The sequence below is a fragment of the Amycolatopsis sp. NPDC005003 genome, assembly GCF_053600695.1.
The window spans coordinates 56,439-110,860 of sequence record NZ_JBSGAI010000037.1 but is presented as its reverse complement, the minus strand read 5'-3'; the positions used below and the strand labels follow the sequence as shown (position 1 = coordinate 110,860).

The 54,422-nt window shown below is 70.7% G+C and carries 55 protein-coding genes (1 of these 55 only partly in view); 29 read left to right on the top strand and 26 right to left on the bottom strand.

Going from position 1 to position 54,422, the window contains the following annotated elements:
- The first annotated feature begins 340 nt into the window (after nucleotides 1-340).
- Nucleotides 341-1,993, top strand: coding sequence for a fumarate hydratase (locus ACWED2_RS34750; RefSeq protein WP_449694746.1), 1,653 nt, complete (start codon nucleotides 341-343; stop codon nucleotides 1,991-1,993).
- Nucleotides 1,994-2,047: 54 nt separating this feature from the next.
- On the opposite strand, the gene ACWED2_RS34745 is transcribed toward ACWED2_RS34750, so the two are convergent.
- From ACWED2_RS34745 to ACWED2_RS34730, 4 genes are all read right to left on the bottom strand, one after another.
- The gene (locus tag ACWED2_RS34745) at nucleotides 2,048-2,719 is read right to left on the bottom strand and encodes a hypothetical protein (RefSeq protein WP_449694745.1); all 672 of its coding nucleotides are present in this window, start codon (nucleotides 2,717-2,719) and stop codon (nucleotides 2,048-2,050) included.
- Between the two features lie 202 nt (nucleotides 2,720-2,921).
- Nucleotides 2,922-3,437, bottom strand: a complete 516-nt coding sequence (locus ACWED2_RS34740) for a hypothetical protein (protein WP_449694744.1) — start codon at nucleotides 3,435-3,437, stop codon at nucleotides 2,922-2,924.
- Between the two features lie 112 nt (nucleotides 3,438-3,549).
- Nucleotides 3,550-4,068, bottom strand: a complete 519-nt coding sequence (locus ACWED2_RS34735) for a hypothetical protein (protein ID WP_449694743.1) — start codon at nucleotides 4,066-4,068, stop codon at nucleotides 3,550-3,552.
- A gap of 44 nt (nucleotides 4,069-4,112) precedes the next feature.
- On the bottom strand, nucleotides 4,113-4,877 hold the full coding sequence (locus ACWED2_RS34730) for a GntR family transcriptional regulator (protein ID WP_449694742.1): 765 nt from the start codon (nucleotides 4,875-4,877) through the stop codon (nucleotides 4,113-4,115).
- A gap of 80 nt (nucleotides 4,878-4,957) precedes the next feature.
- Here ACWED2_RS34730 and ACWED2_RS34725 point away from each other — a divergent pair, with 80 nt between their 5' ends.
- Both ACWED2_RS34725 and ACWED2_RS34720 read left to right on the top strand, forming a co-directional pair.
- A complete protein-coding gene (locus ACWED2_RS34725) occupies nucleotides 4,958-6,175 on the top strand; it encodes an APC family permease (RefSeq protein WP_449694741.1) in 1,218 nt (405 codons plus the stop codon).
- A 125-nt stretch (nucleotides 6,176-6,300) separates the two neighbouring features.
- Nucleotides 6,301-7,107, top strand: a complete 807-nt coding sequence (locus ACWED2_RS34720; protein WP_449694740.1) for a S1 family peptidase — start codon at nucleotides 6,301-6,303, stop codon at nucleotides 7,105-7,107.
- Nucleotides 7,108-7,160: 53 nt separating this feature from the next.
- Here ACWED2_RS34720 and ACWED2_RS34715 read toward each other — a convergent pair whose 3' ends face one another.
- Entirely contained in the window at nucleotides 7,161-8,261 is a 1,101-nt protein-coding gene (locus ACWED2_RS34715) for an NAD(P)H-dependent flavin oxidoreductase (protein ID WP_449694739.1), read from the bottom strand.
- A 13-nt stretch (nucleotides 8,262-8,274) separates the two neighbouring features.
- The gene (locus ACWED2_RS34710) at nucleotides 8,275-9,894 is read right to left on the bottom strand and encodes an acyl-CoA synthetase (RefSeq protein ID WP_449694738.1); all 1,620 of its coding nucleotides are present in this window, start codon (nucleotides 9,892-9,894) and stop codon (nucleotides 8,275-8,277) included.
- A 62-nt stretch (nucleotides 9,895-9,956) separates the two neighbouring features.
- Between ACWED2_RS34710 and ACWED2_RS34705 the strand changes: the two genes are divergently transcribed.
- From ACWED2_RS34705 to ACWED2_RS34690, 4 genes are all read left to right on the top strand, one after another.
- Nucleotides 9,957-10,745, top strand: a complete 789-nt coding sequence (locus ACWED2_RS34705; RefSeq protein WP_449694737.1) for a crotonase/enoyl-CoA hydratase family protein — start codon at nucleotides 9,957-9,959, stop codon at nucleotides 10,743-10,745.
- Nucleotides 10,746-10,826: 81 nt separating this feature from the next.
- Nucleotides 10,827-11,804, top strand: coding sequence for a Zn-ribbon domain-containing OB-fold protein (locus ACWED2_RS34700; RefSeq protein WP_449694736.1), 978 nt, complete (start codon nucleotides 10,827-10,829; stop codon nucleotides 11,802-11,804).
- Nucleotides 11,805-11,811: 7 nt separating this feature from the next.
- Nucleotides 11,812-12,825 (top strand): thiolase domain-containing protein, encoded by a 1,014-nt coding sequence (locus tag ACWED2_RS34695; RefSeq protein ID WP_449694735.1) that lies wholly within the window; start codon nucleotides 11,812-11,814, stop codon nucleotides 12,823-12,825.
- Nucleotides 12,822-13,988 (top strand): thiolase domain-containing protein, encoded by a 1,167-nt coding sequence (locus ACWED2_RS34690; RefSeq protein ID WP_449694734.1) that lies wholly within the window; start codon nucleotides 12,822-12,824, stop codon nucleotides 13,986-13,988. Before ACWED2_RS34695 ends, ACWED2_RS34690 begins: the two co-directional genes overlap by 4 nt.
- Before the next feature lie 25 nt (nucleotides 13,989-14,013).
- On the opposite strand, the gene ACWED2_RS34685 is transcribed toward ACWED2_RS34690, so the two are convergent.
- Together ACWED2_RS34685 and ACWED2_RS34680 are read right to left on the bottom strand one after the other, a co-directional pair.
- Nucleotides 14,014-15,045 (bottom strand): YhjD/YihY/BrkB family envelope integrity protein, encoded by a 1,032-nt coding sequence (locus tag ACWED2_RS34685; protein ID WP_449694749.1) that lies wholly within the window; start codon nucleotides 15,043-15,045, stop codon nucleotides 14,014-14,016.
- Between the two features lie 47 nt (nucleotides 15,046-15,092).
- A complete protein-coding gene (locus ACWED2_RS34680; RefSeq protein WP_449694733.1) occupies nucleotides 15,093-15,884 on the bottom strand; it encodes a transglutaminase-like domain-containing protein in 792 nt (263 codons plus the stop codon).
- Nucleotides 15,885-15,919: 35 nt separating this feature from the next.
- On the opposite strand from ACWED2_RS34680, the gene ACWED2_RS34675 reads away from it, so the two are divergent.
- On the top strand, nucleotides 15,920-16,501 hold the full coding sequence (locus ACWED2_RS34675) for a dienelactone hydrolase family protein (protein WP_449694732.1): 582 nt from the start codon (nucleotides 15,920-15,922) through the stop codon (nucleotides 16,499-16,501).
- On the opposite strand, the gene ACWED2_RS34670 is transcribed toward ACWED2_RS34675, so the two are convergent.
- A complete protein-coding gene (locus tag ACWED2_RS34670; RefSeq protein ID WP_449694731.1) occupies nucleotides 16,473-17,699 on the bottom strand; it encodes a cytochrome P450 in 1,227 nt (408 codons plus the stop codon). The two genes, ACWED2_RS34675 and ACWED2_RS34670, sit on opposite strands and share 29 nt — an antisense overlap.
- Before the next feature lie 231 nt (nucleotides 17,700-17,930).
- Here ACWED2_RS34670 and ACWED2_RS34665 point away from each other — a divergent pair, with 231 nt between their 5' ends.
- Both ACWED2_RS34665 and ACWED2_RS34660 read left to right on the top strand, forming a co-directional pair.
- Nucleotides 17,931-19,088 carry a steroid 3-ketoacyl-CoA thiolase gene (locus ACWED2_RS34665; RefSeq protein WP_449694730.1) on the top strand — a complete coding sequence of 386 codons (1,158 nt, stop codon included), beginning with the start codon at nucleotides 17,931-17,933 and terminating at the stop codon, nucleotides 19,086-19,088.
- Between the two features lie 58 nt (nucleotides 19,089-19,146).
- Nucleotides 19,147-19,944, top strand: a complete 798-nt coding sequence (locus ACWED2_RS34660) for an alpha/beta fold hydrolase (protein WP_449694729.1) — start codon at nucleotides 19,147-19,149, stop codon at nucleotides 19,942-19,944.
- A gap of 35 nt (nucleotides 19,945-19,979) precedes the next feature.
- On the opposite strand, the gene ACWED2_RS34655 is transcribed toward ACWED2_RS34660, so the two are convergent.
- The 6 genes from ACWED2_RS34655 to ACWED2_RS34630 all read right to left on the bottom strand — a co-directional run bounded on the left by ACWED2_RS34655 (nucleotide 19,980) and on the right by ACWED2_RS34630 (nucleotide 27,407).
- Nucleotides 19,980-21,182 carry an amidohydrolase family protein gene (locus tag ACWED2_RS34655; protein WP_449694728.1) on the bottom strand — a complete coding sequence of 401 codons (1,203 nt, stop codon included), beginning with the start codon at nucleotides 21,180-21,182 and terminating at the stop codon, nucleotides 19,980-19,982.
- A gap of 133 nt (nucleotides 21,183-21,315) precedes the next feature.
- Nucleotides 21,316-22,509: a M20 metallopeptidase family protein gene (locus ACWED2_RS34650; protein WP_449694727.1), complete on the bottom strand. Its 1,194-nt coding sequence runs from the start codon at nucleotides 22,507-22,509 to the stop codon at nucleotides 21,316-21,318.
- Between the two features lie 877 nt (nucleotides 22,510-23,386).
- A complete protein-coding gene (locus ACWED2_RS34645) occupies nucleotides 23,387-24,349 on the bottom strand; it encodes an SCO0930 family lipoprotein (RefSeq protein WP_449694726.1) in 963 nt (320 codons plus the stop codon).
- Nucleotides 24,350-24,380: 31 nt separating this feature from the next.
- Complete coding sequence (locus tag ACWED2_RS34640) at nucleotides 24,381-25,775, bottom strand: DUF1996 domain-containing protein (protein WP_449694725.1); 1,395 nt, start codon at nucleotides 25,773-25,775, stop codon at nucleotides 24,381-24,383.
- Between the two features lie 275 nt (nucleotides 25,776-26,050).
- Nucleotides 26,051-26,839, bottom strand: a complete 789-nt coding sequence (locus tag ACWED2_RS34635) for a zf-HC2 domain-containing protein (protein WP_449694724.1) — start codon at nucleotides 26,837-26,839, stop codon at nucleotides 26,051-26,053.
- Nucleotides 26,840-26,846: 7 nt separating this feature from the next.
- Nucleotides 26,847-27,407 (bottom strand): sigma-70 family RNA polymerase sigma factor, encoded by a 561-nt coding sequence (locus ACWED2_RS34630; RefSeq protein WP_449694723.1) that lies wholly within the window; start codon nucleotides 27,405-27,407, stop codon nucleotides 26,847-26,849.
- Between the two features lie 239 nt (nucleotides 27,408-27,646).
- Here ACWED2_RS34630 and ACWED2_RS34625 point away from each other — a divergent pair, with 239 nt between their 5' ends.
- The 10 genes from ACWED2_RS34625 (at nucleotide 27,647) to ACWED2_RS34580 (ending at nucleotide 36,592) form a co-directional block, all read left to right on the top strand.
- Complete coding sequence (locus ACWED2_RS34625) at nucleotides 27,647-28,237, top strand: hypothetical protein (RefSeq protein WP_449694722.1); 591 nt, start codon at nucleotides 27,647-27,649, stop codon at nucleotides 28,235-28,237.
- Nucleotides 28,221-29,012: a DUF4142 domain-containing protein gene (locus ACWED2_RS34620; RefSeq protein ID WP_449694721.1), complete on the top strand. Its 792-nt coding sequence runs from the start codon at nucleotides 28,221-28,223 to the stop codon at nucleotides 29,010-29,012. The genes ACWED2_RS34625 and ACWED2_RS34620 overlap by 17 nt, the downstream gene beginning before the upstream one ends.
- Nucleotides 29,005-29,622, top strand: coding sequence for a ferric reductase-like transmembrane domain-containing protein (locus ACWED2_RS34615; RefSeq protein WP_449694720.1), 618 nt, complete (start codon nucleotides 29,005-29,007; stop codon nucleotides 29,620-29,622). The genes ACWED2_RS34620 and ACWED2_RS34615 overlap by 8 nt, the downstream gene beginning before the upstream one ends.
- Nucleotides 29,622-29,852 carry a ferredoxin gene (locus tag ACWED2_RS34610; protein ID WP_449694719.1) on the top strand — a complete coding sequence of 77 codons (231 nt, stop codon included), beginning with the start codon at nucleotides 29,622-29,624 and terminating at the stop codon, nucleotides 29,850-29,852. The genes ACWED2_RS34615 and ACWED2_RS34610 overlap by 1 nt, the downstream gene beginning before the upstream one ends.
- Nucleotides 29,845-31,287 (top strand): NAD(P)/FAD-dependent oxidoreductase, encoded by a 1,443-nt coding sequence (locus tag ACWED2_RS34605; protein ID WP_449694718.1) that lies wholly within the window; start codon nucleotides 29,845-29,847, stop codon nucleotides 31,285-31,287. The genes ACWED2_RS34610 and ACWED2_RS34605 overlap by 8 nt, the downstream gene beginning before the upstream one ends.
- Nucleotides 31,288-31,911: 624 nt before the next feature.
- Nucleotides 31,912-32,355 (top strand): helix-turn-helix transcriptional regulator, encoded by a 444-nt coding sequence (locus tag ACWED2_RS34600; RefSeq protein ID WP_449694717.1) that lies wholly within the window; start codon nucleotides 31,912-31,914, stop codon nucleotides 32,353-32,355.
- A 10-nt stretch (nucleotides 32,356-32,365) separates the two neighbouring features.
- Entirely contained in the window at nucleotides 32,366-32,776 is a 411-nt protein-coding gene (locus tag ACWED2_RS34595) for a VOC family protein (RefSeq protein ID WP_176176034.1), read from the top strand.
- A gap of 32 nt (nucleotides 32,777-32,808) precedes the next feature.
- Nucleotides 32,809-34,014, top strand: coding sequence for an MFS transporter (locus ACWED2_RS34590; protein ID WP_449694716.1), 1,206 nt, complete (start codon nucleotides 32,809-32,811; stop codon nucleotides 34,012-34,014).
- The gene (locus tag ACWED2_RS34585) at nucleotides 33,999-34,238 is read left to right on the top strand and encodes an AraC family transcriptional regulator (protein ID WP_449694715.1); all 240 of its coding nucleotides are present in this window, start codon (nucleotides 33,999-34,001) and stop codon (nucleotides 34,236-34,238) included. Before ACWED2_RS34590 ends, ACWED2_RS34585 begins: the two co-directional genes overlap by 16 nt.
- Nucleotides 34,235-36,592, top strand: coding sequence for an ATP-binding cassette domain-containing protein (locus ACWED2_RS34580; RefSeq protein WP_449694714.1), 2,358 nt, complete (start codon nucleotides 34,235-34,237; stop codon nucleotides 36,590-36,592). Before ACWED2_RS34585 ends, ACWED2_RS34580 begins: the two co-directional genes overlap by 4 nt.
- A 201-nt stretch (nucleotides 36,593-36,793) precedes the next feature.
- Here the strand turns inward: ACWED2_RS34580 and ACWED2_RS34575 are convergent, their stop codons facing one another.
- The gene (locus tag ACWED2_RS34575) at nucleotides 36,794-37,900 is read right to left on the bottom strand and encodes a hypothetical protein (RefSeq protein WP_449694713.1); all 1,107 of its coding nucleotides are present in this window, start codon (nucleotides 37,898-37,900) and stop codon (nucleotides 36,794-36,796) included.
- 262 nt (nucleotides 37,901-38,162) lie between these two features.
- Between ACWED2_RS34575 and ACWED2_RS34570 the strand changes: the two genes are divergently transcribed.
- The 3 genes from ACWED2_RS34570 to ACWED2_RS34560 are packed head-to-tail and all read left to right on the top strand — an operon-like array spanning nucleotide 38,163 to nucleotide 40,501.
- A complete protein-coding gene (locus ACWED2_RS34570; protein WP_449694712.1) occupies nucleotides 38,163-39,179 on the top strand; it encodes a fatty acid desaturase family protein in 1,017 nt (338 codons plus the stop codon).
- Nucleotides 39,180-39,188: 9 nt separating this feature from the next.
- Nucleotides 39,189-40,250: an MBL fold metallo-hydrolase gene (locus ACWED2_RS34565; RefSeq protein WP_449694711.1), complete on the top strand. Its 1,062-nt coding sequence runs from the start codon at nucleotides 39,189-39,191 to the stop codon at nucleotides 40,248-40,250.
- Nucleotides 40,235-40,501, top strand: a complete 267-nt coding sequence (locus tag ACWED2_RS34560; protein WP_364446025.1) for a Smr/MutS family protein — start codon at nucleotides 40,235-40,237, stop codon at nucleotides 40,499-40,501. Before ACWED2_RS34565 ends, ACWED2_RS34560 begins: the two co-directional genes overlap by 16 nt.
- 1 nt (nucleotide 40,502) lies before the next feature.
- On the opposite strand, the gene ACWED2_RS34555 is transcribed toward ACWED2_RS34560, so the two are convergent.
- From ACWED2_RS34555 to ACWED2_RS34530, 6 genes are all read right to left on the bottom strand, one after another.
- A complete protein-coding gene (locus ACWED2_RS34555) occupies nucleotides 40,503-41,102 on the bottom strand; it encodes an Rv1733c family protein (RefSeq protein WP_449694710.1) in 600 nt (199 codons plus the stop codon).
- A 130-nt stretch (nucleotides 41,103-41,232) separates the two neighbouring features.
- Entirely contained in the window at nucleotides 41,233-41,772 is a 540-nt protein-coding gene (hsaB, locus tag ACWED2_RS34550; protein WP_449694709.1) for a 3-hydroxy-9,10-secoandrosta-1,3,5(10)-triene-9,17-dione monooxygenase reductase subunit, read from the bottom strand.
- On the bottom strand, nucleotides 41,769-42,680 hold the full coding sequence (gene hsaC, locus ACWED2_RS34545; RefSeq protein WP_449694708.1) for an iron-dependent extradiol dioxygenase HsaC: 912 nt from the start codon (nucleotides 42,678-42,680) through the stop codon (nucleotides 41,769-41,771). Before hsaC ends, hsaB begins: the two co-directional genes overlap by 4 nt.
- Nucleotides 42,680-43,525, bottom strand: coding sequence for a 4,5:9,10-diseco-3-hydroxy-5,9,17-trioxoandrosta-1(10),2-diene-4-oate hydrolase (hsaD, locus tag ACWED2_RS34540; protein ID WP_449694707.1), 846 nt, complete (start codon nucleotides 43,523-43,525; stop codon nucleotides 42,680-42,682). Before hsaD ends, hsaC begins: the two co-directional genes overlap by 1 nt.
- Entirely contained in the window at nucleotides 43,525-44,688 is a 1,164-nt protein-coding gene (gene hsaA, locus ACWED2_RS34535; protein ID WP_449694706.1) for a 3-hydroxy-9,10-secoandrosta-1,3,5(10)-triene-9,17-dione monooxygenase oxygenase subunit, read from the bottom strand. The genes hsaD and hsaA overlap by 1 nt, the downstream gene beginning before the upstream one ends.
- Before the next feature lie 35 nt (nucleotides 44,689-44,723).
- Nucleotides 44,724-46,325: an FAD-binding protein gene (locus ACWED2_RS34530; protein WP_449694705.1), complete on the bottom strand. Its 1,602-nt coding sequence runs from the start codon at nucleotides 46,323-46,325 to the stop codon at nucleotides 44,724-44,726.
- A gap of 100 nt (nucleotides 46,326-46,425) precedes the next feature.
- Between ACWED2_RS34530 and kstD the strand changes: the two genes are divergently transcribed.
- The 6 genes from kstD to ACWED2_RS34500 are packed head-to-tail and all read left to right on the top strand — an operon-like array spanning nucleotide 46,426 to nucleotide 51,853.
- The gene (gene kstD / locus ACWED2_RS34525) at nucleotides 46,426-48,090 is read left to right on the top strand and encodes a 3-oxosteroid 1-dehydrogenase (RefSeq protein ID WP_449694704.1); all 1,665 of its coding nucleotides are present in this window, start codon (nucleotides 46,426-46,428) and stop codon (nucleotides 48,088-48,090) included.
- A complete protein-coding gene (locus ACWED2_RS34520; protein ID WP_449694703.1) occupies nucleotides 48,087-49,223 on the top strand; it encodes a Rieske 2Fe-2S domain-containing protein in 1,137 nt (378 codons plus the stop codon). The genes kstD and ACWED2_RS34520 overlap by 4 nt, the downstream gene beginning before the upstream one ends.
- The gene (locus ACWED2_RS34515; RefSeq protein WP_449694702.1) at nucleotides 49,220-49,477 is read left to right on the top strand and encodes a hypothetical protein; all 258 of its coding nucleotides are present in this window, start codon (nucleotides 49,220-49,222) and stop codon (nucleotides 49,475-49,477) included. The genes ACWED2_RS34520 and ACWED2_RS34515 overlap by 4 nt, the downstream gene beginning before the upstream one ends.
- On the top strand, nucleotides 49,470-50,501 hold the full coding sequence (locus ACWED2_RS34510; protein WP_449694701.1) for a 2Fe-2S iron-sulfur cluster-binding protein: 1,032 nt from the start codon (nucleotides 49,470-49,472) through the stop codon (nucleotides 50,499-50,501). The genes ACWED2_RS34515 and ACWED2_RS34510 overlap by 8 nt, the downstream gene beginning before the upstream one ends.
- A gap of 10 nt (nucleotides 50,502-50,511) precedes the next feature.
- Nucleotides 50,512-51,360, top strand: coding sequence for a MaoC/PaaZ C-terminal domain-containing protein (locus tag ACWED2_RS34505; protein WP_449694700.1), 849 nt, complete (start codon nucleotides 50,512-50,514; stop codon nucleotides 51,358-51,360).
- Nucleotides 51,361-51,400: 40 nt separating this feature from the next.
- Complete coding sequence (locus tag ACWED2_RS34500; protein WP_449694748.1) at nucleotides 51,401-51,853, top strand: riboflavin kinase; 453 nt, start codon at nucleotides 51,401-51,403, stop codon at nucleotides 51,851-51,853.
- Nucleotides 51,854-52,065: 212 nt separating this feature from the next.
- On the opposite strand, the gene ACWED2_RS34495 is transcribed toward ACWED2_RS34500, so the two are convergent.
- The 4 genes from ACWED2_RS34495 to ACWED2_RS34480 all read right to left on the bottom strand — a co-directional run.
- On the bottom strand, nucleotides 52,066-52,689 hold the full coding sequence (locus tag ACWED2_RS34495) for a DUF5134 domain-containing protein (protein WP_449694699.1): 624 nt from the start codon (nucleotides 52,687-52,689) through the stop codon (nucleotides 52,066-52,068).
- Between the two features lie 81 nt (nucleotides 52,690-52,770).
- The gene (locus tag ACWED2_RS34490) at nucleotides 52,771-53,940 is read right to left on the bottom strand and encodes a lipid-transfer protein (protein WP_449694698.1); all 1,170 of its coding nucleotides are present in this window, start codon (nucleotides 53,938-53,940) and stop codon (nucleotides 52,771-52,773) included.
- Entirely contained in the window at nucleotides 53,937-54,323 is a 387-nt protein-coding gene (locus tag ACWED2_RS34485; RefSeq protein WP_449694697.1) for a MaoC family dehydratase, read from the bottom strand. The genes ACWED2_RS34490 and ACWED2_RS34485 overlap by 4 nt, the downstream gene beginning before the upstream one ends.
- Nucleotides 54,320-54,422, bottom strand: partial view of a bifunctional MaoC family dehydratase N-terminal/OB-fold nucleic acid binding domain-containing protein gene (locus tag ACWED2_RS34480; protein ID WP_449694696.1) — the 3' portion only. 806 nt of this gene lie beyond the right edge of the window; the window shows 103 of its 909 coding nt (coding positions 807-909); the start codon falls outside the window, past its right edge — the gene reads right to left on this strand; it ends in the stop codon at nucleotides 54,320-54,322. The genes ACWED2_RS34485 and ACWED2_RS34480 overlap by 4 nt, the downstream gene beginning before the upstream one ends.

The following is a 54,422-nucleotide window of genomic DNA, read 5'->3' as shown; positions in this document are numbered from 1 at the left end:
CCCCAACACGGCCGGCAGCGCCGGGTCAAGGCACGCTTTCCCGCCTTGACGCGGCGCTGCCGGCCGTAGTCACAATCGGGGCATCGGGGTGGTGGGTCCTCCCGAGCCTGGCTTCAAGGGGGTTGGGCCCACCCGAGCCTGGCTTCAAAGGGGCTGGCCCCACCCGAGCCCGGCTTCAAGAGGGCTGGACCCACCCGAGCCCGGCTTCCACGGTGGCCGAGTCCAAGCCCGCCCAGAAGAGAACACGTGGGGTGGCCCACAGTGACCGGGTGCTTCTACCGGGTACAACAACCCCCTGCGTAGGGTGGACCGATCCCGGAGCTGGCAAAGGAGCCTGGCAGTGCCGTCCACCACGTTTCAGCACACCGAAGTCCTCCCGCTGGGCAAGGACACCACCACCGAATACCGGTTGGTCACCGACGAAGGCGTCGAGACCGTCGAGGCCGCCGGGCGCACCTTCCTGAAGATCGCCCCGGAAGCGCTCACCACGCTGGCCCGCACCGCCATCACCGACATCCAGCACCTGTTGCGCACGTCACACCTGCAGCAGCTCAGAGCCATCGTCGACGACCCCGAAGCGAGCGGCAACGACCGGTTCGTCGCCATGGACCTGCTGCGCAACGCCGCCATCTCGGCCGGCGGTGTCCTCCCCATGTGCCAGGACACCGGGACCGCCATCGTCATCGGCAAGCGCGGCGAAGGCGTGCTCACCGGCGGTGACGACGAGCGTGCCCTTTCGCAGGGCATCTTCGACGCCTACCAGCAGCTGAACCTGCGTTACTCGCAGATGGCGCCGGTGAACTTCTGGGACGAGCGCAACACCGGCACCAACCTCCCGGCCCAGATCGAGCTCTACCACAAGGAAGGGGACCCGACGTACGAGTTCCTCTTCATGGCCAAGGGCGGCGGCAGCGCCAACAAGACGTTCCTCTACCAGGAGACCAAGGCCGTCCTGAACCCGAAGCGGCTCGCGCGCTTCCTCGACGAGAAGCTGCGCAGCCTCGGCACCGCCGCCTGCCCGCCCTACCACCTCGCCATCGTCGTCGGCGGGATGTCCGCGGAGTTCAACCTCAAGGTCGCGAAGCTCGCCTCCGCCCGGTACCTCGACAACCTGCCGCAGGAGGGCTCGGAGCTCGGGCACGCGTTCCGCGACACCGACCTCGAGCAGCAGGTGCTGGAGATGACCCGGCAGTTCGGCATCGGCGCGCAGTTCGGCGGGAAGTACTTCTGCCACGACGTGCGCGTCATCCGGCTGCCCCGCCACGGCGCGAGCTGCCCGGTCGGCATCGCCGTCTCCTGTTCCGCCGACCGGCAGGCCAAGGCCAAGATCACCGCCGACGGGGTGTTCATCGAGCAGCTCGAGCGCGACCCGGCCCGCTTCCTGCCCGACGTCACCGAGGAAGACCTCTCCGACGACGTCGTCGCCGTCGACCTCAACCGGCCGATGGCCGAGATCCGGGCCCAGCTCTCCCAGCTGCCGGTCAAGACGCGGCTTTCGCTCACCGGGCCGCTGGTCGTCGCCCGCGACATCGCGCACGCCAAGATCGCCGAGCGGCTCGATGCCGGCGAGGAGATGCCGGACTACCTGAAGAACCACCCGGTGTACTACGCGGGCCCGGCGAAGACGCCCGAGGGCTACGCGTCCGGTTCGTTCGGCCCGACCACGGCCGGGCGGATGGACTCCTACGTCGAGCAGTTCCAGGCCGCCGGCGGCTCGCTCGTCATGCTGGCCAAGGGGAACCGCTCGAAGCAGGTGACGAACGCCTGCCAGGCGCACGGCGGCTTCTACCTCGGCTCGATCGGCGGCCCTGCGGCGCGCCTGGCGCAGGACTGCATCAAGCAGGTCGACGTCCTCGAGTACGCCGAGCTCGGCATGGAAGCCGTCTGGAAGATCGAGGTCGAGGACTTCCCCGCCTTCATCGTCATCGACGACAAGGGCAACGACTTCTTCGCCAGCACCGGCGATCCGGTGCTGCAGATCAGCTTCCGCTAGCGCGCGGAAAAGGGGGACACCGGCCCGCCGCCGGTGTCCCCCTTTCTTCCTCGCTCAGCCGACGCGCTCGATCCGCGCGCGCCGGATGAGGAACTTGCCGGGCTCCCGGACCTGTTCGAAGGCCGCGTTGTTGAGCAGCGTGCAGCTGCCCGACACCGACGTCACCTCCACCGTCGTGGACTTCGAGTTGTCCAGGTTGGTCACCTTCAGCTTCGTCCCCGCCGGGAACTGGTTGCTGGACGCGGCCGGTGCGCCGCCCTCGCCCGAAAGCGTCACGGTCGAACCGGGGCAAACGACCTGGCCCACCGCGCCACCGGCGCCCGCGGCCGGTTGCTCCGTCTTCTTCTGCTGACCGGGCGCCTGCGCCTTTCCGGGCGCGTTGCCGGAATTCCCGGGCGCCGCCGCCGCTTGCCCGTTGTTCGCCGCCACGTTCGCCGTGCAGCCCGCAACTTGCCGCCGCTGCTGGATCAGGTCCACCACCGCCTGGCGGTTGGCGATCCGCGCGGCCGACTGCGCGTCCGGGTTCGCCTGCTGGCCCGCGATGAAGTTCAGGTTGTTCTGCAGGGCGGTGTCGAGCCCACCGCAGTTCTCCTTGGGCGCTTCGGCCGCGTTGCCCGCGGGACTGCTCAGCGCGATGGCGGTCGCGGTGATACCGGAAACACCCAGCAACGCGGCCAATCCGACGGTCGCCTTCTTGCGGTGCCGGCCACTGCTCAACCGGGGCATGGGCCCCTCCTCTCTGATCGCCACCTCACCGGGGACACGGGCCGGTCACGGCGGCGGTTCAGCGGAAGCCCTGACAATTTTCGACAACTTCGACGATGAGCGGACCACACGCAGGTCGTGGTCCGGACCACCGCGCCACGTTTGTCCACTGCGGACAGCAGGCGGCCCCCGGAGTGTTCTCCGGGGGCCGCGGCACGCTCCCTTATTTCGGCGGCGTGGTCTTCAGCACCACCGTGCGCTGGTCCAGCGGCGCGGCCAGGGTGACCGAGATGACCGGGTACCGGATGTCCATCGTGCACATCTGGTTGGTCTGGGCCTTGGTCTCGCTCAGGTTGACGACGACGTGGTCGCCCGCCTGCTCGGCCGCCTCGCCGAGGGCGTGGCCGCAGCCGCCTTCCTGGGCGCGGATGTTCAGCACCGTGCCACCGTTGGCCGTCCACACCTCCCGCGGGAACCCGGCGGGGAGCGCGGACGCGTCGATCTTGTCCGCCGGCACCTGGGTGCTGCCCTCGGGCACGGTCAGCCGGGGCTTGCCCGGCGGGTTGGGCTCGGGCGGCGCCGGCAGCACCGATCCGCTCGGCGACGGCGACGCCGGTGCGGGCACCGACACGCTGCCGGTCGATCCCGCGGGCCGGTCGGTGGGCATGTCCTGGCCGGCGCAGGCCGTCACCACCAGCAGGAGCGCGCCCGTCCCGACCACCTTCGCTGAGTACCTCATGCCCCGAAGACGGAACGGGGGCGGTGCGGGGTTGCACCGAGCGGACCCCGGACCTGGTCTGGGAGGGCCGCCCCGGGCATCCCGGGGCGGCCCTCCCAGCGTTCGTGCGTGGTCAGCCCTGGCGGAGGACGACCGTGCGCGTCCCGAGCGGCGCCTCGAGCGCCAGCGGGATCTTGATCTCCTTGATGTAGTCCGGGCACATCTGGCCCTTGGGCGCCGACAGCACGGTGACCAGCACGACGACCTGCTGCGCGGTCTGCTCGCCGACGCGGGCCGAGATGCGGCGGCAGCCGCCCTCCTCGGCCTGCAGGATCAGGGTCTTGCCGTCGAGGCTGCGGGTGAGGCTGCGCGGGTAGCCCTCGGGCAGCGTCCGCGCGTCGACCTGGGTCTCGGCGACGACGTCGTCACCGGGCGCGATGCCCTGCGTCGGGCGCCCGACCGTCTGGGACGGCGGCGGGGCCGGCGTGGGCGTTCCCGGCACCGCCGTCGCCGACGTCGACGCCGCCGACGTCATGGACGAAACGGACTCCTGACTGCTCCCCGCCGGGGCGCCGGCGCCGGAATTCGCCGCGCAGGCCGTCGCCGTGAGCAGCAGCAGGCCCGCGCCCAGCAGTTTCACCGTGGTACGCATACCTGCCAGACGGAGTGAACCGGCCCGGGGTTGCATCCGGCCGGTCAGTCCAGGCGGCCCAGCCGCGTCGTGAAGCTGAGCCGGTCGCCGCGGTAGAGCGACCGCACCCGCTCGAACGGCACGCCGTCCGGACCCCAGGAGACGCGGTGGGTCAGCAGCATCGGCAGCGCCGGGTTCGTCCCGATCAGCAACGCCTCGCGCGGGGTGGCCAGCACCGTCTCGACCCGCTCTTCCGCGCCGTCGAACACCGCCCCGAGGCGGCCGGTCAGGCACGCGTGCAGGGACTGCTCCGGGTCGAACACGTCGAGGAGGTCCGGGAACCGCGCGGCGAGGAGATATGTCGACTCGAGCCCGACGCGCTCCTCGTCGGCCAGCAGGACCCGCTCGAGGTGGAACACCTCGGCGTCCGACGTCACCTGCAGGTCGGCGGCCAGCGCGCGGCCGGCCGGGCGGCGCTCCAGGGTGATCACCGTGCGGCCCGGCCGGATGCCGGGACGCCGCGGAGCCACCAGGGCCAGCGGCTGGACGAGCTTCGGGCCGGCGATGTACGTGCCGCTCCCCTGGCGGCGGCTGAGCCTGCCCTCGAGCACCAGCTCCGCGACCGCTTGCCGTACGGTCGCCCTCGACACTTCGAACCGTTCGCACAATTCCCGCTCCGTGGGCAGTACCGCGCCTTCGCCGAGTTCCGCGATCACCGCCAGCAGTTCGACCTTGACCGCGTAGTAACGCGGGACGCGGCCGTGTTCGGGAATCCCGTCGAGGACGGGACCGTCGGCGGACAGGCGGGAATGGCGCGAAGGGGCGGGCACGGAATCGACCCTATTCGGTTTCCCGTGCGCCGTGGTTCGCTGTGGCACGCAACACGGCTCATACCTGGAGGATCACCCGGATGCCCCCGACCGCGCTCAACCGCAGGCTCGGCCTGGCCGACGCCGTTTTCCTCGGCCTCGGCTCGATGATCGGCGCCGGGGTGTTCGCCGCGTTCGCCCCCGCCGCGCGTGCCGCCGGGGCCGGATTGCTCATCGCATTGGTCCTCGCGGCCGTGGTCGCTTACTGCAATGCGACGTCTTCGGCGCGGCTCGCCGCGATTCACCCGGAATCCGGGGGCACCTACGTATACGGCCGGGAAAGGCTCGGTGAATTCTGGGGTTACCTCGCCGGCTGGGGATTCATCACCGGGAAGACGGCCAGCTGCGCCGCGATGACGCTGACCGTCGTCGCCTACGCCGCGCCCGGGCTCGGGCAGCCGTGGCGGAGCCTCCTCGCGGTCGCGGTGGTCGCCGCGCTCACCGCCGTCAACTACTTCGGCGTGCACCGGTCGGCTTTCGCCACCCGGGTGATCGTGTCGTGCACCCTGCTCGTGCTCACCGCGGCCGCGGTGGCGATGGCCGCCGGGCCCGCCAGCGGCGGCCCGCTCGTCGCCTGGCCGGGCGGCGGGGGCGTGCTCGAAGCGGCCGGACTGCTCTTCTTCGCCTTCGCCGGGTACGCGCGGCTCGCCACGCTCGGCGAGGAGGTCCGCGACCCGGCCCGCACCATCCCCCGGGCCATCCCGCTCGCGCTCGGCATCACCCTCGTGGTCTACGCCGCGCTCGCGGTGCTGCTGCTCGTCCGGCTCGGCCCGGCCGCGCTCGCCGCGAGCCCGGACCCGATCGCCGCGGCCGTCCCCGGGTGGCTCGCCCCGGTGGTCCGGGTGGGCGCGGCCGTCGCCGCCCTCGGCTCGCTGCTCGCGCTCATCCTCGGCGTCTCGCGCACGACGCTGGCGATGAGCCGCGACGGCCACCTCCCCCGGTTCCTGGCCGCCGTGCACCCGCGCTACCAGGTGCCGCACCGGGCCGAGCTCGCGGTCGGGCTCGTCGTCGCCGTGCTCGCCGCGTCGATCGACCTGCGCGCCGCGATCGGCTTCTCGTCCTTCGCCGTGCTGACGTACTACGCGATCGCCAACGCCGCGGCGTTCACGCTGCGCGGGACGGCCCGGCCGATCGCCGTCCTCGGCCTCGCCGGGTGCGTGGTGCTCGCCTTCAGCCTGCCGCTGCCGTCGGTGCTCGCCGGGGGCGGAGTGCTGTTGCTGGGCGCTTCGGCCTACGGCGTTCGTCGGATCCGCCGGTGAGAAAACAACCGACTGCCGGAAAGATCCGAAGAAAGTCGGTTGTCCCGGTCTGCGCGCACCTGGTGTAGTCGTGGGGCCACCGTCGGCACCGGCTTCCACTGTGGACATTGGAAGGACTGATCTCCTTGGCTCCCAAGCGCTGGTTCACCCTGCTCAGAAACGCCACCACCGCACTGGCCGCGGTCGCCGCAGCCGCGTCGTTCGCGACGCCCGCGGTCGCCACCGCCGCCCAGCCGCCGTCCACGAACGTCGTCGGCGGCACCCGGGCCGCCCAGGGCGAATTCCCGTTCATGGTCCGGCTTTCCATGGGCTGTGGCGGGGCGCTGTACACCAAGCAGATCGTCCTGACCGCGGCGCACTGCGTCAGCCGCACCGGGTCCAACACCTCGATCACGGCCACCGTCGGCGTGGTCGACCTGCAGAGCTCCAGCGCGCAGAAGATCAAGTCCACCTACGTCTACCGGTCTCCGACGTACGGCACCTCGACCGGCGGTGACTGGGCGCTGATCAAGCTGGCCAGCCCGGTGAGCGGGCTGTCGACCATGCCGATCGCGACGACCACCGCGTACAACAGCGGCACCTTCACCGTGGCCGGCTGGGGCGCGGCGACCGAAGGCGGCTCCCAGCAGCGTTACCTGCTCAAGGCGACGGTCCCGTTCGTCGACGACGCCACCTGCGCCGCGCAGGGCGGCAGCTACCCCGACCTCATCCCGAGCGCCGAGATCTGCGCGGGCAACCTCGCCTCCGGCGGCGTCGACACCTGCCAGGGCGACTCAGGCGGCCCGATGTTCCGCCGCGACAACAACAATGCCTGGATCCAGGTCGGCATCGTCAGCTGGGGTGACGGCTGCGCCCGGCCGCACGCCCCCGGCGTCTACACCGAGGTGAGCACGTTCGCGTCGAAGATCGCCGCGGCGGCCGCCACGCTGTAACCGCTTCCGCACGACGAAGGGGCCCCGCCGCGGCGGGGCCCCTTCTCCGTCGTTCAGCGCGTCTTGTCCAAGCGGGACAAGGCTTCTTCGTAGCCGGACACCAGTTCGGCGACGACATCGGCGACCGGGCGGACGCTGTTCATCCGGCCGACGATCTGCCCGACCGGCATCGACACCAGTTCCGGGTCGTTCGTCGCGTGGATCCGGTTGTGGGCCGGGGAAACCAGCAGGTTCTGCAGCGGCATCGGCAGCGGCTCGGGCGCGCCGGGCGCGGCCCACGCCTCGGTCCAGCGGGTCTTGAGCAGCCGGGCCGGCTTGCCGGTGTAGATCCGCGTCCGCACGGTGTCGGACGACGACGCCGCGACGAGCGCCTGCTGGATCGCCCCCGACGTCGCCATGGTCTGCAGGTACTCCTCGGTGGTGAGCCACGTCGAGCCCATCCAGACGCCGGACGCGCCGAGGGCGAGCGCCGCGGCCACCTGGCGCCCGGTCCCGATCCCGCCCGCGGCGAGCACCGGCACGTCGACCGCGTCGACGATCTCCGGCACCAGCACCATGGAGGCGATCTCGCCGGTGTGGCCGCCGGCTTCGTAGCCCTGCGCCACCACGAAGTCGACGCCGTTCTCGACGTGCCGCACCGCGTGCTCGGCCTTCCCGGCGAGCGCCGCGACCGGGACGCCCTTGTCGTGGCACTGGCCGATCACGTCGGCCGGCGGCGAGCCGAGCGCGTTGGCGATCAGCTTGATCGGGTGGTTCAGCGCGACCTCGACGTGCGACCGGGCGACCGAGTGCAGCCAGCCGAGCACGCCCGCGCGCTCGTCGGTGTCGTCCGGCAGGGGCGGTACCGAAAGCTCCTTGAGGACGCGGTCGACGAACGCGCGGTGCCCGTCCGGGATCATCTTCGCGAGGTCCACCTGGGTGCCCTCGGCGGGGATCTTCGCCGGCATGACGATGTCGACGCCGTACGGTTTCCCGCCGGTGTTCTCGTCCATCCAGGTGAGCACCCGGTCGAGCTTGGCGGCGTCGTTGAACCGCACGCAGCCGAGCACGCCGAGCCCGCCGGCGCGGCTGAGCGCCGCGGCGACGTGCTCCGACGGGGTGAACCCGACGATCGGCAGGTCGATGCCGAGCCGGTCGCACAGGGGTGTCCGCACTCTCTTGTCCTCCTCAGACGGGCTGGGCCGTGGCCGGTTCGTGCTCGGCGGCGTAGCGCTGGGCCCACGGGTAGTCCGCCTTGCCGCTGGGCGAGCGGCCGATCTTCTCGGCCAGCCAGACCGTGCGCGGCACCTTGTACCCGGCGATCTCGCCGCGGACGTGCTCTTCGAGCGCAGCCAGGTCCGCTTCGGCGCCCTCGCGGAGCTGGACGACGGCGGCGACGCGCTGGCCGAGCCGCTCGTCCGGGATCCCGATGACGAGCGCGTCGAAGACGTCGGGGTGCGACTTGAGCGCCCCTTCGACCTCCTCCGGGTAGACCTTCTCGCCGCCGGTGTTGACGCACTGCGAGCCGCGGCCGAGCAGGGTGACGGTGCCGTCCTCCTCGTAGCGGGCGTAGTCGCCCGGCACGACGTAGCGGACGCCGCCGACCTCGACGAAGATCTTCTTGCTCTTCTCGGGATCCTTGTAGTAGCCGAGCGGGACGTGCCCGCGGCGGCCGATCAGGCCGGTCGCTCCGGGCTTCTTCTCGACGATGTTGCCGTCTTCGTCGAGCAGGACGGCGTCCTGGCCGAAGTTGACCCGCGGGCCGGCGCTGTGGTCGGAGCCCTTGGCCACCGCGCCGATCCCGGTGAACCCGCTCTCCGACGCGCCGATCGCGTCGGTGACCAGCGCGTGGGGCGGCAGGAGTTCGACGAACTGCTGTTTCACCGACTGCGAGAACAGCGCGGCGTGGCTCGAGACCGCGACGATCGACGAAGCGTCGTAGCCGCCCTCGTGGTAGGCCTCGATGAGCGGCCGGGCCATCGCGTCGCCGACGATCGTGAGGACCTGGACCTTGTGCTTCTGCACGGTCTTCCAGATCTCGTGGGCGTCGAAGCGGGGCACGAAGATCACCGGGCTGCCGGTGAACAGCGCGCCGAACGCGGCCCACTGCGCGGCGCCGTGGATCAGGGGCGCGCAGGGCAGCCGGCTCAGGCTGCCCAGCTTGCCCTGCTCGGCGAGCGTCCATTCGTCCGGGACGTACTCGCCGGTGACGAAGTTGATCCCGCCGCCGAGCGCGCGCCAGACGTCCTCCTGCCGCCAGAGCACGCCCTTCGGGTAGCCCGTGGTGCCGCCGGTGTAGAGGATGTAGAGGTCGTCACCCGAGCGTTCGGCGAAATCGCGCTCGGGGGACTGCTCGGCGAGCGCCGTTTCGTAGTCGACGCCGCCGTAGCGCTCGTAGTCGCCGTCTTCGCCGTCGTCGATCACGACAACGTGTTTCAGTTTCGGCGCTTCCGGCAGCACCGCGGCGACCTTGTCCGCGTAGCTGCGCTGGTGGACCAGTGCGACGAGCTCGGCGTCGTTGAAGAGGTAGACGAGTTCGCCGTGCACGTAGCGGTAGTTGACGTTGACGGCGATCGCGCGCAGCTTGTACGCCGCGATCATCGCCTCCAAGGCCTCGATCGAGTTGCGGGAGTAGACCCCGATGTGGGATCCGCGTCCCACGCCGTGTGCGGCGAGGTGGTGGGCGAGCCGGTTGGCCCGCGCCTCCAGTTCGGCGAAGGTGACTTGCCGGTCGCCGCACACGACCGCGACGCGCTCCGGCACGGCGTCGACGGCGTGCTCCAGAAGATCCGCGATGTTGAGTGCCACGCCCTCAAAGTAGAACATGTTATCGTTCCGGGCAATGGCACTGCTCCTTCAGGAGGTCTTCCGTGGGTGAACCGCACGCGCTGGTGTCGCAGGAGGGGCAGACCCTCGTCGTCACGATGAACCGGCCCGAGGCGCGCAACGCGATCACCGGCGAGATGATGTCGATCATGGTCGACGCCTGGGACCGCGTCGATTCCGACGACTCGATCCGCAGCTGCATCCTCACGGGTGCGGGCGGCGCGTTCTGCGCGGGCGCGGACCTGAAGTCGATGTCGAAGAATTCGCCGTCGGAATCGTTCGCCTCGGGCAAGTTCGACCCGGCGCGCATCCCGGGCCTGCTGAAAGGCCGCCGCCTGACGAAACCGCTGATCGCGGCGGTCGAGGGCCCGGCGATCGCGGGCGGAACCGAGATCCTCCAGGGAACGGACATCCGGGTGGCGGGCGAGTCGGCCCGCTTCGGGGTGTCGGAGGCGCGGTGGGGACTGTTCCCGATGGGCGGCTCGGCGGTGCGGCTGCCGCGGCAGATCCCGTACACGGTGGCCGCGGACATCCTGCTGACCGGACGTCACCTGTCCGCTTCCGAGGCGCTGGCGATCGGCCTGATCGGGCACGTCGTGCCGGACGGGACCGCGCTCACGAAGGCGCTGGAGCTGGCCGCGCTGATCAACGCGAACGGGCCGCTGGCCGTGCGGGCCATCCTGCGGACGATCCGGGACACCGAGGGACTGCACGAGGAAGAAGCCTTCAAGCTGGACTCGCAGTACGGGATCGAGGTCTTCGCCTCGGAGGACGCCAAGGAAGGGCCACGGGCCTTCTCGGAGAAGCGGAAGCCCGACTTCAAGGGCCGCTGACCGAGAACACGTTCCTTTCTCACCAGAGCAGCCCGCGGAGGAATCTTGTCGGCAGAACGAGAACGTGTTTCACTCAAGGACGTGACCGAGACACCGCTTGCGGCACCGCTGAACGTCGGCTTCGACTACACCCGCTCGACCGGGCCCGTCCTCGGCCGGTTCGTCAACTCCTTACGTGACCACCGCATCGAAGGCATCCGGGGCAGCGACGGGCGCGTGCACGTCCCGCCGGTCGAGTACGACCCCGTCACCGCCGAACAGCTCGGCGAATTCGTCCCGGTCGCCACCGAAGGCACGGTCGTCTCGTGGTCGTGGTGTCCCGAACCCCTCGACGGGCAGCCGCTGAGCCGGCCGTTCGCGTGGGCGCTCGTGCAGCTCGACGGGGCCGACACCCCGATGCTGCACGCCGTGGACGCCGGGTCGCCCGACAAGATCCACAGTGGTCAGCGGGTGCGCGTGCGGTGGGCCGACGAGACCGTCGGGCACATCCGCGACATCGCCTACTTCCTCCCGGTGGACGCCGAGGACACCACGCCCACCGAGTCCGCTCCCCCGGTCGCCGACCGCGAGGAAGGCGCGCCGGTCAGCGTCGTCATCACGCCGGTGCACCTCAAGTACATGCACTCCGCCTCCCCCGAGGAAAGCACCTACCTGCGGGGGCTCGCCGAAGGGAAGATGATCGGCCAGCGGTGCCCCGCCTGCGGCAAGGTCTACATCCCGCCGCGCGGCGCCTGCCCGACCGACGGCGTGCCGACCACCGAAGAGGTCGAGCTCCCCGACACCGGAATCGTCACCACCTTCTGCATCGTCAACGTGCCGTTCCTCGGCCAGCGGCTCAAGCCGCCGTACGTCGCCGCGTACATCCTGCTCGACGGCGCCGACATCGCCTTCCTGCACCTCGTGCTCGGCTGCGCCGCCGAAGACGTCCGCATGGGCATGCGGGTGCGCGCCGCGTGGAAGCCGCGCGAGGAGTGGTGGACGTCGCTGGAGAACATCAGCCACTTCGAGCCGACCGGCGAGCCGGACGCGGCTTACGAAACCTTCGCCCACCACCTGTGAGGTCCTGATGCCAGACGTCGCGATCGCGGGCTTCGCGAAGGCCCCCAACGTCCGCGAAACGCCGGGTACCACCAACGGCGTGGAGATGCTCGTCCCGATCTTCGCCGAGGTCTTCGCGCAGACCGGGCTGTCCAAGCAGGACATCGGCTTCTGGTGCTCCGGCTCGTCGGACTACCTGGCCGGCCGCGCGTTCTCCTTCATCGCCGCCGTCGACGCGATCGGCGCGTTCCCGCCGATCCACGAGTCGCACGTCGAGATGGACGCCGCCTGGGCACTCTACGAAGCCTGGCTGAAGATCAAGATGGGCGAGGTCGAGACCGCGCTCGTCTACGGCTTCGGCAAGTCGAGCGCCGGGCAGCTGCGCCGGGTGCTCGCCCTGCAGCTCGACCCGTACGTCGTCACGCCGTTGTGGCCGGACTCGGTTTCGATCGCCGGGATCCAGGCACGGCTGGGCCTGGAGGCCGGGCTGTGGTCCGAAAAGGACTTGGCCGGAGTCGCCGCGCGCGGCACCGGCAAGGACGTCGCGGAACTGCTCGACAACCCGTACTACGCCGATCCGTTGCGCCGGCACGACATCGCCCCGATCACCGACGGTGCCGCCGTCATCGTGCTGTCCACCGTGGAACGCGCGCGGGCGATCGTCGACCGCCCGGCGGTGATCACCGGCATCGAGCACCGCGTCGACTCCCCCGTGCTCGGCGCCCGCGACCTGACGCGTTCGCCGTCCACCGAGGCGGCGGCCAGGGCGCTGGACCTCGACGGCGTCGACCTCGCCGAGCTGCACGCGCCCTTCACGCACCAGGAGCTCATCCTGCGCAGCGCGCTCGGGCTCGGCGACGGCGTGAAGATCAACCCGTCCGGTGGGGCGCTGGCCGCGAACCCGATGTTCTCCGCGGGGCTCGCCCGGATCGGCGAAGCGGCCGTCCGGATCCACCGTGGCGAGTCCCGCAAGGCCGTGGCGCACGCGACGAGCGGCCCGGCCCTGCAACAGAACCTGGTGACCGTGCTGGAGGCCCGATGACCAAGCAGCTCACCGCCGTGCTCGGCACCGGCCAGACGCACCACCGCGCCAAGCGGCAGGACGTCTCGATGCCCGGCCTGCTGCGCGAGGCGATCGACCGCGCGATGCTCGACGCCCAGGTGGAGTGGGCCGACATCGACGCCGTCGTGCTCGGCAAGGCGCCGGACCTGTTCGAGGGCGTCATGATGCCCGAGCTGTTCCTCGCCGACTCCCTCGGCGCGACCGGGAAACCGTTGCTGCGCGTGCACACCGCCGGTTCGGTGGGTGGTTCGACGGCGCTGGTGGCGGCGTCGCTCATCCAGGCGGGGGTGCACCGGCGGGTGCTCACGGTGGCCTACGAGAAGCAGTCGGAATCGAACGCGATGTGGGGGCTGTCGATCCTGCCGCCGTTCCAGATGCCGGTCGGTGCCGGTGCGGGCGGCTACTTCGCGCCGCACGTGCGGTCCTACATCCGCCGTTCGGGCGCACCCGAGCACGTCGGCGCGATCGTCGCGGCGAAGGACCGGCGCAACGGCGCCCTCAATGCGTACGCGCACCTGCAGCAGCCGGACATCACCGTCGAGTCGGTACGGGCGTCGCAGATGCTGTGGGACCCGATCCGCTACGACGAGACGTGCCCGTCGTCCGACGGCGCGTGCGCGATGGTGCTCGGCGACGAAGCCGCCGGGGACGCCGTCGAAGGCGGCGCGGCCTGGATCCACGCGACGGCGATGCGTACCGAGCCGACCACGTTCGCCGGCCGCGACCAGGTGAACCCCCGGGCCGGGCGCGAAGCCGCGGCCGCGTTGTGGGCCGAGGCCGGGATCACCGACCCGATGTCCGAAGTGGACGTCGCGGAGATCTACGTGCCGTTCTCGTGGTTCGAGCCGATGTGGCTGGAGAACCTGGGGTTCGCGCCCGAAGGCGAGGGCTGGAAGGTCACCGAGAAGGGCGAGACGGCGATCGGCGGCCGGCTGCCGTGCAACCCGTCGGGCGGGGTGCTGTCCTCCAACCCGATCGGTGCGTCCGGCATGCTCCGGTTCTCCGAAGCGGCGAAGCAGGTCATGGGCCGGGCCGGGGCCTACCAGGTGGACGGCGCGCGCCGAGCGCTCGGCCACGCCTACGGCGGCGGGTCCCAGTACTTCTCGATGTGGCTGGTCGGCTCGGAGAAGCCCGGCTCGTGAGTGGTAATTCGGGTTCTAACCCTAATTACCACTCACGACGGGAGCGGCGGCGGAGGCGGAGGGCTAGCAGGGTGCCGAGGACGCCGGTGACCACGCCGACCGTGGCGGGCACGGCCATCGGCGGGTCGACCACGACCACCGGCTTCAGCACCACCGGCGCCGGCGGCTGGACCGGCCTCGGCGGTGCGTCCGAGCCGGTCGCGGTCCACGCCGTGACGTAGACGAGCAGCCGGGCGACGAGCGAGATGAAGAAGATCAGGCCGATCACCGACCCGAACGCGATCCCGGTCGGCGAGTCGCCGATGAGCCGCAGGTAGAACCCGCCGGCCAGCTTCAGCGCCTCGAACCCGACGGCCATCGCGACCGCGCCGCGGACCGCGCTGCGCACGCCGACCTTCTGCCGCGGCAGCCGGGTGAGCACCCAGAGGAACACCAGCCAGTCGGCGGCCAGCGAGAGCGGCACCGAGGACGCCGACACGAGCTGGTGCCCCCAGCTCGTGTCGTCCAGGCCGGCGAGCCGGAGCAGCCAGCCGCCGAGCGCGGTGCCGGAGATGGTGAGGGTGAACGACACGATCAGCGCCGCGCTCAGGCCGAGCAGCGCGAGCAGGTCGACGAGGATCAGCCGCAGCAGCGACTGGTCCGACCGGTTCTGCCCCCACAGCGCGGTCAGCGAGTCCCGCACGGCGTTCATCCAGTTCCAGCCGGAGTACAGGCCGATGGCCAGGCCGAGCACCCCGACGCTGGTCCGCTGCTCGACGAAGCCGGTGAGCAGTTCGGTGGCCTTGTCACCGAGCGCGCCGGGCAGCGTGGACACGATCGCGTGCACCAGCGTGTCGAGCAGGTGCGGCTGGGTGGCCAGCACGAACCCGGCGACCGAAGAGGCGACCATCAGCAGCGGCACCAGCGACAGCAGGCTGAAGTAGGTGATCGAAGCGACGTAGTGGTAGCCGCCGGACTCGATGTAGCGGTTGGTCGCGCGGGCGATGTGGTCCAGCCACCGGTACCGGGCGCGTGCCCGGGCCCAGCGGCTCGGCGCCTTGGGGGAACTCTTCACCAGGACTGTCTACCCAGCCGGGGCCGTCTTTGCGCAGGCAACACGCGGGGTCAACCCAGAACGACCAGCCCGGACCCGTCGTCGGCGGGCAGCGCGGCGTCCGTCGTGGCGAAGACGGTGCTGCCGAGGAAGTCGAGTTCGCTGCCGAGGGTGGCGAGGAAGGCGGTGTCGGCGGCGTCGCGGCCGGTCGAGATCCGCAGCATGGTCTGGCGCGGCGCGAGCCGGGTGGCGTCGAAGACGTACCAGTGGCCCTCGACGGCGGCTTCGAAGACGGCGTGGAAGTCCATCGGCGCGAGCCCGGGCGCGTAGACGCCGGCGTACCGCGCGGGGATGTCGAGGAAGCGGCACAAGGTGATGCAGACGTGCGCGAAGTCCCGGCAGACCCCTTCGCCGGCCAGCAGGGTGTCGATCGCGTCGTCGGTGGGCCGGCCGGCGCCGACCACATAGGACAGTCGCTCGTGGACCTGCCGGACGATGGCCTCGACTTGCCTGCGCGGGTTCTTGAGCTTGACGATTTCCGGCGGCACGAGCCCGGCGACGCGGTCGGACGGGCAGTACCGGCTCGGCCGGGTGAACACGGCGACGTCGGCGAGCGTCACCGGCTCGGGCTCGGGCTCCCCCAGCGCGCGTTCGGCGTGGTAGGTGACGCGGTGTTCACCGCCGGGGAGGTCGAAGACCTCGGCCCGGGCGCCGTGCGCGAACTCGACGAGTTCGCTCGCGCCGTGCCAGGACACGGTGAGTTCCTCGGTGTCGGCGTGCGCCGCGGAGACCGAGATCGCCGCGGGGCCGGGCTTGGTGACGCGGATGGCGAACTCGACGTCCACGGTCGCTCGCACTGCCATCGGGCCATCATGTCATCCCCTGGCAGGATTGCCGGGTGACCGACATCGTGGTGTTCCACTCCGTGCTGGGACTGCGGCCCGTCGAACTCGGCTTCGCCGGCCGCCTGCGGGCGGCCGGGCACCGCGTCGCCACCCCGGACCTCTACGCCGGCCGGACGGCCTCGACCCTCGAAGAAGGCTTCGCGCTGAAGGACGCCGTCGGCTGGGAGACCATCACCGGGCGGGCCCTGGACGCCGTGCGCGACCTGCCCGCGGAGACCGTGCTCGTGGGCGTGTCGATGGGCGCCGGCGTCGTCCAGACCGTGCTGCCGCACCGGCCCGGCACCGCGGGCGTGCTGATGGTGCACGCCGTGGGGGCGTTGCCGGCCGAGGTCCGCGCGGGCCTGCCGGTGCAGGTCCACGTCGCCGACCCCGACCCGATCGCACCCCCGGCCCAGGTCGCGGCCTGGCGCGAAGCCGCGGCGCGGTCGGGCGCCGATGCCCGGGTGTACACCTACCCGGGCATCGGCCACTTCTACACCGACGAGCGCGGCCCGGAATACGACGCGGCCGCGGCCGCGCTCACCTGGGACCGCGTCGAGGAGTTCCTCAGCCGTAGTTCACCGGGTAGTGCTTGATGCCGTTCAGCCAGCTCGACCGCAGCCGCACCGGGGGTGCCGCTTCGGTGATGTTCGGCATCACGTCCGCGATCGCGTTGAAGATCAGGTCGATCTCCAGCCGGGCGAGGTTCGCGCCGATGCAGTAGTGCGAACCGGTTCCGCCGAAGCCGACGTGCGGGTTGTCCTCGCGGAGGACGTCGAACTTCTCCGGGTCCTCGAAGACTTCGTGGTCGAAGTTGGCCGAGCTGTAGAACATGCCGACGCGGTCGCCCTTGCGGATCTGCGCGCCGCCGAGTTCGGTGTCGCGGGTGGCCGTGCGCTGGAACGCGACGATCGGGCTGGCCCAGCGGACGATCTCGTCGGGCGCGGTCTTCGGGCGCTGCTCCTTGAACAGCGCCCACTGGTCCGGGTGGTCCAGGAACGCCTTCATGCCGTGGGTGATCGCGTTGCGCGTGGTCTCGTTGCCGGCCACCGCGAGCAGGATGACGAAGAACCCGAACTCGTCGGAGCCCAGCGATTCGCCGTCGACGTCGGCCTGGACGAGCTTGGTGGCGATGTCGTCCATCGGGCACTTGCGCCGGTCCTCGGCCATGTTCCAGGCGTACCCGACGAGCTGCGCGGACGCCTCCAGCGGCGCGACCTCGTACTCCGGGTCGTCGTAGGCGACCATCTGGTTGGACCAGTCGAAGATCTTGAGCCGGTCGTCCTGCGGGATGCCGATCAGCTCGGCGATCGCCTGCAGCGGCAGCTCGCAGGCGACGTCGGTGACGAAGTCGCCCGACCCCTTCTTGCGCGCCTCGTGGACGATCCGCTCGGCGCGGTCGCGCAGCGTGTCCTCGAGCTTCGAGATGGACCGCGGGGTGAAGCCCTTCGACACGATCCGCCGCAGCTTCGTGTGCTGCGGGGCGTCCATGTTGAGCAGCACCAAGCGGTTGGCCTCGAGGTTGTCCTCGGTCATGTTCTCGTCGAAGCGGATGATGGCGGTCTTCTCACGCGACGAGTACAGCGTGCTGTCGCGCGAGACCTCCTTGACGTCCGCGTGGCGCGAGACGACCCAATAGCCGTCGTCCCGGTAGCCGGCGGTGTTGTGCTTCTGGGGGTTCCACCACACCGGGGCGGTCCGCCGCAGTTCGGCGAACTCGGCGACGGGAAGTCGCTCTGCCAAGAGATCGGGATCGGTGAAGTCGAACCCGGCGGGGATGAGCGGAGCGGCCACGTTGCCTCCCACGGTTCGGCTTGGAACACGTTCTAGGTTGGATTGAAGCATACGGCGTTAACCAACGGAAGACCGTAAGTGAAACCCGTTTACTTAACCGATGATGCCAGGTGAGCATGCGCTCACCCCGGAGAGATCAACAAGGGTGCAACCCTGCGCAGACTTGCACAAAACGATAACTTGTTCTAGTTTCAGGGTCAGTGAACAGTGTTTCCCGACGAAAGGGACGACATGGGCGTGCCGGTCATCGTCGAAGCCGTGCGGACCCCGATCGGCAAGCGGAACGGGTTGCTGGCCGGCCTGCACGCGGCCGAGCTGCTGGGTGCCGCGCAGCTCGCCCTGCTGGACCGCGCCGGGATCGACCCGGCGCTGGTCGAGCAGCTCATCGGCGGCTGCGTCACGCAGGCCGGTGAGCAGTCGAACAACGTCACGCGCACCGCGTGGCTGCACGCGGGCCTCCCCGAGACGGCGGGCGCGACGACGATCGACGCCCAGTGCGGCTCGGCGCAGCAGGCCACCCACCTCATCGCCGGCCTGATCGCGACCGGCGCCATCGAGGCCGGCGTCGCGTGCGGGGTCGAAGCGATGAGCCGCGTCCCGCTCGGCACGAACCGGGCCGGCGCGTCCCCGCGGCCCTCGTCGTGGTCGATCGACCTGCCCAACCAGTACGGCGCGGCCGAGCGGATCGCGGTCCGCCGCGGGCTGACCCGCGAGGACGTCGACCGTTTTGGCGCCGCCTCCCAGCAGAAGGCGGCGGCCGCCTGGGCCGCCGGCCACTTCGACCGCGAAGTGGTGCCGGTGAAGGCGCCGGTCCTCTCCGCTTCCGGCGAACCGACCGGGGAAACCCACCTGGTCGCGCGGGACCAGGGCCTGCGCGAGACGACGGTCGAAGGCCTCGCCCGGCTGAAGCCGGTGGTCGAGGACGGCGTCCACACGGCGGGCACGTCTTCCCAGATCTCCGACGGCGCGGCGGCCCTGCTCCTGCTGGACGCCGACCGGGCGGCCGCGCTGGGTCTGCGTCCGCGGGCCCGGATCGTCGCGCAGGCGCTGGTCGGCGCCGAGCCGTACTACCACCTGGACGGCCCGATCCGCGCGACGGAACGCGTGCTGTCCCGGGCCGGGATGACCGTGGACGACGTGGACCTGTTCGAGGTCAACGAGGCGTTCGCTTCGGTCGCGTTGTCGTGGCAGCAGGTGGTTTCCCCCGATCCGGACCGGGTCAACGTCAACGGCGGCGCGATCGCCCTCGGCCACCCGGTGGGCAGCACGGGCGCCCGCCTGCTGACGACCGCGCTGCACGAACTGGAGCGCCGGGACGCCTCGACGGCGCTGGTGACGATGTGCGCGGGCGGCGCGCTGGCCACCGCGTCGATCATCGAACGGCTCTAGCCCGGCACGGCTCGACCACCACGCCGTCGGGTGAACGGGTTGTGCTTCACTTCGGGGCATGATCTCGGAAAGCCGTTGCCCGGTGGAAAACGGTGAGCTCCTCGTCCGCCGCGGCGGCGAGGGCCCGGCGCTGCTGCTGATCGCGGGCGGCACCGGATCGGGCGAGGCCTACCGCGCGCTGGCGAAGCAGCTGCACGCCGACTTCACCGTGATCACCTACGACCGCCGCGGCCACTTCGGCAGCACGGACACGACGACCGGCCCGGTGCCGGTTTCCCTGCAGGCGGACGACGCACTGGCGGTCCTCGACCACGCGGCCGGGGGCCCGGCGCAGGTGTTCGGCTCGAGCGCGGGCGCCCTGATCGGCCTCGACCTCGTCGCCCGCCACCCGGACCGCGTGACGACGCTGGTCGCGCACGAACCCCCGGCGGTCCACCTGATGCCGGACGCGGGCGGCTGGCTCGAAGCGGCGGCGGAACAGGTCCGGCTGGCCCGTTCGGGTGAGCTGATGGCCGCGGTGACCCGCTTCGCGGACGCGATCGCCGGCGCCGCGCTGCCGAACCTGCCGAACCTCCGCCTCCCCCACGAGGCCGACTGGATCCGGTTGTTCGACCGCGAGCTGACGGAGTTCTTCGACTACCTGCCGGACCTGCGGGCGCTGCGGAAGGCGAGCACGGAGATCTTCCCGGTGGCGGGCGAGGGCAGCCGGGGCCGCTACCACTACCAGCCGGCGAAGATCCTGGCGTTGGAGCTGGGGTTGCCGTTCACCGAGCTGCCGGGCTCGCACCTGGCGCCGCAGCGGAACCCGGCGAAGTTCGCCGCGGCGTTGAAGGACCTGCTGAACCCGGAGCCCTGACCGGCGACACGCGTGCCCGGGTGGACGACTCGGCGTCAGACCACCCGGACGCCGTCCTTCCAGACCTCCCGGATGTTCGACGCCAGCGCCGGGAAGTCGTACGGGTCGCCGGCCACCACCACGACGTCCGCCCGCAGGCCCGGCTCGAGCCGGCCCAGCTCGCCGTCCAGGCCCATCAGCCGGGCCGCCGACGACGTCGTCGCCGCCAGGACGTCCCCGGGCGGCATCCCGCACGCCGCCATCAGGGCCAGTTCCTCGAGGTTCGTGCCGTGCGGCCCGACTCCGCTGTCCGTGCCCATCGCGATCCGGACGCCCGCCGCGTACGCGCGCCGGACCGAGTCCCGGTGGACCTCCACCACTTCGCGCGCCTTCGCCACCACCGCCGCCGGGAGGTCGACGCCCGCGTCCGCCGCGCGGACCACGTTGACCGGGGCGATCAGCGTCGGCACCAGCCAGGTTCCGTGGCCGAGCATCAGCTCGATCGCTTCGTCGTCGAGGTAGATCCCGTGCTCGATCGAGCGCGCGCCCGCGCGGACCGCGTTCTTGATGCCCGTCGCGCCCTGGGCGTGCGCCATCACCGGGCGGCCCTGCATCGCCGCCTCCGTCACCAGGACGTCCAGCTCCTCCGGCGTGAACTGCGCGTGCCGCGGGTCGTCGCGCGGGGACAGCACGCCGCCGGTCGTGCACACCTTGAGCACGTCGGCGCCCGCGCGCAGCAGCGTCCGGGCCACCCGGCGCATCTCGTCGGGGCCGTCGACCGTGGTGTCCGGCCGGCCGGGGTGCGGGACCAGCAGCGGCACGCAGAGCCCCGACGGGTGCCACCCGTCGCCGTGGCCGCCGGTGGGGCTGATCAGGCCGACGGAGATCTGCAGCCGCGGCCCCGGGATCAGGCCGTCGTCCACCGCCTGCTTGATGCCGAGGTCCGCGCCCGCCGCGTCGCGGACCGTCGTGATGCCCAGCCCCAGCGTCGCCCACAGGTTCCGCGCGGCTTCGTAGAACTGGTAGGAGAACGGCTTCTGCACCCGCGCCAGCAGACCGATGTCCGAGATCGTCACGTGCACGTGGCAGTCGAAGAGCCCGGGCAGCAGCACCGCGCCGGTGCAGTCGACGCCCTCGTCGCCGTCGAGATCCGTCCCGACGTCGATGATCCGGCCGTGCTCGACGACGACGTCGGCCGGTGCCGGGTCCGCGCCGGTGCCGTCGAACACCGAACCGCCGGTGAACACCGTGCGCGTCACGCCGCCTCCACGAGAGATGTCCGTCGCGGCGCCGCCACGGCGGCCGGCGCGAAGGTCAGCTTACTCACGACCGCAACCGCGCCGAGGCCGTTCGCTCCACAGTGGACGATCAGCCGGGAGCTCCGCCCGGGTGTCATCCGGCGAGCAGCGCGAGCCGGCGGACGGCGAGCTCGGCCAGCAGCGCGGCGCCGTCGCCGAGCACGCCGTCGTCGAAGCGGGCGCGCGGCGAATGGTTCTCCGGCGCCGTCGCCGGGTCGGCGGTGCACGCGCCGAGGAAGAGGTACGCGCCGGGAACTCGTTGCAGGACGCGGGAAAAGTCCTCCGAACCGGCGATCGGATCGGCCATCTCGAGCAGCCTGTCCTCGCCGAAGACGTCGCGGACGGTGTCGGCCACGAAGGCGCTGGCCTCGGCGTCGTTGACCGTCGCGGGGTACTCGGGTTCGAAGGTGACTTCGACGCCGAGCCCGTGGGCCTGCGCGATGCCGCGGCAGACCTGCTCCGCCCGTTCGCCGACCCGCGCCGCGGCTTCGGGCGAGAACGAGCGCAGGGTCGCCTCGAACACCGCGTCGTCCGGGATGATGTTGCGCCGGGTGCCGGCGTGGAACGAACCGACCGTGACGACCACCGGGTCGAAGACGTCGAAGGTGCGGGTGACCATCGTCTGCAGGGCGGTCACCATCTCGCAGGCGGCCGGGATCGGGTCGCGGGCGTTGTGCGGGGACGAGCCGTGGCCACCGTCGCCCTTCACCCGGACTTCGAGGGCACCCGACGCCGCCATGAGCGTGCCGGGGCGGATGGCGAACTGGCCGTTGGCGTAGGTCCCGGCCGAGACGTGCAGCCCGTAGGCGGCGTCGACGTGCTTGCCCGACGCGGTCAGCACGCCTTCGTCGATCATGCGGCCGGCGCCGTCCCAGCCCTCTTCGCCGGGCTGGAACATGAAGACGACGTCGCCGGAGAGGTCCCCGCGACGGGCGGCGAGCAGGCGGGCCGCACCGACCAGGCCCGCCGTGTGGAGGTCGTGGCCGCAGGCGTGCATGGCGCCGTCGAGGGTCGAGGTGAACTCCTCGCCGCCGGCCTCGGTGACCGGGAGGGCGTCCATATCGCCCCGCAGGAGGACGGTGCCGCCGGGTGCGCCGCCGCGCAGCACCGCGGTGATCGACGACAGGCTCTTGCCGAGGGTGATTTCGAGCGGCAGGCCGTCCAGTGCGGCGAGGACCCGCTCCTGGGTGCGCGGCAGGTGCAGGCCGATCTCGGGGATCCGGTGCAGGTCGCGACGCAGGGCGACGAGGTCGTCGAGCAGGGCGGCGGCGTCGGTGCGCAGGGTCATCTGCCGATCATGCGAGAGTCGGGACGAATCCGCCATGCCCGGGCCGTCTGCCCGACGTCGCGGGCCGGGTGCCGCGGGGCTTCTGGGCCGCGGTCCCCGTGCCGGAGCACGGGGACCGCAGCGTTCACCGGCCCGGGGGATGAGGGGGGTGAGGTGGAGGGAAGCATCCCCCGGGACCGGGGTTCATGGGGAGCCGCGAAGGTGGCGCCGGAACGGTGACCGAGGGGCGGCCACCGGCTGGGGCTTCGGGGCGGGAGTCGCGTGATTCAGGGCGGACGTCGCGTGTTTGAGGGCGGAGCTCGCGTGTCTGGAGGCGGATCTCGCGTGATTGGGGGCGGATCTCGTGAGTTGGGCGGGGCATCTCGCGTGTTTGGAGAGGCATCACGCGTGACTGGGGAGGCATCTCGCGTGACTGGGGAGGCATCTCGCGTGATTGGTGGGGCATCTCGCGGATCTGGAGGAGGCTGGTGTGCCTGGGAGGTCGGGCTGCGTACCTCGAGGGGCGGGTTGCGTATCGGGAAGGTCGGGGTGCGTGCCTGGAGGGTCGGTTGGGCTTGAGAGGTGGGTGGGAAGGGGTTCCGGCGCGGTGGACGGGGGGGTGAGGTGGAGGGAAGCGTCCACCGGGCCGGAACTCGCGGGCGGGAGCGACTCCCGCCTTCTCCTCCTTCGCTGATCCGGCCAGGCCGGATCGGTGGGGGTGAGGAATCCCGGCCCGGTGGACAAGGGGGGTGAGGTGGAGGGAAAGCGTCCACCGGACCGGGGATCGAGGTGCGGGACGGGGCGTCCCGCGGTTTCTTCGGGGTGGTGCAACCGGCCCGGCGGACTCGGGGGGTGAGGTGGAGGGAAGTGTCCGCCGGGCCGGGGATCGAGGGGCGGGTCAGTACCCGCCGGGGGAGGTCGCCGACGCCTGCCGGACCGCGGGCCTGCCGGCCGGGTCTGCCTTGCAGCCGTTGGGTTCCAGTGCGTACCAGGTGCCGCCCGCGCCGTGCCCGCTCGCCTGGCCCGGCGCGCCGTCACCGGTGTAGGTGTACACCGGCCAGCCGCCGACCGTCACCTGGCTCGTGCCGTCCGCTCGGCGGATGCGGCCGACCAGTCCGGCCTTGATGCCGTCGGCGACGGTGATGCGGGCGTCGGCGCGCAGCGGTGGCCACTTCCGCACGCACGCTTCGTCGCAAGCGGATTTTCCGGAATCCTTGCCGTCCTTGGTGAAGAGGTACAGCGTGCGGCCGTCGGTGTCCGTGAGGACGCGCCCGAGACCGTCGATCTCCGCCGTGCCGACGGTGGGCCGCCCGGTGGCCGGCTCAGTGGCCGGCTCGGTGGAACTCCCGGTGCCCGCCTTCTCCCCTGTCGGGGTGATCGCCGCCCAGTCCGCGCCGGCCGACCGGCCGAGCGCGATGCCCGGCCCGGTGTCCTTCGCGAACCGGTAGACCGGCCAGCCGGCGACCGTCACCTGCTGACGGCCGTCCGGCCGGGTGACCAGGCCGACCAGCTTGGCGTCCACGCCGGCGGCGAGCGCCGGGCCGTCGGAGACCAGCGGTGGCCACGTCGTCGCGCACGGGCCGGCGCAGGTCGCCTTCGACGGCTCGGCCGAGTCCTTCGCGTAGCGGTAGAGCGTGTGCCCTTCGGCGTCGGCCAGCACCGCGCCCAGCCCGTCCACAGTGGACGAAATCAGCTGGACCGCGGCGCCGGCCGGAACCGCGCCCGCCGGCTGCTGCTGCGCCCCGAGCACCACCGGCTGGACGGCACCGGACGTGGCGTACGGGTTGGTCCCGCAGGCCGCGACCAGCGCGAGTCCGGCGACGGCGATCGGTGCGGCAACAGCCGGGCGAGCACGGTTCATCGGAGGTTCTCCTTCCCGCTTTCGAAGGGGGTTATTCGGCGCAGACCTTGCCGGAGTTGATGCAGTTGACCAGGCGGCCCATGATCTGCTTGTTCATCACGTTCGCGAAGTCGTCGTGGTCGGACTTCGGGTTGTGCTCTTCCTGGGCGAAGGCGTCCACTTTGTACTGCTTGTTCTTCTGGACGTCCTGCGGGACGTTGTACACCAGGGTGACCTGCAGCTGCGGGACGTTCTTGAAGCCCTGCGGACACTTGCCCTGCTGGTCGCCGAACACGATGTGGCTGCGGTGGTCGGCGCTGTCGGTGTTCTTGCCGTCCCAGCAGTTCGGGAACGCGTGGATCCGCTCGACCTTGCTGCCCTGCGGGCAGATCGGGTACTTGTCGGTCAGCCGGTCCTCGAACCCGGTGCAGGTCCAGCTGGGCCGGGCGTTCTTCGGGCCGTTGGTGCTCTGCTTGGCGTCACCGTAGAGGATCTTCAGGCCCAGCGGCATCGCGACGACGTTCTGCGCGCCACCGCCGATGAACTTCAGCGTCGCGGACTCCGGCTCGATGATCTCGCCGTCGTTGTCGCCGACCTCTTCGTTCTCGCCCTGCGGACCGCCGAGCTCTTCCACCTGGCCCTGGTCCTTGTTCTGATCCTTGTTCTGGTCCTTGTTCTGGTTCTTGCCCTGCTGGTTCTGCTGCTGGTTCTTGTTCTGGTCCTGCTGCTTGTTCTGGTCCTGCTGCTTGTTCTGCTCGCCCTGCTGCTGGTTCCGGCTCTGCTGGTTCTTGTTCTGGTCGTTCTGGTTCTGGTCGCCCTGCTGCTGGGCGCTCCTGCCCGACTGGCCGCCGCCCTGGCTGTTGCGCTGGTCCTGCGCGTCCTTGGCGTCCTGCGCGCTCTTGTCCTGCTGGACGTCGCCGGTCTTGCCCTTCTGCTGCTGCTTGGCCTTCTCGTTCTTGCCCTTGTCGGTCGCCTCGTCTTCCTTGTCGATGCGGATGACGGGCCAGAAGTACGCCGACTTGTCACCGTTCTTGCAGGTGGTGCCGCCGGCGAGGAGGCTCTTCAGGCTGGAATCGGCGTCCGTCGTCACGTTGCCGACGTAGTCGTGCAGGTGCTGGGCGCCGTTCTTGATCCCGGGCTGCGCGATGAAGTTGTCCGGGTTGTGGTGCGAACCGTCGGCGTTGGTTCCACAGTTGACGGTGAAGGAACCCTGGACGCCCTTCTTCTTCAACGCCGCGTTCACGTTGGTGCCGGCGGGAACCTTGGTGATGTCGATGAAGAACGACGGATCAGCGGGGTCCGCGCTGGCTTCGCCCGTGCGGCCCGCGGTGACCGCGACGGCGAGGGCGCCGACGGCGATCGCCAGGCCGATCGCGCCCATCGCGATCTTGGTTCGGCGGGCAACGCGGTGTTTGCCGGTCACGGGGGGCCGAGAATTCCGGGCCATAGACTAGTTCACCTCGTTCGTTTTTCCGGGCGCGCGCCAACGGCGCGGCAGCCCGGGCAAGAACTACCGTTGATTGAGCTTGAGATCTCACGGAACCCGTCGGGGGATGCTTGCGGTTCCGGCTGTCGGGACGCATCGGGGGATGCATTGGGGGATACGGACACGAGCGCCCCGAGGTTCAAAAGCGACCGGCTCGTTATCTGTTCGTTATCTACGAGAACGCAACCGGACAGCATTTACCCAGGTCACGGCGTTTCACCGAAAACAAAAGAGATTCAGCGCTGGACGACGACGAGGACGGTGCCGTCCTCGCCGCGGACCTCGAACCGGCTGATCTGGTCCATCGCCAGGGAGACCGAGCCCTGCAGCCGCAGCGGTTCGGGCGAGCCGGGGATGCCGAACCCCTTGGGCGGCACCGACCAGCTGGAGACGACGCGCTCGGAACCGGCGGCCGGGATGGCGACCAGCTGGCACTTCACCGGCCCGACGATCCCGCGCAGCTCGAGTTCGACACGGCTGCCCCACTCCACCGGCGAAACGGTGACCAGGGCGCTGACGGCGGACCCGCCGCTGCCGCGGCCGTAGGTCTGGCCGCCGCCGGGCTGCCCCTGGGCACCTCCGGGCGGCGCGGTGGACGTCGCCGGGACGCTGGTCGCCGGCGGCGGCTGCTTGTTGCTCGGGGCGGCGAGCGAAGCGGGCGGGACGGCGTCGGCCGGCCGGACCGCGAGGGTCACCAGCGGGCCGGCGATCACGGCCGCCGCGGCCGCGGCCCCGGCGAGGATGCCGATCCGGCGACGGCGGCGGCGCTTGACGGCGGCCTCTTCCATGAGGCCGCGCAGCACCCGCGGGCCCGGCGACAGGGTGCGCGGGCCGGGCGCCGGCATCGGGGGCTCCGGCCAGCTGCGCTTCACCAGGTCGAGGACGTCCGGCAGCTGGTAGAGCTCGATCAGGTCGAGCTGGCAGTGCGGGCAGTTCATCAGGTGGGCTTCGAACTGGGTGTTCTCGGCCTCGCTGAGGACGCCGAGCACGTAGGCGGCGACGTCGGTGTGCGGTGATCCGGCCACGCTCAGTTCACCCCCGCTCGCGCAGGGCCCGGCGCAGCGCGCGGACGGCGTGGTGGATGCGGGACTTGACGGTGCCCGGGGGCACGCCGAGGGTCGCCGCGACCTCGTTCACGGTGCGATCGCGCAGGTAGGTCTGCTGGATGGCCTCCCGCTGCTCGGGCGAAAGGCCCTGCAGCGCCTCGTAAACGATCATCGCGGCGAGCGTCCGGTCCGATTCGTCGGACACCGCGATCGCGTCGGATTCGATCTCCTCGATCTCCTGGGGGCGGGCACTGCGGCTGCGCCAGCCGTCGATCACGATACGCCGGGCCACCGTGAACAACCACGCACGCAGCATCTCCGGCTGGCGGTCGAGCTTGTCGGCGTTCCGCCACGCCTTGATCAGGGTCTCCTGCACGACGTCCTCGGCCCACTGCCGGTCGTGGCCGGTCAGCCGCAGCGCGAACGCCATCAGGGACCCACCGAACTCCTGGTAGAGCGCCTTCGCCAGATCGTCGTGGCCGCCGTCGGGTTCGACGACGGCCTCCTGATCCGCGATCGATCTCAGCGCTCGGGTGTGCCGTCCCACGCGGGACATCCTGGTGGGCCGGACGGGCTACGTCCAGTACTTCCGGGCCCCGAACCGGGGCAAAACTTTTTTGAACCGTTTCCGGACCGTGTCCGTATCCCCTACCGAAGACCCCGACCAGGCGTTGTCCCCCGCAACGCTCCGCATCCACTCCGGACCGAATGTCCACTGTGGATCTTTCGCGCCCTTTTCCGTTGCACTACCGGCAACAGCGCGTAGTCATGCCCCACGGAGGAGCAGTGATCCGCATTCCCCGCCCGGTGGTCCCCGCCGCCGTGTGCCTCACCGCACTCGCCTTGCTCACTGCCTGTACTGCCAGCGCCGCCACCTCGAACGGCGGGTACGCCGGGATGCAGATGCCCGGCATGCAGCAACAGCAGGGGCAGATCGTCCTGCCGATGCCGCAGGGCATCACCGCCGACCCGAACAACCCGGCGAAAAGCCAGCTCAGGGCGGCGAAGACGTTCGACCTCGGGCTCCTGCTCGTCGACGGCACCGGGTACACGATCTACCGGTACGACCGGGACACCCCCAACCCCTCGCGGTCGAACTGCACCGGCGCGTGCGCGACCAAGTGGATCCCGGTCAAGGCCGGTGGCAACCTCCCGCCGATCGACGTCGACCAGTCGCTGATCGGCGAGATCACCCGGCCCGACGGCATCCAGCAGCTCACCCTGGCCGGCTGGCCGCTGTACCACTTCACCGGCGACGAGGAACCGGCCGACACCTCCGGCCAGGGCCTCGACCAGGCGTGGTACCCCATCGCGCCGGACGGCAAGAAGATCACGTTGACCCAGGACGAGTGGAGGCAAAATGCGTTCGGCGTCTGAGCTCGCCGGGTTCGACTTCGAGCCCTCGTCCGTCCTCGAGCGGTCCCGGCCGCTGGTCCGGATCCTGTTCGTCGTGGCGCTGGTGCTGGCGCTGCTCGCGCCGGGCTCGACCTCCCTCGCCCAGACCGGCGCGATTTCCGACACCGACGCGGTGCTGCTCACCAAGGTCCGCCAGGCCGGTCTGTGGGAAATGCCCTCCGGCATGATGGCGATGGAGAAGGGCAGCCCGATCGTCCAGAAGGTCGGCTTCGCGATCATGATGGACCACGGCCGCCTCGACGTGGCGACCCGCGCCCTCTCGAAGAAGCTGAACTCGCCGGTCCCCGACCAGCCCTCCGACGAACAGCGCGGCTGGCTGGCCGAAGAGATGAACGCCTCCCCCGGCCCGGAGTTCGACCGCGTGTTCGCCAACCGGCTGCGGGCGGCGCACGGCGCGGTGTTCAACGTCCTGGCGCAGCTGCGGGCCGGAACCCGCAACGACGACGTGCGGGCCTTCGCGACCGTCGGCAACCAGGCCGTCATGCGGCACATGACGATGCTCGAAAGCACCGGCATGGTCGACTACACGGCGCTGCCCGCCCCGGCCGTCTCCACCACCTCGGCGCCCGTCGGCCAGCCGCTCGGTCTCGACACGTCCCAGATCGCCGTGGTGGGTGCGCTGTTCCTCCTGCTCGGCGGCGGCCTGTTCTACGCGCTGCGCCAGATCAAGAGCAACCGTGGCCGCGCCAGGACGTCCCGGCCGGCCACCGCGAGAACCGGGGGTAGCCATGGTTGAGACATGGCACGACGCAACGATCTTCCTCACCCAGCAGTTCCAGCCGAAGACCGATCCGGCGGCCCGCGGCCTCGCCGCCTTCGCCGCCCGGACGTCCTACGGGGCGGCGATGCTGACGCTCACCTGGGGTGTGCTCACCGCGACCGGCTGGATCCGCTCGGTCACCGGCCGGAAGGGCCTGCGCAGCACCCACATGGTGCTGGCCACCGCGACCATCATCTTCGGCGCGGTGCACGCACTGGGCTTCACCTACCTGACGGTCCAGCCGTACAGCTTCGGCTACATGTTCATCCCGTTCGGGTCCGGCCAGGAAGCGCGGCACATCGCGGGCATCGTCGGCTTCGAGGTCATGTTCGCCATCTTCCTGACGGCGGGCCTGCAGCGCTTCACCTCCTACCGGCGCTGGCTGTGGCTGCACCGCTGCGCGTACCCGGCGGTGGGGCTGATCGCGGTCCACTCCTGGTTCGGCGCCATCGCCAACGGCCACCTCTCGGTGACCTGGCTGGGCGGCATCACGCTGCTCGTCCCGGCCGTGACGGTGTCGATGCTGCGGTTCATGCCGGCCCGCACGCTCGAGCGCATCGGCCTCGTCGAAGAGCAGGTGGCCTGATGCCCTTCCGTTTGCCCGGCGGCGGGCCCCGGATCAGCGTCGACAACGACCGGTGCGAGCTCTACGGCATCTGCGCCATGGAGGCGCCGGACGTGTTCGACCTCGGCCAGGACGGCCGCCTGCGCTTCCACACGCGGCTGCTGGACGAAACCACCATTGAACAGGCGAAGATGGCCGCCCGCTGCTGCCCGATGCAGGCGGTCGTGATGAGAGGGGTCATCGATGGCTGACGGCGACCGGATCGTCATCGTCGGCGCGGGTGTCGCAGGGTTGCGCGCCGCGGAGCGACTGCGGGAACAGAAGTTCGACGGCGAGATCGTCCTGATCGGCGACGAGGCCCGGCGGCCCTACCACCGCCCGATGGTCTCCAAGGCGCTGGTGATGGGGACCGAACGGCCCAGCGACGTGGGCCTTTCGCACTACCTGCCGGACCTCGACGTGCACTGGCGCCTCGGCGCGCGGGTCACGCACCTGGACACCACCGAGCGGGTCGTGCACCTGCCCGGCGGCGAATCCCTCTGGTACGACGGCCTGATCGCCGCCACCGGCGTCTACCCGCGGCACCTGCCCGGGGCGCCGCGGCACGACCCGCGGGTGCGGATCCTGCGCACGGTCGAGGACTCGATGGCGGTGCGGCGCTGCCTCAACGCCAGCAAGAAGCCGGCCGTCGTGATCGGCGCCGGCCTGATCGGCAACGAGTTCGCCGCGAGCATGCGGCACATCGGCCGGGACGTCACCCTGATCGGGCACGCGAAGGCGCCGCTGCACCGCTTCGGCGACCGCGTCTCCAGCGGCATCGTCGAGGCGCACCACGAGCACCGCGCGAACCTGGCGATGCGGAGCGAAGTCCGGCACTGGATCAGCACGAAGGACACCGTCGGGCTGCACCTGACGAACAACCAGCTGCTGGTCGCCAGCGTCGTCGTGCTCGCCATCGGCAGTGTCCCGTCGGTCGACTGGATGCGCGGCTCCGGCCTCGACATCAGCGACGGCGTCCTCTGCGACTCGAAGCTGTTCGCCGAGGGCGCCTCCGACGTCGTCATCGCCGGCGACATCGCGCGCTGGCCGAACCTGCGGTTCGACGAGACCCCGCGGCGGGTCGAGCACTGGATCAACGCCGTCGAGTCGGCCCGGCACGCGGCGGACAACCTGCTGATGGGGCACTCGAGCGCGAAGCCGTTCACCCCGCTCCCCCGCGCCTGGTCGACGCTGTACGACACCCGGCTGCAGATGTGCGGGATGCCGTCGCTGGCCGAGGACACCGTGTCGCTGGCCGACGGCATCACCGGCTTCGTCCGCGACGGCAGGCTCGTCGGCATCTCCTGCTGGGACAAGCCGCGGGCGATGCTCGACTGGATGCTCGAGCTGGACCGGCGTCTCCCCGCGCCGGACTACGTGCCCGAGCCGGAGCCCGCGCCCGTCGCGGAGGTCCCCGAGGTGCCCACGGTCGAGCCGGCGCTCGCCGCGCTGGCGGCCGACGTGCCCGCGGAGTTCGACAGCGGCTTCGACCACCAGGCCTTCGAGCGCGAGTTCGAGAGCGAGTTCGCCAACGACATCCCGACGACGGCGTTCCCGGCGCAGTCCCTGCCGGCCCCGCCGACCACGGCGTTCGCCGCCCAGCCCGGCGCCGCGCTGCCGACCATGGCCATCCCGATGGGGAGGTAGAAGAGCCGGGGCGGGGCTGCGCGCGGCGGCCACCGTCCCTTGCCGGCCACCACACTCCCTCCGCGGCTGGGTGGTGTGGTGGCCGGCCCCAGCGTCCCCCTGCCCGCCTCGCGTCCGGAAGACCGAGCGCCCGGCGGGCCAGGAGAGGGCCATCCCGAGGGAACCCGACGCCCCCGGGGTGGCCTTCTTCCGGCGCACCGGGCGGGGGCCCGGGGTCGAGCGCCGCGGCGGGTCACTCCGCCTCGGCGCACGGGTCGTGGCGGTCGTTCCGGCGGACGGGTATGCCGCCGGAAGGAGCGCCACGGTCTTGAAGCACCGGTGCACGGCCGTCCCGGGGGCACGGGAACCCCCGGGACGGCTTTCCGTGTCGTCCCCCCAATCACGCGAGTCGACCTTCCAGGCACGCAAACCGACCCTCCAGGTACGCAAGCCGACCTTCCAGGTACGCGAGATGCCCCTCCAGGCACGCGAGATGCCTTTCCGATCACGCGAGATTCGCCTCCAGTCACGCGAGATCCGGGTTCGAGCACGCGGGACGCCGTGCGCGAAGGGGCCGACACGCGTGATTGAAGGGTCGACACGAAAGCCCTCCGCCGTCTTCGTCTCATATGGCAGGATCCAAGCGTGACCAGCACCGCCGCCACCGCGCAGTACCTGCGCGACCTCGCGCTGCTGCGGCGCGTGCGCGACCGGATCGACCGGGAGTACGCCCAGCCGCTCGACGTCGAGGCGCTGGCGCGGGGCGTGAACATGTCGGCCGGGCACCTCAGCCGGCAGTTCCGGCGAGCCTACGGAGAGTCACCGTATTCGTACCTCATGACGCGCCGGATCGAACGCGCGATGGCTCTGCTGCGCAAGGGCGAGCTGAGCGTCACCGAGGTCTGCTTCACCGTCGGCTTCTCGTCGCTCGGCACCTTCAGCACCCGGTTCGCGGAGCTGGTCGGGATGCCTCCGAGCGTGTACCGGGAGCAGCAGGCCGAGGCCACCGTCGGGATGCCGCCGTGCGTCGCCAAGCAGGTCACCAGACCGATCAGGAATCGAGAAGCGCGGCCGTCGGCGGCCACCTAGGGTGACCACCATGGACGTCACCATTCACTCGAGCTTCCTCCCCCACACCGACCCGGAAGCGTCGCTCGCCTTCTACCGCGACCTCCTCGGCTTCGAGGTCCGCCAGAACGTCAAGTACGGCGACATGCAGTGGATCACCGTCGGCCCGCCGAACCAGCCGGACACCGCGATCGTGCTGGCGCCGGTGGCCGCCACGCCCGGCCTGACCGACGACGAACGCCGGATGATCAACGAGATGATGGCCAAGGGCACCTACGCCTCGGTCAACCTCGCCACCAAGGACCTCGACGCCCTGTTCGCCAAGCTCGAGGCGGGCAACGCCGAGGTCGTCCAGGAGCCGGTCGACCAGCCCTACGGCATCCGCGACTGCTCCTTCCGCGACCCGGCCGGCAACCTGCTGCGCATCCAGGAGCTGCGCTGACCACGACCGCCCCCGCGCGCGGCTACCGCGAGGTGCTGCGCGACCGGCGGATCGCCGGGCTCCTGCTGGGGGATCTCCTGGCCAACGTCGGCACCGGCATGCTCCTGGTGGCCATGCCCGTCCAGACGCTCTCCCTCCACGGCGACGTCCCGAAGGCCATCGCCATCGGGCTCGTGGAGGCCGCGCCGTTCGTCCTGTCCACCGTGCTGGCCCTGGCCGTCGGCCTCGGCCGGGTGCGGGTGCCGCCGCGCACGCTGCTGGTCGCCGACTGCGTGCTGCGGTCGGCCACCTTCGCCATCCTCGGCGTGCTCGCCGTCACCGGCCGGCTCACCCTGCCGGTGCTGGTCGCCGGGCTGCTCTTCGGTGCGACGTTCCGGCTGGCCGGGTCGAGCAGCCGCCGCCTGCTGGCGACGTCGGCCGCGGGCGAAGCCGGGCGGTTCTCGGTCAACGGCCTGCTGGGGCTGAACACGACGTTCGCGCTCTACATCGCCGGCCCGGTGCTGGGCGGGGTCGTCGTGGCGACCGCCGGTGCGGGCTTCGCGCTCTTCGTCGACGCGGCGGGAGCGCTGGTCCTGCTGGCCTGCGTTCCCCGCGCGGCCGGGGACCGGGACGCCCTGCGCGACGGCGGCACCCACGAATCCGGCTGGCGGATCCTGCGCCGCCGTCCGGTCGCCGCGCGGCTGCTGGTGGTCGAATTCTTCTTCAACTTCCTCTACATGCCGGTCGAGGTGGCGCTCCCGCTGTACGTGAGCGGGAAGCTGCACGCCGGCGCGTCCGGGCTGGGCGTGCTGTGGGGCGCGCTCGGGGCCGGCGCGTTCCTCGGCTCCGCACTGGTCAGCCGGCTGCGGAACCTGCCGCAGCGGCCGCTGCTGGTCGCGATCATCGGCCTGTGGGCACTGTGCCCGATCGCGCTCGCCGTCACCGGCGACCTCACCGTGGCCCTGCTCGTCTTCGGGCTGGGCGGCCTGGTCTACGCACCGTTCACGCCGGTCGCCTACAGCTTCCTGCAGTCGGGGCTCGCCCCCGGGGAACAGCAGCAGGTCGTCACGCTCTGGACGACCGGCGCCACGGTGGCCGCGCCGCTCGGGCTGGCACTGGGCGGCCCCCTGATCGAACTCACCGGCAGCACCGGCGGCCTCGTGCTGTCCGGCGTGCTGACCCTCCTGCTGCTCCCGATCGCGGCCCGGGCTGTGCTCGGCCGCATTCCGGAAAGGAACCCGGCATGTGCCTCAGCCTGAAAGCCGCCGCACACAATCACCTGCGTGAATTGGTGTTGTTGCGCCGCGTCCGGGACCGCATCGACCGTGAATGCACGACTCCCCTGGACGTCGAAACGCTCGCGAGCGCGGCGGACCTGCCCGTCGCGCAATTCGTCCGCCGTTTCCGGGACGCCTACGGCCTTTCCCCGCACGAATACCGGCAAGCCGCCGAGGCCCGAACCAAAAACTGGAGTACCCGATGAGCAAGCACGTGGCCGACAGCCATGACCTGATCCGCGTCCACGGTGCGCGCGTGAACAACCTCAAGGACGTCAGCGTCGAGCTGCCCAAGCGGCGGCTGACGGTGTTCACCGGGGTCTCCGGCTCGGGCAAGAGCTCCCTGGTGTTCAGCACGATCGCCGCCGAGTCGCAGCGGCTGATCAACGAGACCTACAGCACCTTCGTCCAGGGGTTCATGCCGACGCTGGCGAGACCGGACGTCGACGTGCTCGACGGCATCACCACCGCGATCATCGTCGACCAGGAGCGGATGGGCGCCAACCCGCACTCCACGGTCGGCACCGCCACCGACGCCAACGCGATGCTGCGCATCCTGTTCAGCCGGCTCGGGACGCCGCACATCGGCTCGCCCCAGGCGTTTTCGTTCAACGTCGCCTCGATCAGCGGCGCCGGTGCGGTGACCATCGAAAAAGGCGGGCGGCAGATCAAGGAGCGCCGCAGCTTCCGCATCACCGGCGGCATGTGCCCGCGCTGCGAGGGCCGCGGCAAGGTCAACGACATCGACCTCACCGCGCTGTTCGACGAGAACAAGTCGCTGAACGAAGGCGCGATCACCATCCCGGGCTACAGCATGGAGGGCTGGTACGGCCGCATCTTCCGCGGCTCCGGCTTCTTCGACCCGGACAAGCCGATCAAGAAGTTCACCAAGAAGCAGTTCGACGACCTGGTCTACAAGGAACCGACGAAGATCAAGGTCGAGGGCATCAACCTGACCTACTCGGGGCTGGTGCCGTCGATCCAGAAGTCCTTCCTGTCCAAGGACGTCGACGCGATGCAGCCGCACATCCGGGCGTTCGTCGAGCGGGCGGTGACCTTCCAGACCTGCCCGGACTGCGACGGCACCCGGCTGTCGGCGGAGGCCCGGTCGTCGAAGATCGACGGGATCAGCATCGCCGACGCCTGCGCGATGCAGATCAGCGACCTCGCCGCGTGGGTCGGGAAGCTGTCCGAGCCGTCGGTCGCGCCGCTGCTGGACGCGCTGAAGCACACCCTCGACTCGTTCGTCGAGATCGGGCTCGGCTACCTCTCGCTGGACCGTCCATCCGGGACGCTTTCCGGCGGGGAGGCCCAGCGCACCAAGATGATCCGGCACCTCGGGTCGTCGCTGACCGACGTCACCTACGTCTTCGACGAGCCGACGATCGGGCTGCACCCGCACGACATCCGGCGCATGAACGACCTGCTGCTGCAGCTGCGCGACAAGGGCAACACGGTGCTGGTCGTCGAGCACAAGCCCGAGGCGATCGCGATCGCCGACCACATCGTCGACCTCGGCCCGCGCGCCGGCACCGAGGGTGGCGAGATCGTCTTCGAGGGCACTGTGGACGGTCTGCGGTCCAGCGGCACGCTGACCGGGCGGCACCTCGACGACCGGGCGTCGCTGAAGCCGTCGGTGCGCAAGGCGTCAGGGGTGCTGGAGGTGCGCGGGGCGTCGACGCACAACCTGCAGGACGTCGACGTCGACATCCCACTCGGCGTGCTGGTGGTCGTGACCGGGGTGGCGGGTTCGGGCAAGAGCTCGCTGATCCACGGCTCGGTGTCCGGCGGCGAGGGTGTGGTGACGGTCGACCAGACCGGCATCCGCGGCTCGCGCCGCAGCAACCCGGCGACGTACACGGGTCTGCTGGAGCCGATCCGCAAGGCGTTCGCCAAGGCCAACGGCGTTAAGCCGGCGCTGTTCAGCGCGAACTCAGAAGGCGCGTGCCCGAACTGCAACGGCGCCGGCGTGGTCTACACGGACCTGGGGATCATGGCGGGCACGGCGACGCCGTGCGAGGTCTGCGAAGGCAAGCGGTTCAACGCCGAGGTGCTGGAGTACACCTTCGGCGGCCGCGACATCAGCGAGGTGCTCGCGATGCCGGTGTCTTCGGCACTCGAGTTTTTCGCCACCGGTGACGCCAAACTGCCGGCGGCGCACAAGATCCTCACGCACCTGTCCGACGTCGGCCTCGGCTACCTGACGCTGGGCCAGCCCCTGACGACGCTGTCCGGCGGCGAGCGGCAGCGGATCAAGCTGGCGACGCACATGGCGGAGCAGGGCGGGGTGTACGTCCTCGACGAGCCGACGGCGGGCCTGCACCTGGCGGACGTCGAGCAGCTGCTGGGCCTGCTGGACCGGCTGGTGGACGCCGGCAAGTCGGTGATCGTCATCGAGCACCACCAGGCGGTGATGGCCCACGCGGACTGGATCGTCGACCTCGGCCCGGGCGCCGGCCACGACGGCGGCCGGGTCGTCTTCGAGGGGACGCCGCAGCAGCTGGTGAAGGCGCGGAAGAAGACGCTGACCGGGAAACACCTCGCGGAGTACGTCGCGTAGCGGATCAGGGGGCGCCGCCGCTGGGTCGACATGCCGGCCGTGATTCGGGCGACCTTGCGCGGCGCCTCTTCCGGCCGTTGACGGCGGAGCCGGTGTTGTCAGCCGTGGCCACGGCCCTCGCGGTCAGGGGGCCGACAATGTCCGGACCGGCCTGGTAGGTGCGCATCTCCGCGGCGGACGGATCAGGCGGCCGTTGGGTCCTTATCGGCCGATGATCGAAGCACTCACTTGGCGGCGGCAGTCGATGATACTGATGTCGATCGGGTATGGAACTGCCTTCAGCTCATCCAGCTTCTCGGTGAGCATGTCGCGCACATCCTTCGGCTCATACCGGTGACAAAGCACCACAAAAGTGCCGGAGCGTGCATCAGCCGAACGAATATATGCAGGAAGCTGCTCAAGAAGTCCGCGACTCAATGTCACCCTGTCGTGGTCCTTCTTGAACTCGACAATGTGCACGGAACGGCGCAGCGCAAGAGTGAGATCTGTTGCACCGTTACCACAGTTCGCACCGGGATGTACCGTGATACCGAATCCTCGAAATATGAAGTTGGCGAACATCCGGAACAGGCTTTGGTGCTGCAGCTCGTGCACCGGACACCCGTCTCTGTCATAGAGGAACCGCCACGCACCCTGATCACGGATGCAGTTACCGAAATGGGTGAGCATGTCCTGAACTACATACCGCAGCCAATCTCCGTCATCGAATCCGTCATACTTTATGAGAGGAAGGTTTCCCCCAAAGCCCGACAGGTTCGCCGCGAGCTCGAACGCACTTCTCTCTTTACTGAGGTCCAGCTCTCCACCTCCCGCGAACGAAGGCAGGGGATCACGGTAGCCCGCCGCTATGAGGTCGAACTTCGTTGGCGACAGCAGTCGGCCGACCACCAAGGAAATGTCGTCGTCGTCCACCATGTTCACGGATGCCGTGTTCGTGATGTAACAGTCACTCCGAACCGTGGCTGAAATCGTCTTCCCGTCGGGCAGTCGTATTGTCGCCGAACGGTTCCCTTCGGAGTGCGACAGATAGTGCGTTACGCCGCTGTGGACAAACCATTCGCCCACCTCGATCTGCGATTCGGTGATCTCCTCAAGAGCAAAGGATCTGATCGAGTCCGCGATGGTAACGCTGGCAAGAATGCTGCGTTTGAAGCTAGCAAAATCGGCAGACGATGCCGATTCCCACAAATGCGTGAACAGCTTGACGCTCTCACGGGACAACAAGCTGGGAAGCGCGTTCAAGCGCAAGTAATAGATCTGCACCACCAGATTCGGGTCGTTTCGTGCAGGTAGTTCGTTCCATGCCATTGCTTCCCCCTTGCCGAACCGGTGTTGACTCAGCTTCACCGACCACGAGGGGGAACCTTACAAGATTCCACGTCAACCAGCATCGAACACAGCTCCGAGTGTCGCAGCCTCCCTTCCGGCGACTGCCCCTGCGCAGGCGTGACGAATGCTCAGCAAGCATGACCATGCGCGTATACCAGCGCGGCCGGTAGGGCTGGCCCCCGGAAAGTCCTTCGAGCGCACCGGATTCCCGGCCGGCCCGCCGTCGCGAAGACTCGGGTGGGTGACCACCACCGAGAACCAGGTCGGCAGCGACTTCGCCCGGCTGAGCCACCGCGTCTCCGCCGCCGGCCTGATGAAGCGCCGTCCCGGCTACTACACCGCCCGGATCGTCGTTGTCGCCGGGTTGTTCGCCGCCGGTTGGGTGGCCTTCGTCCTGCTGGGGAACTCGTGGTGGCAGCTCGCCGTCGCCGGGTTCATGGCCGTCATGTTCGGGCAGATCGCCCTGCTCTCGCACGATCTTGCGCACAAGCAGGTGTTCCGGCGACGGCGGCCCACCGAAATCGCCGGGCTGCTCGCCGGGAACCTCGGGATCGGGATGAGCTACGGCTGGTGGATGGACAAGCACACCCGCCACCACGCCAACCCGAACCACGAGGAGCTCGACCCCGACGTCGATCCGGACATCCTCGTCTGGTCGAAGGACCAAGCGCGCGCCAGCCGCGGTGTCCCCCGGTTCATCGGGCGCTACCAGGCGTTCCTGTTCTTCCCGTTGCTCACCCTCGAAGGCCTGAACCTGCACTGGTCCGGGATCCGGGCGGTCCGCAGGCCGGGACTGCGGCGCCGGAAGACGGAAGCCGCGTTGCTCGCCGCGCACTTCGTCCTCTACCTGAGCGCGCTGTTCACCGTGCTGTCCCCCGGCATGGCGTTGCTGTTCTTCGCCGTCCACCAGGGGCTCTGGGGTGTCTACATGGGATCGATCTTCGCCCCCAACCACAAGGGCATGCCGACGCTGACCGGGCGTCCCGAGCTGGACTTCCTCCGCAAGCAGGTGCTGACCTCGCGCAACGTCCGCGGCGGCGTCGTCACCGACGTCGCTCTCGGCGGTCTCAACTACCAGATCGAGCACCACCTGTTCCCGAGCATGCCGTCGCCGCACCTGCGGCGGGCGCAGCCGATCGTCCAGGCCTACTGCGCCGAGCTGGGCATTCCGTACCTGCAGACGAGCCTCGTCGAGTCCTACCGGCAGGCGCTCACCCACCTGCACGAAGCTGGGGCCCCTCTCAGGAAGCGTTCGTAGACTCGGGGCATGAGAAAGACGATCGCGGCCCTCCGGGACCTGCCGGCGGCCTTCGGCGCGAAAGCCGCCGGCGCCCGGGCCGAGCGGGTCCGCACGTCGCCGCAGTTCGACGGCAAGGTGTTCCGCAACGCGGCGCCGCGGCACCCGATGACCGCGGCTTCGATGCGGACCATCTTCCGCGAGATGTTCTTCGGCGAGCACCGTGAGCTGCGCAAACCGGCCGGCGCGGTACCCCTGGTCGCGGCGGCGCCGGTCGAATCGGCGGAGGGGCTGCACCTGACCTGGTACGGCCACGCGACCGCGCTGGTCGAGCTCGACGGCGCCCGGGTCCTGCTCGACCCGGTGTGGAGCGACCGGGTCTCCCCCGCCGCGTTCGCCGGCCCCCGGCGGCTGCACGAACCCCCGGTGCCGCTGTCGGCCCTCGGCCGGATCGACGCCGTGGTCATCTCGCACGACCACTACGACCACCTGGACCTGGCCACGGTCCGCGCGCTGGTCGGCTCCTCCGGCGCCCCCTTCCTCGTGCCCCTCGGCGTGGGCGCGCACCTGGAACGCTGGCACGTCCCGGCGGACCGGATCATCGAGCTCGACTGGCACGAAGAGGCGACGGTGGCGGGCGTCCGCTTCGTCGCGACGCCGGCCCAGCACTTCTCCGGCCGCGGCATCACGAACGACGACACGCTGTGGACGTCGTGGGCGCTGCTGGGCCCCGAGCACCGGGTGTTCTACAGCGGCGACACCGGCTACTTCGACGGGTTCGCGGCGATCGGCGCGGAGCATGGCCCGTTCGACGCGGCCCTGATCCAGATCGGGGCGTACGCCCCGCAGTGGCCGGACATCCACATGACCCCGGAGGAAGGCGTGGCGGCGGGTCTCGACGTCCGGGCGAAGCTGCTGGTCCCGGTGCACTGGGCGACGTTCCAGCTGGCGATGCACCCGTGGGGCGAGCCGGCCGACCGCGTGTGGAGCGAAGCCAAGGAGGCCGACCTCCCGCTGGCGATCCCCCGCCCGGGCGAGCGCATCGACGCGGCGGCACCCCCGGCGGTCGACGGCTGGTGGCAGGCACTGTGAAGCTCAAGCTGGACCTGCACGACATCTACAACCGAGGCGGCGAGATCGACCGCGCGCTCAAGGCGATCATCGACGAGGCCGTCGCCAAGAAGGCGCCGCTCGTCGAGATCATCCCCGGGAAGGGATCGGGTCAGCTGAAGAAGCACGTCCTGCGGTTTCTCGAACGCAAGGACGTCAAGGCGCTCTACCACCGGGTCGAGAAGGACAAGGACAACTTCGGCAGGGTGTTCGTGCACTTCCGCTGGAAGTGAGTCAGAACCGGCTGTCGTGGCGGGCTTCGGACCACGCCCGGTCCCACGCCGCCGAGTGGAAGCGGGTCAGGACGAACCGGGCCGCGGCGTACAAACCGACCAGGGCTCCGGTGATCGCCGCCCACAGGAAGATCGCCGCGAACACGCCGTCCACCGCCGAGGTCGAGGTCGACAGGGGCTCGGCGGCCGGCTCGCCGCGGGCGTCCAGCCAGATCGGCACGTGGGTGCCCGCCGGGCTGCCCGGGTCGGCGAGGACGTCGCCGGTGTGGCGGACGCCGCGCGCGTCGAACCAGGCCGCCGGGACGGTCGCCTCGGCCGCCGGGGCGCCGGCTCCGTCGGTGCTGTACGGCTGGCCGGACGCCGCCGCCAGGGACACCGCCGTCGCCGGATAGCGCGTGGCGCGTTCCTCCGCGGCTCGGGCGTTCTGCGCCGCGTACGTCTCCGAACCGAACGCCGCCGCGAACGGGATCGCGAGGAACGCGCCGACGACGGCCAGGAGCAGCAGGAGGGCTTCGACGCGGTCGCCCGCCCGGGCCACGGGGTTGCGGCCGGGGCGCACCCGGCGCCCGAACCGGGCGATCCGTCCGCTGGGCCCACGCATGCGCGACTCACTCCTCCCGGGAAGATGTCTTCTCGGTAACAGTGTGCGCGCCGGGGCTCGGCTTTCTCTTGCGAATGGGATGCGGCCCACCTGTGAAACCGTGCACAACCACCCGGTGGAGCTACGCCGGTTACAGCCAGTCGTCGGGACGCGGCCAGGGCAGCATGGCGGCGAGCGCATCACGGGCCGGCTCGGTGACGGCATAGCGGCCGCGGTGGAACAGCAGCGGGCGCGCTTCCGACGGCGCGCCCAGCGCCGTCACCCGGCCGATCACGACGTAGTGGTCACCCGCTTCGTGCACGGCTTCCAGTGCACAGTCGATCCAGGTCAGCGCGCCGTCGAGCAACGGCGCGCCGGACGGCGCCGGGGTCCAGCCGAACCGGGCGAACTTGTCCTCGCCGCGGGCGCCGAACACCGCGCTGACCTCCTGCTGGTCCTCGGCCAGCACGTTGACCGCGAACCGCCCCGCCGCGGCCAGCACCGGCCAGGTGCGCGACGTGCGCGCCGGGCAGAACAGCACCAGGGGCGGGTCCAGCGACAACGCCGCGAACGACTGGCAGGCGAACCCGGCGAGGGTGTCGCCGTCACGGCCGGTGACCACCGTGACGCCCGTGCAGAAGTGCCCGAGCACGCTCCTGAACTCGGTCTGGTCGACCGCCACGGACGTCATGCGCCCGGGGGCCGCGCGCCGACCGAGAAGTCGTGGCCCCACAGCGACACCGCGGTGCTCTCGCGCGCGATCCAGTTGTCGTCGTCGACCTGACGCCCTTCGCAGCCGAACTCGACGTCGAAGCCGCCCGGGGTCTTCATGTAGAAGGACAGCATCAGGTCGTTGACGTGCCGGCCGAGGGTGGCCGACATCGGCACCTTGCGCCGGATCGCGCGGTCGAGGCACAGGCCGACGTCGTCGGTGTTCTCCACCTCGACCATCAGGTGCACGATCCCGGACGGCGTCGGCATCGGCAGGAACGCCAGGCTGTGGTGCCGCGGGTTGCAGCCGAAGAACCGCAGCCACGCGGGCGGCCCGTCGGCCGGGCGCCCGACCATCTGCGGTGGGAGCCGCATCGAGTCGCGCAGCCGGAAGCCGAGGACGTCGCGGTAGAACCGCAGCGATGCCTCGTCGTCCTTTGTGGACAAAACGACGTGGCCGAGACCCTGCTCGCCGGTGACGAACTTGTGACCGTACGGGCTCACCACGCGCCGGTGCTGCAGCGCGACGCCGTGGAACACCTCCTGGGTGTTGCCGGACGGGTCGTCGAAGCTGATCAGCTCGTCGACACGGCGGTCGGCCAGTTCCTCCGGCGTGCCCTCCTTGTACGGCACCGAGGCACTGTCCAACCGCGACCGGATCTCGGCGAGCTCGCCGGCGTTGGCCGCCTCCCAGCCGGTCACCGCAAGGCGATCCGCGGAGCCCGGCGAGATGACCAGCCGCGCCGGGAAGTCGTCCATGCGCAGGTAGAGCGCGTCCGGGTCGGTGCCGCTGCCTTCCACCATGCCGAGCACCTTGAGGCCGTACTCGCGCCAGGCCGCCATGTCGGTGGCTTCGATGCGGAGGTAGCCCAGTGACCGGATGCCCATCAGGAACTCCCGAGGAAGTCGAGGGCCAGCCGGTTGAACTCGTCGAACTTCTCCAGCTGGGCCCAGTGCCCGCAGCCGCCGAACACGTGCAGCTGCGCGCGCGGAATCGTCTTCAGCGCGAGGATAGCGCCGTCCAAGGGGTTGACGCGGTCCTCGCGCCCCCAGATCAGCAGCACCCGCTGGCGCAGGCGGTGGGCTTCGCGCCAGAGCATGCCCTCTTCGTAGGTGTCGGGCTGCGCGAACGACATCCCCATCGCGCGCATCGCGGCCAGGGACTCCGGCGTGTTCGCGGCGGCGAAGCGTTCGTCGATCAGCTCGTCGGTGACCAGCGCCTGGTCGTGGACCATGATCCGCAGGAACGCTTCCATGCGTTCGCGCGACGGCTTGGCCGCGAACCGCCCGAGGTTCTTGACGCCTTCGGTCGGATCGGGCGCGAACAGGTTGACGCTCAGCCCGCCCGGCCCCATCAGCACCAGCCGCCCGGCTCGTTTCCCGTGGTTGAGCGCGAACCGCACCGCCGCGCCCCCGCCGAGGGAGTTGCCGACGAAGTGGGCGCGCTCGATGCCGAGCGTGTCCATCAGCCCGGCGACGGCGTCCGCGCTGTGCCGGAAGTACTGCGGGTGCTCGGTCGGTTTGTCCGAGCGCCCGAAGCCGGGCTGGTCGACGGCGATCGTGCGGTAGTGCTTGGCGAACTCCGGCAGGTTGCGCCCGAAGTTGCTCCACGCCGACGCGCCGGGCCCGCCGCCGTGCAGCAGGATCACCGTCTCGGCGTGTTCGGCGCCGGCCTCGTGGTAGTGCAGTTTCAGCGAGCCGGCCTGGACGTACTTGCCTTCGGGAGCCGCCATCAGTACATCGCGTTCTCGACGGGGAGCCCGAAGGCGCCGGTGCCGTACATGACGTACGCGCGCTCGGCGTCGTTGGCCGCGTGGACGCGGCCGGCGTGCGCGTCGCGCCAGAAGCGCTGGATCGGCGTGCCGCGCTGGATCGCGCGGCCGCCGGAGTTCTCGAAGAGCCGGTCGATCGCGGAGATCGCGCGTTCGGTGCCGCGCACCTGGTCGCGCCGGACGCGCAGCCGCAGGTCCGCGGGCAGCCGTTCCTCGCGCTTGGCGAGTTCGTACAGCTCCTCGATGTTGCGGGTCAGCTGCAGCCAGGCCGCGTCGATTTCGCTGGCCGCCTCGGCGATCCGCACCTTGGCGAACGGATCCTCTTTGGACTGTTCACCGGCGTACGCGGCCCGGACGCGCTTGCGCTGGTGCTCGACGTGCGCGTCGTAGGCACCCTGGGCCATGCCGATGATCGGCGCGGTGATCGTGGTCGGGTGCACCGAACCGTACGGGAGGCGGTACAGCGGACCGGGGTTGACGGCCTGGCCCGGCACCTTGCACTTCGACGTCGCGATGAAGCTCAGCGCCCGGTGCTGCGGCACGAAGACGTCCTCGACGACGATGTCGTTCGAGCCGGTGCCGCGCAGGCCGATCGTGTCCCAGACGTCCACAATGGAGTAGTCGGCGATCGGCAGCAGGTACGTGCAGAAGTCGACCGGCTTGCCGCCGGAGAACGCGGGTCCCCCGAGCAGCACCCACGTGCAGTGGTCGGATCCGGAGGAGAAGCTCCACCGGCCCGAGAGGCGGTAGCCGCCCTCGACGACCTCGGCCTTGCCCATCGGCGCGTACGACGAGGAGATCCGCACGTCCTGGTCCTCGCCCCAGACCTCCTGTTGCGCCTGGGCGTCGAACAGCGCCACGTGCCACGGGTGGACGCCGAGGATGGAGGCGACCCAGCCGGTGGACCCGCACGCGCTCGCGATCAGCTTCACCGCGGTGTAGAAGCTCACCGGGTCGGCTTCGAAGCCCCCGTGGAGCTTCGGCTGCAGCAGCTTGAAGAACCCGGTCTCCTGCAGGGCCTTGACGGACTCCTCGGGGACGCGGCGCGCGTCCTCGGTGTCCTGGGCCCGTTCCCGCAGGACCGGCAGGAGGTCCCGGACCCCGGCGATCACCTGCTCGCTCATGCGCGTTCCTCTCTAGTCTCAACTACCCAGCAAGACTAGAACACGTTCTCGTTTTTGTCGAGAACGCCCTGCGCCAGGGCACTGTTGATCCCCGCTCTACGACCCGAAAACACGCAGTCGGCCAGCGACAGGCCGCTCACGTACGACCTGGAACAGATTCCCACGGCGGTGCGGCCGGCGGCGTACAGCCCGGGGATCGGCGCCCCCGCCGTGCTCCGCACCGCGCCGGTGTCCTCGTCGACGACCAGCCCGCCGAGGGTGAGCATCGGCGTCGGGTACCCGAGGTTCGGCCGCACCGAGATGTCGATCAGCGAGTACGGCGGGTTGTCCAGGCGCCGCACGAACTCGGTCGGCTTGCCCACCGGATCCCGGTCGCCGTGGTAGGCCTCGACGCTGGCGCGCAGCCCCTGGGGATCGACGCCGGCCTTGCGGGCCACCTCTTCGACGGTCGCGCCGGTGACGCGGCCGCGCCGCAGCAGGTACCGCAGCTGGAGCCCCTGGAACCACTGGCTCTGCGCCTTCGTGTCCCGCCGCGCTTCGGCGACGATCGGCGCGTCGACGAGCAGCCACCCCCTGCTCGCGTGCTCCTCGATCAGCTTCTCGCCGACCGCGGCGCCGTACCGGGACTCGTCGATCACCCGCCGGCCCGCGGCGTCGACGATGATCCCGCCGAGGAACGCGCTCGGCGGCGTGATGAACCGCCACGCGGAGATCCGGCCCAGCTCGCCGGTCGCGCCCCCGGCCGAGACGCCGAGCCGGATGCCCGAACCGTCGTCGGCCGACGTGCCGAGCGGGAGCCCGCCACGGTACGCGGGCGCGTGCTCGCGGACCATCTCGCGGTTGGCGATGAACCCGCCCGCGGCGAGCACGACCCCGCGCCGGGCGGAAATCCGCAGCTCACGGCCGTGTGCCCGTTCGAAGCGCTCGACCCGGCGGTGCAGCGACTTCCGCAGCGACGGCACGTAGATCCCGGGCTTCGCCGCGTACTGGGCGAAGCGCTGGTGCCGCGCCCGGACCGATGCGGGGGCGTCGCCCAGGGTGTCGACGACGAGGCCGGTCACGCGGCCCGAGCCGTCGCGGATCAGGCTGCGGGCGGTCGTCTGGGTGAGCACCCGGATGCCGCGGGCGCGCACGGCCGCCTTGAGCCGGGCCATCAGCATCTTCCCCGACGTCCCGGGCCCCTTGACGCGGTGACCGCGCGGAGCCGGCTTCGCCGCGTCACGGAACCCGCCGGCGGCTTCGCTCCCCGAGTAGTAGAGGTAGTGCCGGTCGCTCGGGTACGACGTCTTGTACGGGCAGAGGCTGCCTTCGAAGGGCACGCCGTTGCCCTCCAGCCAGGTGATCATCTCGCGGCTGCCCTCGCAGAACCGCCGCAGCGTCCGCTCCGAGACGACGTCCCCGGTTTCCATCCTCAGGTAGGCGTACATCGCGTCGACGGAGTCGTCGACACCCGCGTCGAGCTGCTGGCCGGTGCCACCACCGGCGTAGACGATGCCACCGCTGACCGCGCTGGCTCCGCCGCCGGCGAAGCGCTCGACGATGACGACGTCGGCGCCCGCGTCGGCCGCTTCCAGAGCGGCGCAGGCGCCGGCCGCCCCGAAACCCACGATGACCACGTCCGCGACGAGTGCGTCCATGGTGGCTACCCTAGAACTGAAACACGTTCTCGTCTATCGTGACCGAAAGCGGCTCTCAACTGGATACTCGTTATCTGGAACACGTTGCAGGAGAGGTGGCATGACGGAGCAGTTCGACGTCGTCGTGGTCGGCAGTGGCGCCGCCGGGATGACCGCCGCGCTGGCCGCGGCCCACAACGGCCTGAGCGTAGTGATCCTGGAGAAGGCGCCCTGCTTCGGCGGCTCGACCGCGCGGTCCGGCGGCGGCGTCTGGATCCCCGGCAACCACGCCCTGCGCGCCGCCGGGATCGACGAACCACCCGAGCGGGCGCGCGAGTACCTGGCCTCGATCGTCGGTGACGCCGTCCCGCCGAGCCGGCGCGACACCTTCCTCGCCCACGGGCCCGAGGTGCTGCGGTTCGTCTGCGACCACACGCCGCTCAAGTTCCGGTGGGTCCGCGACTACAGCGACTACCACCCCGAAGCCCCCGGCGGACGACCCGGCGGCCGCTCGGTCGAGCCGATGGCCTTCGACGGCAAGCTCCTGGGCCCGGAGCTGGCCCACCTCGAACCGCCCTACAGCGCTCCCCCGCTCGGCGTGCCGATCACCCAGGCCGACTACCGCTGGCTGAGCCTGCTCGCCCGGCACCCGCGCGGGGCGCTGCGGCTGCTGTCGCTGGGCCGTCAGTGGCTCGTCGGGAAGCTCCGCGGGCAGCAGCTGCTCAGCATGGGGCAAGCGCTTGCGGCCGGGCTGCGGGTGGGCCTGGCCGAGGCCGGGGTCGAGGTCCGGCTGAACACCCCCCTGGTCGACCTGCAGGTCGACGGCGACCGCGTCACCGGTGTCGTCACGCCCCACGGCGTCATCGGCGCCCGGCGCGGCGTGATCCTCGGCAGCGGCGGCTTCGAGCGGAACCTCGAGATGCGCGAGAAGTACCAGCGGGCGCCGATCGGCGTCGACTGGACCGTCGGCGCGGAGGCCAACACCGGCGACGGCATCACCGCCGGCCTCAAGCTCGGCGCCGCCCTCGACCTGATGGACGACGCCTGGTGGGGGCCGTCGCTGCCGCTCACCGGCGGGCCGTGGTTCGCGCTGGCCGAGCGGTCGCGGCCGCGCAGCATCATGGTCGACGCGCGGGGCGAGCGGTTCGTCAACGAGTCGGCGCCGTACGTCGAGGCCGTGCACGCGATGTACGGTCCCGGGGACGGCCCGGGCCGGCACATCCCGACCTGGCTGGTGTTCGACCAGCGCTACAAGGACCGGTACATGTTCACCGGCATCGGGCCGCGCCAGCCGCTGCCCGGCCGCTGGTTCAAGGCCGGCATCGCGGCGAAGTCGTCGACGCTGGCCGGGCTGGCGGCGAAGATCGACGTCCCGGCCCAGTCGTTGGAAGCGACGGTCGAGCGCTTCAACGGCTTCGCGCGCCGCGGCGTCGACGAGGACTTCCACCGCGGGGTCAGCAAGTACGACCACTACTACGGCGACCCGCGCAACAAACCGAACCCCAGCCTCGGCCCCCTGGACAAAGCGCCGTTCTACGCGGTGAAGATCGTGCCGGGCGACCTGGGCACCAAGGGCGGGCTGCGCACCGACGAGCACGCGCGGGTGCTGCGCGAGGACGGCTCGGCGGTGCCGGGGCTGTTCGCCGCGGGCAACGCCAGCGCGGCCGTGATGGGCCGGACGTACGCCGGGCCCGGCGCGACCATCGGTCCCGCCATGGTGTTCGGCTACCTTGCGGCGACGCGGCTGGCGCACGAAGATCGAGGGACCACGGGAGGGCAGCGATGACGCAGGATTCGGTACGCACCATCTACGCCGGTGAGCCGCCGACCCGGTTCGCCCGCGGCTGGCACTGCCTCGGCCTGGCGGAGAACTTCCGCGACGGCAAGCCGCACGCGGTCACGGCGTTCGGCACGAAGCTGGTGGTGTGGGCGGACTCGGCCGGCGAGCTGCACGTGCTCGACGGCTACTGCCGGCACATGGGCGGCGACCTCACCCAGGGCAGCGTCAAGGGCGATGAGGTGGCCTGCCCGTTCCACGACTGGCGCTGGAACGGCAAGGGCAAGTGCGTCTCGATCCCCTACGCCAAGCGGGTTCCGCTGCGCGCGCGGACGCGGTCGTGGACGTCGGAGGTGCGCAACGGGCAGCTGCTCGTCTGGCACGACCCGGAGGGCAACCCGCCGGCCGACGAGCTGGCGATCCCGCTGATCGAGGCCGCCGACAGCGCCGAGTGGAGCAACTGGACCTGGGACGAGATCTTCATCGACGGCTCCAACTGCCGCGAGATCATCGACAACGTCGTGGACATGGCCCACTTCTTCTACATCCACTACGCCTACCCCACGTACTTCAAGAACGTGTTCGAAGGCCACATCGCCACGCAGTACCTCAACACCAAGGGCCGCCCGGACATGGGCATGGCCTCGAACTACGGCGGCGAGGACAACCTGCTGCGGTCGGAGGCGTCGTACTTCGGGCCGTCGTACATGATCAACAAGCTGGTGAACTCGTTCCAGGGCTACGAAATCGAGAGCGTGCTCATCAACTGCCACTACCCGGTGACGCCGACGTCGTTCGTGCTGCAGTACGGCATGAAGGTGAAGAAGCTGCCGGGGATCTCCGACGAGCACGCGGACAAGATCGCCGCGAAGCTGGCCCGCGGGATCGGCGCCGGGTTCCTGCAGGACGTCGAGATCTGGAAGCACAAGACGCAGATCGACAACCCGCTGCTGTGCGAAGAGGACGGTCCGGTCTACCAGCTTCGCCGGTGGTACCAGCAGTTCTACGTCGACGCCGCCGACGTCACCGAAGACATGACGCAGCGGTTCGAGTTCGAAGTGGACACCACGAAGGCGAACGAGGCATGGGCGGCGGAGGTCGCGGAGAACCTGGCGCGGCAGAAGACCGAGGCGGAAGTGTGACCACCGCCGAGCAGACCGAATTCCTGTCGGGCGGGCTGCGGCCGCACGAGTGCCGCAGCTGCGGCACGTGCGTGCTGGTGAAGAAGAACAGCATCCAGCACACGAGCATCCAGTGGACGACCCGGCCCGCCGACACCTGCCCGGTGTTCGCGGGCGCGGACGGCCCGTCGGCGTTGCTCGACACGTGCCCGAAGCTGGCCGACAGCATCGGCGACGCCGTGCGCGAGGGCACGCTGGCGGTGGCCGATGGCTGAGCGGGTCTACACGCTGACCGTCGCCGACGTCGTCGTCGAAACGCCGGACGCGCGGTCGGTGGTCTTCGAGATCCCTCCGGAGCATGCTTCTGCTTTTGCTTATTCGGCGGGGCAGTTCCTGACCCTTCGCATTCCCAGCGAACAGACCGGTTCGGTGGCGCGGTGCTACTCGTTGTCGAGCGCGCCGCACGAGAACCGCGTGCAGGTGACGGTCAAGCGCACCGACGGCGGGTACGGGTCGAGCTGGATCTGCTCGTCGCTGCAGCCGGGGATGCAGCTCGACGTCCTGGCGCCGGCCGGGGTGTTCTGCCCGTCGTCGGTCGACGAGGACTTCCTGCTGTTCGCGGGCGGCAGCGGCATCACACCGGTGATGGCGATCCTCAAGACGGCCCTGGAGACCGGTTCCGGCCGGGTCGTGCTGGTCTACGCGAACCGCGACGAGCGTTCGGTGATCTTCGCGGGCGAGCTGGCGTCGCTGGCCAAGCGCTACGGCGACCGGCTGGTCGTCATCCACTGGCTGGAAAGCGTGCAGGGGTTGCCGGACGTCTCGCAGCTGCGGGGGCTGGCTTCGGCGTACACCTCCCACGAGGCGTTCCTGTGCGGGCCGGCGCCGTTCATGGCGGCTGTGCGGGAGGCGCTCGGGCAGCTCGGCGTGCCGCGGGACCGGGTGCACGTCGAGAAGTTCACGTCGCTGACCGGGAACCCGTTCGAGGCCGGTGCGCCCGGGCCCGAGCCGGAGTCCGACGAGGCACCTGCGGCGCTGACGGTGACCCTCGACGGGGAAACGCGGTCGATGGCGTGGCCGCGGCAGCGGAAGCTGCTGGACCGGCTGCTCGAAGACGGCATGGACGCGCCGTACTCGTGCCGCGAGGGGCAGTGCAGCGCGTGCGCGTGCCGGGTCGTCTCGGGCGAGGTGAAGATGCTGCACAACGAGGTGCTCGACGCCGAGGACATGGCGGACGGCATCGTGCTGGCCTGCCAGTCGCTGCCGGTCACCGACGAGGTCTCGATCAGCTACGAATAGGAGTCCCCGCGTGCCCATCGACCCCGCGGTCGCCATCGGTGCCGAGATCGGCGAGGTGAGCTTCGCCTGGACGGCGTCGGACGTGCTGCTGTACCACCTGGCGCTCGGCGCGGGCCCGGACGAGCTGCGGTACACCTACGAGCAGGACCTGGTGGTGCTGCCGACGTTCGCGACGGTGGCGGCCAACCTGCGCGTGTTCGACCCGCCGGCGGTGTCGTTCCCCGGGGTGGAGATCGACCTGGCGAAGGTGCTGCACGGCAAGCAGGAGATCACGCTGCACCGGCCGATCCCGGTCGAGGGCAAGGCGGTGGCGCGGTCGCGGATCGCCGACGTCTTCGACAAGGGCAAGGCGGCGGTGGTGGTCCAGGAGGTTGTGGTGACATCGTCGTCGGGCGATCCACTGTGGACGGCCCGGTCGAGCATCTTCGCCCGCGGGGAGGGTGGTTTCGGCGGCTCGCGGGGGCCGTCGGACCGCATCGAATGGCCTTCGGGGGCGCCGGACGTCGTCCTGGAAGTCCCGACACTGCCGCAGCAGGCGCTGCTGTACCGGCTGTGCGGCGACCGGAACCCGCTGCACGCGGACCCGGCGTTCGCCCGGGCCGCGGGGTTCGAGCGGCCGATCCTGCACGGGCTGTGCACGTACGGGATCGTGGCCCGGGTGCTGGTGAACGAGTTCCTGGACGGCGACCCGGCGCGGGTGGCGTCGTTCGCGACGAAGTTCGCCGGGGTGGTGTTCCCGGGCGAGACGCTGCGGATCCGGGTGTGGCGTGCGGACGACCGGCTGCTGGTGACGACGACGGCTCCTTCGCGGGATGATGCGCCGGTGCTGGCGGACACGGTGCTCGTGTCCACTTCCTGAGCCGGGTTGTCCGAGCCGCTACCGTGGTGGGGTGACTTCGATGCCGGAATACTTCGTGGTGCGCGGAACGGTCGAACCGGGCGACAAGCGCGGCCGCGAGCTGGGCTTTCCGACGGCCAACATCGCCCTGCGCGACCAGGACGGCTCCCTGGGCGACGGGGTCTGGGCGGGCTGGATCGGCCGCGCGGACGGTTCCCGCCTCCCGGCGGCGATCTCGGTCGGCCGCCGCCCGACGTACTACGGCGCGGACGGGTACCGCCTGCTGGAGGCCCACGTCCTGGAGTTTTCGGGCGACCTGTACGGCGAGACGCTGGTGGTCTGGCTGGGCGCCCACCTGCGCGACCAGGAGAAGTACGCCTCGGCGGAGGACCTGATCACGGCACTGAAGAACGACATCGCGGCAGCCGGCCAGTGGACGGCGGCGCACCCGGCGGAGTCGCTCCCCTCGCCCGGGGACAGCGCGCTGGGCGAGGTGCGGCGGGTCGCGGGATGAAGCGCCTCGCCGCCCGAAATTGTCGGTGGTGTTCGGTAACGTGAAATCGGGGGGTCCCCGGGGCGGGGACCTCTTTGTGCCGTGCTCACGAAGCCGAGTCCGGCCGGCTTTGCCGGACAGCCGGCGGCCCTCCTCGCCGCCCGAAATTGTCGGTGGTCTCCGGTAACGTGAAATCCGGGGGTCCCCTGGGCGGGGACCTCTTCGTGCCGCGCTCACAAAGCCGAGGCCAGCAGCATGTAGCCCATCCCGGCGCCCATCACCGCCCGGCACACCGCGCGCGAAGCCTGCCCGGAGCCGGCGGCCGTGCCGGAGCCGGAATCCGCCCCCACAACCCCCGAGCCGGAGCCAGAAGCCACACCCGAACCGGAATCTGCCCCCACGGCCGCCGTGCCTCGCACCGCCAGCAGCCCCGACCAAGCCGCATCCGCCACGAAGTACCCCGCCGCCGCCACCGCGATCAGTGGCAGGGCCAACCGGGCGTCCATGGCCGACATCGTCAGCCACGGGCCGTGGTCCGCTCCGCCGTGGGGCATCGCCGTCACCATGTACAGCATCGCCGCCGCCGACAGGGCGTGGTGGGCGCAGGCCCGGTGGCGCCACCAGGCCGCCGCGAACCAGCCCGTCGTCAGCACCAGCACCGCCTGCCAGCCCGCCGCCGGGATCGGGCCGCCGACCGGGGAGAACATCGCCACCATCGCCACCACCAGCAGCAGCTCCGCCAGGTCGCCGTGGCGGACGCCGTGGCCCAGCCGCGCGTAGTCGAGGCGGACCAGGCGCAGCACGCACGGCAGCACCAGCGCCGCGAACACCGCGGTGAGGGCCCAGTCGACCAGCATCGATCTCACTCTCCGTCGTGGGTCGTGTCTCCACCGTGACACCCACGACGGCCGCGCACCAGCCGTCAATGAGGTGACGCCTCAGTCACCCGTCAGGACCAGTCCGCTGGTCGGCACGCCCGTCCCCGCCGTGACCAGCACCCGGGCGGCGCCGGCGACCTGGTTGGCCGCCGTGCCGCGGATCTGCCGGACGCCCTCCGCGATGCCGTTCATGCCGTGGATGTACGCCTCGCCGAGCTGCCCGCCGTGCGGGTTGAGCGGCAGTGCGCCGTCCAGCTCCAGCGCCCCGTCGGCGATGAAGTCCTTCGCCTCGCCCCGGCCGCAGAACCCCAGTTCCTCCAGCTGCATCAGCACGTACGGCGTGAAGTGGTCGTAGAGCACAGCAACGTCCACATCGGACGGTCCAAGGCCCGACTGGCCCCACAGCTGCCGGCCCACCACCCCCATTTCCGGCAGCGCGGCCAGGTCGTCGCGGTAGTAGCTGGTCATCACGTACTGGTCCGGCCCGCTCCCCTGCGCCGCCGCCGCGATCACCGCCGGCGGCCGCGCGAGGTCGCGGGCCCGCTCGACACTCGTCACCACCAGCGCGACCCCGCCGTCGCTCTCCTGGCAGCAGTCGAGCAGGTGCAGCGGCTCGGCCACCCAGCGCGACGACTGGTGCTCCTCGAGGGTGATGGGCCGCCCGTGGAACCACGCGTTCGGGTTGGTCGCCGCGTGCTTGCGGTCGACCACCGCGACGCGCCCGAAGTCCTCGCTCGTCGCGCCGTAGTCGTGCAGATAACGCTGCGCGACCATGGCCACCGTCGCCGCCGGGGTGGCGATGCCCATCGGGTAGTGGAACGCGTTGTCCACGCCCGAGGAGTTGACCTGCCCGGCCGCCGCGGCCGACACCTGGCCGAAGCGGTGCCCGGACCGCTCGTTGAACGCCCGGTACGCGACGACGACGTCCGCGACGCCGGTCGCCACCGCCATCGCGGCCTGCTGCACGGTCGCCGCCGCGGCGCCGCCGCCGTAGTGGATGCGGCTGAAGAACTTGAGTTCGGGGATGCCCAGTTCCCGCGCGACCGCGATCTCCGCGTTGCCGTCCATGGTGAACGACACCAGTCCGTCCACATCGGACGGCGTCAGGCCGGCGTCGGCCAGTGCGTGGGAGACGCATTCGGCCGCCAGCCGCAGTTCGCTGCGCCCGGAGTCCTTCGAGAACTCCGTCGCGCCGATCCCGGCGATGGCCGCCTTCCCGGAGAGCGTCACGGCAGGGTCACCTCCACCGTCCCGGCGACGTGCTCGCCGAGACTGTCCACACCGGACACGGAGACCACGACGTCGCGACCGGAAGCCGAGACCACCCGGCCGGTGAAAGTCAGCGTGTCGTACGCGTAACAGGGCACGCCGAGCCGGATCTTGATCGACCGGATCAGCGCCTCGGGCCCGGCCCACTCCGAGACGAACCGCTGGACCAGGCCGGTGTCGGTGAGGATGTTGAGGAAGATGTCCTTCGAGCCCCGGGCCACGGCCGAGTCCCGGTCGTGGTGGACGTCCTGGAAGTCCCGGGTGGCCAGCGCCGTGCTGACCACGAACGTCGGCGACGCCTCGATCGTCAGCGGCGGCAGCTCGGTCCCTTCGGCGACGGTCATCGGGCCACCTTCCACGCGGGCAGGGTCAGGTCGTCGTCGACGCGAACGAACGCCGCGACCACCGGAAGTCCGATGTGGACCTCGTCCGGCGAAGCGTCC

What these genes read in the sequence shown, in the direction of transcription:
- ACWED2_RS34745 (WP_449694745.1), bottom strand. Translation starts at nt 2,719, where the DNA reads ATGCCCCGGTTGAGCAGTGGCCGGCACCGCAAGAAGGCGACCGTCGGA.
- ACWED2_RS34740 (WP_449694744.1), bottom strand. Translation starts at nt 3,437, where the DNA reads ATGAGGTACTCAGCGAAGGTGGTCGGGACGGGCGCGCTCCTGCTGGTG.
- ACWED2_RS34735 (WP_449694743.1), bottom strand. Translation starts at nt 4,068, where the DNA reads ATGCGTACCACGGTGAAACTGCTGGGCGCGGGCCTGCTGCTGCTCACG.
- ACWED2_RS34725 (WP_449694741.1), top strand. Translation starts at nt 4,958, where the DNA reads ATGCCCCCGACCGCGCTCAACCGCAGGCTCGGCCTGGCCGACGCCGTT.
- ACWED2_RS34695 (WP_449694735.1), top strand. Translation starts at nt 11,812, where the DNA reads ATGCCAGACGTCGCGATCGCGGGCTTCGCGAAGGCCCCCAACGTCCGC.
- ACWED2_RS34690 (WP_449694734.1), top strand. Translation starts at nt 12,822, where the DNA reads ATGACCAAGCAGCTCACCGCCGTGCTCGGCACCGGCCAGACGCACCAC.
- ACWED2_RS34680 (WP_449694733.1), bottom strand. Translation starts at nt 15,884, where the DNA reads ATGGCAGTGCGAGCGACCGTGGACGTCGAGTTCGCCATCCGCGTCACC.
- ACWED2_RS34665 (WP_449694730.1), top strand. Translation starts at nt 17,931, where the DNA reads ATGGGCGTGCCGGTCATCGTCGAAGCCGTGCGGACCCCGATCGGCAAG.
- ACWED2_RS34660 (WP_449694729.1), top strand. Translation starts at nt 19,147, where the DNA reads ATGATCTCGGAAAGCCGTTGCCCGGTGGAAAACGGTGAGCTCCTCGTC.
- ACWED2_RS34650 (WP_449694727.1), bottom strand. Translation starts at nt 22,509, where the DNA reads ATGACCCTGCGCACCGACGCCGCCGCCCTGCTCGACGACCTCGTCGCC.
- ACWED2_RS34645 (WP_449694726.1), bottom strand. Translation starts at nt 24,349, where the DNA reads ATGAACCGTGCTCGCCCGGCTGTTGCCGCACCGATCGCCGTCGCCGGA.
- ACWED2_RS34640 (WP_449694725.1), bottom strand. Translation starts at nt 25,775, where the DNA reads ATGGCCCGGAATTCTCGGCCCCCCGTGACCGGCAAACACCGCGTTGCC.
- ACWED2_RS34620 (WP_449694721.1), top strand. Translation starts at nt 28,221, where the DNA reads ATGCGTTCGGCGTCTGAGCTCGCCGGGTTCGACTTCGAGCCCTCGTCC.
- ACWED2_RS34615 (WP_449694720.1), top strand. Translation starts at nt 29,005, where the DNA reads ATGGTTGAGACATGGCACGACGCAACGATCTTCCTCACCCAGCAGTTC.
- ACWED2_RS34610 (WP_449694719.1), top strand. Translation starts at nt 29,622, where the DNA reads ATGCCCTTCCGTTTGCCCGGCGGCGGGCCCCGGATCAGCGTCGACAAC.
- ACWED2_RS34605 (WP_449694718.1), top strand. Translation starts at nt 29,845, where the DNA reads ATGGCTGACGGCGACCGGATCGTCATCGTCGGCGCGGGTGTCGCAGGG.
- ACWED2_RS34595 (WP_176176034.1), top strand. Translation starts at nt 32,366, where the DNA reads ATGGACGTCACCATTCACTCGAGCTTCCTCCCCCACACCGACCCGGAA.
- ACWED2_RS34585 (WP_449694715.1), top strand. Translation starts at nt 33,999, where the DNA reads ATGTGCCTCAGCCTGAAAGCCGCCGCACACAATCACCTGCGTGAATTG.
- ACWED2_RS34580 (WP_449694714.1), top strand. Translation starts at nt 34,235, where the DNA reads ATGAGCAAGCACGTGGCCGACAGCCATGACCTGATCCGCGTCCACGGT.
- ACWED2_RS34575 (WP_449694713.1), bottom strand. Translation starts at nt 37,900, where the DNA reads ATGGCATGGAACGAACTACCTGCACGAAACGACCCGAATCTGGTGGTG.
- ACWED2_RS34565 (WP_449694711.1), top strand. Translation starts at nt 39,189, where the DNA reads ATGAGAAAGACGATCGCGGCCCTCCGGGACCTGCCGGCGGCCTTCGGC.
- ACWED2_RS34555 (WP_449694710.1), bottom strand. Translation starts at nt 41,102, where the DNA reads ATGCGTGGGCCCAGCGGACGGATCGCCCGGTTCGGGCGCCGGGTGCGC.
- hsaB (WP_449694709.1), bottom strand. Translation starts at nt 41,772, where the DNA reads ATGACGTCCGTGGCGGTCGACCAGACCGAGTTCAGGAGCGTGCTCGGG.
- hsaC (WP_449694708.1), bottom strand. Translation starts at nt 42,680, where the DNA reads ATGGGCATCCGGTCACTGGGCTACCTCCGCATCGAAGCCACCGACATG.
- hsaD (WP_449694707.1), bottom strand. Translation starts at nt 43,525, where the DNA reads ATGGCGGCTCCCGAAGGCAAGTACGTCCAGGCCGGCTCGCTGAAACTG.
- hsaA (WP_449694706.1), bottom strand. Translation starts at nt 44,688, where the DNA reads ATGAGCGAGCAGGTGATCGCCGGGGTCCGGGACCTCCTGCCGGTCCTG.
- ACWED2_RS34530 (WP_449694705.1), bottom strand. Translation starts at nt 46,325, where the DNA reads ATGGACGCACTCGTCGCGGACGTGGTCATCGTGGGTTTCGGGGCGGCC.
- kstD (WP_449694704.1), top strand. Translation starts at nt 46,426, where the DNA reads ATGACGGAGCAGTTCGACGTCGTCGTGGTCGGCAGTGGCGCCGCCGGG.
- ACWED2_RS34520 (WP_449694703.1), top strand. Translation starts at nt 48,087, where the DNA reads ATGACGCAGGATTCGGTACGCACCATCTACGCCGGTGAGCCGCCGACC.
- ACWED2_RS34510 (WP_449694701.1), top strand. Translation starts at nt 49,470, where the DNA reads ATGGCTGAGCGGGTCTACACGCTGACCGTCGCCGACGTCGTCGTCGAA.
- ACWED2_RS34500 (WP_449694748.1), top strand. Translation starts at nt 51,401, where the DNA reads ATGCCGGAATACTTCGTGGTGCGCGGAACGGTCGAACCGGGCGACAAG.
- ACWED2_RS34495 (WP_449694699.1), bottom strand. Translation starts at nt 52,689, where the DNA reads ATGCTGGTCGACTGGGCCCTCACCGCGGTGTTCGCGGCGCTGGTGCTG.
- ACWED2_RS34485 (WP_449694697.1), bottom strand. Translation starts at nt 54,323, where the DNA reads ATGACCGTCGCCGAAGGGACCGAGCTGCCGCCGCTGACGATCGAGGCG.